Below are 57,321 nucleotides of genomic sequence, written 5' to 3'. Positions count from 1 at the left end.
GGGGAACTTGGAGTACGGTGCGTACGCGTTCCGCATGGCGTTCGCGGCCTCGGCCCGCAGGCCGTCCCAGTCGATGTTCAATGCTGTTCCCCCCGGCGATAGCGCACGCCGTCGGCCTTGGGCATCCGCAGGCGCTGCGAAGCCACCAGGAGCACGAGCAGCGTGAGCACGTGTGGCGTGATGTAGACGAATTCGTCCGGCAGCTTGTCGACGGTCAACCAGAGCCAGAACAGCACGACCATGCCCGCGGCGGCGGCGGCCATCAGGGTGTAGTCCCTGGGGCTACGCGCCGCCAGCTCAACCGGCTGGTCGGGCGACAGCATCCGGCGGGCCCTGATCACCAGGTAGGCGAGCAGCAGCACCGCGCCGAACAGGAAGACCGACGTGACCGCCTCGGAGTTGCGCAGCTGCAGGCCGTCGGCGTAGCCGAACAGCGAGGCGCCGGCCGCAAGCCCGCCGGGCCGCCAGTTGCCGAAGATCATGGCGGCAAGGCCGATGAAGCCTCGCCCTTGCGTCTGGCCCTCGACGTATTTGGTGGAGACGAAGACCAGGAACACGCCGCCGAGCCCGGCGAACGCGCCGGAGATGACGACGGCGACGTACTTGATCAGGTAGACGTTCACGCCCAGCGACTCGGCCGCCCACGGATTCTCGCCCGCCGAGCGCAGCCGCAGGCCGAAAGCCGTGCGCCAGAGCACGAAGAACGTGAGCGGCAGCAGCAGGACCGCCAGGATGACCAGGACGTTCACGTTGTGGGTGAGACCGCGCAGGATGCCCGCGACGTCGGCGATCAGGAACCAGTGAGTGCGTTCCAGCGTGCCGAGGACGTCCGGGCCGTCGGAGAGCAACGGCAGGCTGATCTCCGGCGCGGGCGAGGTGATCGCGGGTGAGGTGGTGATGCCGGCGCCGGCCGCGGCCGCGGGCGTGCCCTCCTTGAAGAGCACCTCGGACAGGAAGCGGGTGACGCCGGGGCCCAGCAGGTTGATGGCGACGCCGCTGATGATGTGGTCCACGCCGAACGTCACGGTGGCGATGGCGTGGATGAGCCCGCCGAGCGCCCCGCCGAGCAGCCCGGCGATCAGGGCGGCCACGGCGCCCCACTGGTATCCCGCCCAGCCGGCGAACCAGGTGCCGAGCACCATCATGCCTTCCAGGCCGATGTTGACCACGCCGGCCCGCTCGGCCCACAACCCGCCGAGACCGGCCAGGCCGATCGGCACCGCCAGCAGCAGGGCGGCGGCGAAGGTGCCGGAGGAGGTGATGTCGTTCTGCCCGGACACGACGCGCACCAGCGACATCAGCAGGAGCAGCGCGGCGACGCCGATCAGCACCATGTGGTATTTGGTGAACCTCGTCATGCTGCCACCTCAACCGGTTCGTTCCTGCCGAGTTGCTGGGCGGCCCGCCGTTCCTCGAGCCTGAGCGCCAGCCGGTTCGTCACCTCGTTGGCCACGACGACCAGCAGGACGATCATGCCCTGCATGATCACGATGACGGACGGCGGCACGTTCGCGATCTGCAGCGCACCCTGCGCCCGGTCGAGGAAGGCGAACAGCAGCGCGGCGATCGCGATGCCGACCGGCTTGTTCCTGCCGAGCAGCGCCACCGCGATGCCGAGGAAGCCCAGCCCGGCGGTGAAGTTGGAGTTGAAGGCACCTCTGTCGCCGAGGATCTCCGGCAGGCCGATGAGCCCGGCGATCCCGCCGGACAGCACCATCGCCGCGATGACCATCTTCTTCGGGTCGACGCCGGAGGCGAGCGCGGCCGGACCGTTGAGGCCACTGGCCTTGACGTTGAAGCCGAAGCGGGTGCGTTCGAGCACCACCCAGATCACGATACCGAGCACGATCGCCACGAGCAGGAAGCCCTGCACACCGCCGCCGCGCGTGGGCGGGAGCAGCCCGAACCAGTCGAAGAGGAAGTTGAGGTTCGGGAACATGGCCGACTCCGGGAGCTCCGGCGTCGTCGTGGTGAGCTGCCCGGCCGCGCGTTCGCCCGCGAAGGGGCCGCGGACGAGGTAAGACGTCAGGTTGAGCGCGATGTAGTTGAGCATGATCGTGGCGATGACCTCGTTCACGCCCCTGGTCACCTTCATGATCGCCGGGATCAGCGCGTAGAGCCCGCCGACGGCCGCCGCCACGATGATGATCACCGCGATCTGGATCGGCGCGGGCGCCGTGAACGTCGAGCCCACGTACGCCGCGCAGATGGCGGCGAGCCGATACTGCCCCTCGACGCCGATGTTGAAGAGGTTCATGCGGAAGCCGACGGCCACCGCCAGGCCGGCGATGAACAGCGGCACCGCCCGGTTGAGGAAGGCCGCGATCGCGTTGGCCCGCGCGCGTTCGGTGGCGCCGAAGTCGAAGAAGGCGGCGAAGGCGTCCAGCGGGCTGGCGCCCGCGACGCTGATCGCCACGCTGGAGATCGCGATGGCCAGCACGATCGCGACGACGGCGCCGGCCACGGTGAGCAGCGCCCGGTTGAGCCCCGCGGGCATCACGTCTCCTCAGTGCCGGCGATGGCGCCGGTCATGTAGCCGCCCAGCCGCTCGGGCGTGACGTCGGAAGGGTTGAGCTCGGCCACGAGACGTCCCCGGTAGATCACCTGGAGCGTGTCGGAGAGGCCGATCAGCTCGTCGAGGTCGGCGGAGATCAGCAGCACGGCGAGGCCGGCCGCCCTGGCGTTGCGCAGGTGGTCCCAGATGGCGGCCTGCGCGCCGACGTCCACGCCGCGCGTGGGGTGCGCGGCGATGAGGAACCTGGGGGCGCCGCTCATCTCGCGGCCCACGATCAGCTTCTGCTGGTTGCCGCCGGACAGGGCCAGGGCCAGGGTCTCGACGCTCGGCGTGCGGACGTCGTACTCCTTGACGATGCGCTCGGTGTCGGCCTTGGAGGCCCGCCGGTTGACCCAGATGCCGCTGCGCGCCGGTCGCCTGGTCTGGTGGCCGAGCACGCGGTTCTCCCACAGCGACGCCTCCAGGAGCAGCCCCTGGCGGTGCCGGTCCTCGGGGATGTAGCCGATGCCGGACTCGCGACGCTTGAGCGTGGACCAGCCGCTGATGTCCTGGCCGCCCAGCTCGACGACGCCGTGCGCGGGGCGGATGCCCATGATCGCTTCGATGAGCTCGGACTGGCCGTTGCCCTCGACGCCGGCGATGCCGAGGATCTCGCCCTCGTGGATCTCGAACGACACGTCGTCAAGGAGCAGCCGCTTGCCCTCGGCGCGCAGCGTGTCGACGTACGTGGCGACGGGGGTGCCCTTGGGCGCCGGGTGGAAGCCCTCGGACTCCATGGTGAGGTGTGCGACCTTGAGCGCCACGCGGTCGGTCACCGTGGACTCGCGCGTCTCCGGCGTGGGCAGCTCGCTGCCGACCATCAGCTCGGCGAGCTGGCGGGAGGTCACCTCGGCGGGGTCGACGCTGGCGACCGTGGTGCCGCGCCGGATCACGGTGATCGCGTCGGCGATGTCGAGGACCTCGTCGAGCTTGTGCGAGATGAAGATGACGGTCAGGCCCTCGGACTTGAGCTCGCGCAGGTTCTGGAAGAGCTCCTCGACCTCCTGCGGGACCAGCACGGCCGTCGGCTCGTCGAGGATGAGGATGCGGGCGCCGCGGTAGAGGACCTTGAGGATCTCCACGCGCTGGCGGTCGCCGACGCCGAGGTCTTCCACGAGTTTGTCGGGATCGACCCGCAGGCCGTGGCTGTCGGCCAGCTCCGTGATGCGCTTGCGGGCCGCGGCGGTGTCGAGTCTGCCGCCCTTCGTCGGCTCCGCGCCGAGGACGATGTTCTCCAGTACGGTGAGGTTGTCGGCCAGCATGAAGTGCTGGTGCACCATGCCGATGCCGACCGCGATGGCGTCGCTCGGCGTGCGGAAGGAGACCTCCGCGCCGTTGACCTTGATGGTGCCCTCGTCGGGCTTCTGCATGCCGTAGAGGATCTTCATCAACGTGGACTTGCCCGCGCCGTTCTCCCCCACGATGGCGTGCACCGTGCCGGGTTCGACGGTGATGCGGATGTCGTGGTTCGCGACGACGCCGGGGAAACGCTTGGTGATGCCCTCCAGCTCTACGGCGGGTTTCGCCGTGGCCAGGGTGTCAGCACTCATTTCGCCTCTCCTAAGGGGGCGGCATAGCCAGAAGGCCCGAAGTGTCGGACTCCGGGCCCTCAGTCGCTCGTCGTACCTAGGTTACGGCTTGGCCGGAACCGTGATTTTGCCGTCGACGATGTCCTTCTTGGCAGCGTCGAGCTTGTCCTTGATGTCGTCGATCTCGCCGCCCGTGGTGGCCAGGCCCACGCCGTCGACCTTGAGGTCGTAGATGACGTTGCTGCCGCCCTTGGCGCCGCCCTGGAAGGCCTTGATGAACTCGAACACGCCGACGTCGACGCGCTTGAGCATCGAGGTCATGATGACCGACTGCAGGTCGGCCTCCTTGACCGTCTGACGCTGGTCGGAGTCGACGCCGATGGCCTTCTTCTTGGCCGCCGCCGCCGCCTGGAACACGCCGAGACCGGAGTCACCGGCGGCGTGGTAGACGATGTCCGCGCCGTCCTGGTACATCTTCTCGGCCGCGACCTTGCCCTTGTCAGGGGCCTTGAAGCCGCTGAAGTCGCCGTCCGGGGTGAGGTACTTGACGTCGATCTTGGCATCCGCCTTGACCGACTTCACGCCGGCCTCGAAGCCCGCCTGGAATTTCTTGATCAGGTCGTTCTCGACGCCGCCGACGAAGCCGACGTGGCCGCTCGTCGACTTGGTCGCGGCCGCGACGCCCGCCAGGTAGGAGCCCTGCTCCTCGGCGAACAGCAGGCCGGTCACGTTCGGCGCGTTGGAGGCGGAGTCGACGACCGCGAACTGGATCTCGGGGTACTCCTCCGCCGCCTTCTTGATGTCCTCGCCGTAGGCGAAGCCCACACCGATGATCGGGTTGTAGCCCGCGTCGGCGAGCTGGCGCAGCAGGTCGCCGCGGTTGGAGCCGTCGGCGGCCGGGCTCAGCTCCTTGATCTCCGCGTTGAGCTCCGTCTTAGCCTTCTCCAGGCCGGCGTAGGCCGCGTCGTTGAAGGACTTGTCACCGCGTCCGCCGATGTCGAACGCCAGCCCGACCTTGAGCGCGCTCTTGGGCGCCTCGCTGCTCGCGCTGCCGGTCGGCGCCTCGCTGGCCGTCGTGGTGCCCCCACCACTGCCGCCACAGGCGGCCGCTGCCATGAGCATGACGCCAGCTGCCGTGCCGAACGCCATCCTGTTGAATCGCTTGCCGAGCAAGGCGACTCCCTTCCATTTCCCCGCCGCCGAACTTCATCGCAGGCGCGAAGAAACGTACGGCACCTGCACGGAAGATAGTTGCTTGACCAGGGCAGACCAAATCGGCACACAGGGTCGCAACCGCTCCGTTATCGACATCAAGCGCGTCCGTGACCTGACTCTCGTGTCGGGCACACGCCACGCCCCAGGAAAGATTTCCCAATTTTGGAGCCCGATCACCTCTTGCCCGCGAGCCGATCATGACAGACATTCCGACCGACCGCAGAAATTTCTCATCGGAGTCCCGTATGCAGCCCTGGAAGGCATTGGCCCTGCCGCTGGCCGCGTTACTCGTCGCAACCATGAACGCTCCCGCCACCGCCGACACCCCCGCCATCAAGATCGAGAACAATGCCACCCAGCCCGTCTTCTCCCGGGCGGACGCCGTCAAGCAGACGGTTTTCGTCGAGGCCGAGGGGACCGACAGCGACAACGACGGCAAGCCGGACCGGGTCGCCGTGGACATCCTGCGGCCCAAGGAGACCGACCAGGGGCTGAAGGTCCCGGTGATCATGGAGGCCAGCCCGTACTACGCCGGCGGCAACGATGTCGCCAACCACCCCGTGGACGTGGACGAGAACGGCAACCCGCTGCCCGCCATGGGCGCGATGGCGAGCAAGCTCGTCGCCGAGCCGTTCGACGGCTACTACGACAACTACTTCGTGCCCCGAGGGTACGCGATCGCGCTGGTGGAGAACCTCGGCAGCGGCCGCGCCACCGGCTGCCCGACCTCCGGCGACCGCAACGAGACGGCCGGGCCGAAGGCCGCGATCGACTGGCTGAACGGCCGCGCCAAGGGCTTCGACGCCGCCGGCAACCCGGTCGAGGCCACCTGGTCGACGGGCAAGGTCGGCATGATCGGCGTCTCGTACAACGGCACGCTGCCGAACGCCGTCGCCGCCACGGGCGTCGAGGGCCTGGAGACGATCGTGCCGATCGCGGCGATCTCCAGCTGGTACGACTACTACCGCGCCAACGGCGGCGTGCTGGCGCCCGGCGGCTTCCAGGGCGAGGACCTGGACGTGCTCGCTAAATACGTGCTGACCAGGGAGAACGGCCAGGAGGCCTGCGGCGCGCTGATCGACGAGATCACCGCCGAGCAGGACCGGATCACCGGCGACTACAGCCCGGCCTGGGACGCCCGCAACTACCTGAACGACGTCGGCAAGGTCAAGGCCAGCGTGTTCCTGGTGCACGGGCTCAACGACTGGAACGTCAAGACCAAGCAGTTCGCCCAGTGGTGGTACGCCCTCGCCAAGCGGGACGTGCCGCGCAAGATCTGGCTGCACCAGGGCACCCACATGAACCCGTTCAGCCTCCGCACGGTCGAATGGCTGCGCCAACTGCACGGCTGGTTCGACCACTGGCTGTACGGCATCGACTCGGGCATCATGCGCGAGCCGCAGGCTGACGTGGAGATCGCGGCCGGCCAGTGGGCCCAGCACCGGTCGTGGCCGCTGCCCGGCGCCGCCACCGTCCCGCTCCACCTGGGCTCCGGCCAGCGGCTGAGCCTGGCCCCCAGCCCGCTGTCGGCGAAGGAGTCGTTCACCGACCAAAAGGTCAGGACCGCCGAGCAACTGGTCGAGGCCACGGGAGCGGATCCGAACCGGCTGGCGTACCTGACCGGCGAGCTGCCCGCCGACGTGCGGATCTCCGGCACGCCGACGGTGTCGGTGCGGGCCTCGCTGAAGGACGGCGCGTCGCCGTACCTGACGGCGTTGCTGGTGGACTACGGCACGGACGTCCGCCCGAGCGGCAGCCTCGTCTCGACCGGTCAGACCTACTGCTACGGCCAGGGCGTCCCTGGCGACACGGGGTGCACGACACTCAGGACGCTGGGCACGGCCACGACCCCGTACAAGATCGTCACCAGGGGCTGGCTGGACGTCCGCAACCGGCACCGCCCGGACCGGACGGAGCCGCTGCGCCCGGGCAAGGAGTATGCCTTCACCTGGGACTTCCAGCCGACGGACTACCTGTTCAAGAAGGGCCACCGGCTGGGCCTGGTGCTCATCTCGACCGACTACGACTACACGCTGCGTTACCCGCCGGGCACGAAGATCACGGTCTCGCCGAAGCATTCGTCGCTGCGGCTGCCAGTGGTCACGCCAGCGCGGTGGTGACCGGGTCGAGCGGGCCGACCTCCCACAGGGCGGTCAGCGCGGTGGCGGCCATGACCCGCACACCCATCGAGATCGCCTTCTCGTCCACGTCGAAGGTGCCCTGGTGGATGTCGTAGGTCACGCCGTCCGGTGAGCGCGTGCCCAGCCGGGCGAACGCGCCGGGGATCGACTCGAGATACCAGGCGAAGTCCTCGCCGCCGAGCGACTGCTGCGTCGGGACCACCGCGCCCGCGCCCAGCGCGCGCTCGGCGGCCTCGGCCAGCATCTCGACGCTGACCTCGTCGTTGACCACCGGCGGCACGCCGCGCGTGTAGTCCATCGTGGCCTCGATGCCGTAGGGGGCGGCCACCGACTCCAGCAGCGACTTGATCAGGTCGGGGGCGGCGTGCCAGGCGTCCTCGTCGAGACAGCGGACCGTGCCCTCGGCGATGCCGTCGTCGGGGATCGCGTTGGCCGCCGTGCCGGCCTCGACCCGGCCCCAGACGAGGCTGAGCGAGGAGCGCGGGTCGACGCGCCGCGAGAGCGCCGCGGGCAGCTCGGTGAGAATCTTGGCCAGCGCGAACACCAGGTCGGCGGTCAGGTGCGGGCGGGCGGTGTGGCCGCCGGGCCCCGAGACGCGGATGGTCAGCTTGTCGCAGGCCGAGGTGATCGGCCCGGCCCTGAGCCCGACCTGGCCGACGTCCACGCGCGGGTCGCAGTGGAGGCCGAAGATGCGGTCGACGCCGCTGATGCCGCCGTGCGCCATGACCTCGAGCGCGCCGCCGGGCAGCTCCTCGGCAGGCTGGAAGATCAGCCGGACCCGGCCGGGCAGCAGGCCCGCCGCGGCCTGCTGGGCGAGGAAGATCGAGGTGCCGAGCAGGATCGTGGTGTGCACGTCGTGGCCGCAGGCGTGGCAGGATCCCGCCACGGTCGAGCGGTAGGACACGTCCTTCTCGTCCTGCAGGGGCAGCGCGTCGATGTCGGCGCGCAACGCGATGGTCGGGCCGTCGCCGCTGCCCACGTCGCAGATCAGCCCGGTGCCACGGGGCAGCACCGAAGGGGTCAGCCCGGCGGCGATGAGCCGCTCGGCGATCCGCTGTGTCGTGCGATATTCGGCGAAGGCCAGCTCCGGGTGCATGTGGAGGTCGCGGCGGAACGCCACGAGATCCTGCTCGGTCTCCGCCAGGAACGCGTCGAGTTCCCCCCGCAGCTCACGTCCCCGCATATGTCACCATCCCGTCCCAATGCGCGCGCCCCATATGTCTGACCACCGCGGCTCATGCGCTGTGAAAGCTCGTCCATCCGCCGTGGCCGCCCGGTCGAGCGGCCGCTCGGCGGATCAAAAACACACCCGCTGGTGTGGGGTGCGTGAGATCGTCAGCACGGGCTTGCGTTCATCGGTCGCGAGTGCCGCTGCAGCCCGGGAGCACAGCGGTTGGCCGTGAGCCCGATGGCGATGCCTTTGACTCTATCGCCCCCGTACGGCTTCACGCCGACAGATACACCAAAAGTTAGCCGACGGCATGCCCGTAACCGCAGGTGGGTCACGTTGTGTGAACGTCCACCTGATCCGGAAATAGTTACAAGGGATCATTAGATGGTGACCCGATGTCGCCACCTCCAAACGTGGTCAGCGATTCCGAATCCTGTCACCTTCTGTCATGGTCATCACACTCCGACGGTGGCTGCATTTGAGAAGAATGCGTGTTTCACTCGCTATATGATCACTAATATCCCGTTCGGGGAGAAGCATGCTGGGTTGAGCATCTTCGAGCCGAGTGAGGGGACCCTGGTGGTCGTACCCTCGCTCTCCCTTCCGCAGGAGGAGCTGCGCCGCATCACGGCAGCCAGGTCGTACGAGGAGCGCCTGCTCTTCCTCCTCCTGACCCTCCGCGAACCCGGGGTAAAGGTGGTCTACCTCTCCTCCGCGCCCATCGATCCGGACATCATCGACTACTACTTCGCGTTCCTGCCCGATCCGGATGACGCGGCCAAGCGGCTCACGCTGATCACCCTCGACGATCCCTGGTCCCAGCCGTTGACCAGGACCCTGCTCGACCGCCCCGACGTGATCGAGCAGCTGCGGGCGGCGATCGACGGCGACGCCTGGCTGGTGCCGTTCGTGCTGAGTGATCTGGAAGAGGAGCTCGCGGCGTTACTCAACGTTCCCCTCTACGGTCCGGCCACCTCGCTGTCCTATTACGGCTCCAAGAGCGGCGCCCGCGAGGTCGGTCACGAGGCGGGCGTGCCGATGGCACGGGGCTTCTGCGACGTGCGCACGGTGCTGGAGATCGAGGAGGCCATGGAGACCCTGCCGGGCGAACGGGTGATCGTCAAGCTCAACGACGGCTACTCCGGCCTCGGCAACGCCATCGTCTCCAAGTCCGACAGGTCGCTGACCAGCTTCTCGATGGCGGGCGAGACCTGGGACAACTTCACCGCGAAGATCAGGGACCGGGGGGCGGTGGTCGAGGAGTTCATCGAGCACCGCCCGCTCTACTACCCCAGCGCGCTGGCCTGCATCACTCCGGGCGGCCAGGCGCAGGTGCTGGCCACGCACGACCAGGTGCTCGGCGGCGCCAACGGCCACGTCTACCAGGGCTGCACGTTCCCCGCGGCGCCCGAATACCGCGCCGAAGTGGGCGCCTCGGCCGAGCGGATCGCGCAGGTGCTTGCCGAGCGAGGCGTGGTGGGGCTGTTCGGGATGGACTTCTTCGCGCTGAAGGCCGACGCCGGGTACGCGGCGCTGCTGTGCGAGATCAACCTGCGAATCGGCGGGACCACGCATCCCTTCGGCGCGGCGATGCTGACGACCGGGGCCACCTACGATCCCGCCACCGGCCTGCTCATGGCCGGAGACCAGGCGAAGTACTACACCGCGACCGACAACTGCGCCTCCTCCTGCCTGCGCGGGCGCACGCCCGGTGAGGTCATGCGGACAGCCGGGCGGCTCGGGATCGGGTTCGACGCCGAGCGGCGTACCGGGAACGTGTTCCACCTGCTCGGGGCCATTCCCGAGCACGGCAAGCTGGGCTTCACGTCGATAGGCGACTCACGCGAGGAGGCCGACGAACTGCACGAGCTCACCCGGCGTCTCCTTTGCGGCCCCTGACGGGGTTGGCGCGCAGGCCGCGCCAGCCGATGACGGCCAACACGACGGCGAGCACGATGTTCACCGCGATCAAGATGCCGTGCACGACATAAAAGCTGGTCGGATGCCCATCGGCCAAGTTAAACCCGAGATTCACCCATTCGAAGATCATGAACGCGCCGACGATGATGAGGAATCCGGCGATCTTTCGCGACATTGCCCGCTCTCTTGTATGAAGGTGGATCTTCGGGGGATGTGTCGCCGCATGGGCATTCACACGAAGCTACTCTGAGACCGCCATGTGGACGAAAACCGTGCCGGTGACGGCACTCATCGCCGCGATCTCGCTCACCAGCGGGACCGCCCATGCCGAGCCGCAGACTCCGGTCGGCGGCGAGGCGCTGGGCAGCCGTGGTCTGGTGTCACCCCAAGGCGTCAAGAAGCCGCCCAAGACCAAGGCTACTTCGTACGTCATCGCGGATGTGAACACCGGTCAGGTGCTGGCGGCGAAGGACGCCCACGGGCGCTACCTGCCGGCCAGCACGCTCAAGGCGCTGACCGCCCTCACGCTCATTCCCAAGCTGGACAAGAATCGCAAGATCCGGCCCAGCCACAACGCCTGCAACCAGGAGGGCACCGCGGTCGGCCTGACGCCCAAGGGGACGTACAAGGTGGACGACCTGTTCAAGGGGCTGATGATGTCGTCCGGCAACGACGCGGCCATGGCCCTGGCCGAGACCAACGGCGGCCTCGCCAAGACCATGCGCGAGATGAACGCCGAGGCCAAGCGGCTGCAGGCGAACGACACCGTGGCCAAGACGCCCAGCGGCCTGGACAAGCCGGGACAGAGCAGTTCGGCCTACGACCTGGCGCTCTTCGCCCGCGCCGGCCTGGCCAACCCTGACTTCACGCGCTACATCAGCACGAAGACGGCGAACTTCCCGGCTCCCGGGGGCCATTACCAGATCAGCAACCACAACAAGCTGCTCTGGCGCTACCCGGGCATGGTCGGCGTGAAGAACGGCTGGACGTCGAAGGCGCAGGGCAGCTTCGTCGGCGCGGCCACCCGCGGCGGTCACACGATCGTGGTGAGCATCATGCGGCACGAGGGCTACTTCTGGGAGGAGGTGGCCAAGCTGCTCGACTGGGGCTTCTCCGTCAGGGGCAAGGTCACGCCGGTCGGACAGCTCGTGGACCCGCTCCCCGCCGGGCTGCCCGCCCCGCAGCAGCAGGTGTCGGCCCCGGCCACGCGGGTGACGCCGGCCCCGCAGCCGCCGCTCCTCGACACGGCCGCGTCGAAGCAGACCGACTACACCAGGACCGTCGGGTCAGTGGTGATCGGCGGCGGGCTGCTGTTCGGGCTGATCTGGCTCGGGTACGGGATCCGCCGCAGGCGCAGGTCACGCTTCTGACGTCGACGACGGCACGGGGGACGGCGATGGCGGCGGGCACAACCCGGCCGTGGCCGTCCACGCGGCGACGTAGAGCACGAGCCGGGCCGAGAAGTTGATCCAGATCAGCAGGCCGGCGATGACCGCGAACGCGCCGTACACCGGGTTGCCGAGCGTCTGCCCCAGCAGCAGCGTCGCCACCTGCTTGAGCACCCCGAACCCGATCGCGCCGAGCAGCGCCCCCTTGGCGATCACCCGGAACGGCTGGGTCGGCCTGGCCACCCAGCCGAGCAGGATCAGGAACAGCAGCCAGTCGGCCCCGACGCTCGCCGCCACGCCGGCCAGCCGCAGCCCGACGGTGGCCAGCGGGGACTCGCTGCCGAAGACGAAGTGCATGACCTTGTCCGTGGCGGTGGTGGCGAACCCGGCGACCAGCACGGAGGAGATCATCGTCACCCCGATCAGGACGATCGAGGCCAGGTCACGGAGCTTGCCGAGGAAGAAGTTGAGAGGCGGCGCGGCGATCATGGACATCTCGCGCAGCGCCCCACGCAGCGCGTCCATCGCGCCGAGCCCGGCGTAGAGGAGGCCGAACAGGCCGATGATCCCGGCCGTCTCCTTGGCTTTGGCGATGGCGTCGAGGTTGAGCTGGGTGGCGATCCCCGGCAGCCGCTCGACGATCGCCTGCTCCAGTGCATGGCGAGTGGTCTCGCTGGCTCCGACCACGAACCCGAGCACCGCGTACGACAGCGCCACCAGCGGGAAGAACGACAGGAAGGCGAAGTACGTGACCGCGCCCGCCAGCCGGTCACCGTACTGGAGCTGATAGCGCCGCACCGTCCTGATGAGGTGGTCGAGCGACAGCCTGCGGACCCGCCAGTAGTCCACCCTGTCGCGGCCCCAGGCCCTGACCTCCTGGATCCGCTCCGCCAGCCCCGGCCTGTTCATGGCCTCACTCCGTGAGGCGGGCTCGGTCGCCCTACGCCGCCGCCTTCCCCCGCTCTGGTCGCTACGCTCCCGCCGCTCCTCCAGACGACGGCACTCCCACTGTGTTCATGGCCTCCACTCCGTGGAGGCGGGCTCGGTCGCCCTACGCCGCCGCCTTCCCCCGCTCTGGTCGCTACGCTCCCGCCGCTCCTCCAGACGACGGCACTCCCACTGTGTTCATGGCCTCCACTCCGTGGAGGCGGGCTCGGTCGCCCTACGCCGCCGCCTTCCCCCGCTCTGGTCGCTACGCTCCCGCCGCTCCTCCAGACGACGGCACTCCCTCGCCGGCTCATTGCCTCACTCCGTTCGGCGGCACTTCTTCGCGGGCATCACCTCGCAACCGTGCCGGCGGACTCCCGCAAGGATGTGAGGACCGCCGTCAGGTCGTGGTGGAGCAACTGCCCACCACGCTTGACGACACGCCCCCCGACCAGGACCGTGTCCACGGAGCCGGTGTCGGCGTTGAGCACGACGGCGCCGATCGGGTCGTGGGCGGCGGCCATGGCGAGCGTGTCCGTACGCAGCAGCACCAGGTCGGCCTGCTTGCCCGGCCGCAGCGAGCCGATGACGTCGGCCAGGCCGAGCACCTCGGCGCCCTCGATGGTGGCCATGCGCAGCGCGTCGCGGGTGGTGAAGCCGAGCCCGGCGCCGTCAGGGCGGCCACGTTCGAGCAGGTGCGTCGCCCGCATCAGGCCGAACATGTCGCCGGGCGCGCACACCACGGTGTCGGCACCGAGCCCGGCCGGCAGCCCCGCCGCCCTGGCCCGCCCGGTGGCCGGGTAGCCCAGCCCCAGGTTCATCTCGTCCACAGGGGCGAGCGAGACGCCGCCGCCGCTGCCGGCTATGCGTTTGAACTCCTCGTCGGTGTAGTGGAGCGCGTGCACGAAGGTCGTGGGGGTCTCGAGCAGGCCGTTCGACTCCAGGAACGCCAGCCCCCGCGCGGCGCTCTCCCGGCTGTGCCCGCCCAGGTGCGCGGTGACCGGCAGGTCGAGCTCTTTGGCCAGCCGCCACTCGGCCAGCGCGTGCTCCTCGCCCATGATTTCTGGTCCCCAGGCGGCGAGGGCCATGGTGACCAGGCCGGGCGTGTCGAACAGTTGCTCGCGCACCCGCCGGCTCTCGCTCGCGAATCCGTCGGGCTCGCCGCCGTGGCAGTAGCCGAACACGGCCCTGATGCCGGACTCGCGCAGCGCCTGGACGGCGGAGTCGGTGTGGGCGGGGCTGAACTGGGCGTGCGACCAGTCGAGCAGTGTGGTGACGCCGCCGTCCAGGCACTCCAGCGCCCCGGCGAGGTTGCCGATGCAGACGTCCTGCGGGCGGTAGCCGGGTGCGATCTCGCCGATGATCCGCCGCAGGTAGGAGTCGAAGGTGATGTCGGGCCCGATCGCCCTGAGGCCCGCCTGCCAGGTGTGCCGGTGGGTGTCGACGAAGCCGGGGAGCACGATCCGCTCGGTCGCGTCGATCACCTCCGCCCTCGGGGTCTCCGGTAGGTCCGGGCCCACCTCGGCGATCACGCCGCCCTCGATCCGCACGTCCATCCGGCCCAGCACGACGGGCTCCGGCTCGGTGTCGATAACGACGCCGTTCTTGATCAACATAGTGGATGTCATACCCAAAAGCTTAAGAGGAAGCTTTTTCGAAAGCAATATGGCGATGGATATCCTCTATGGTGTGAAGCCCGATGAGATCGACGCGCTGGTTCCCCGGTGGCAGAAGGCCGGCATGTCGTCGTCGCTCATCGCCACGCTCGAGCTCAGCAAGCGGACAGCCCGGCTCAACCTGCTGTTCGAGCAGGCGGTCAAGGCCGGGCTGGCGGAGCTGGGGTTGACCTACGCCGAATTCGACGTGCTGGTGGCGCTGAGCCGGGCGGAGGCGTACCGGATGAAGCCCAGCGAGCTGTCGAAGTCGCTGCTGCTCACCTCTGGGGGCACCAGCAACGTGCTGCTGCGGCTGACGGCGGCGGGATACGTGGAGCGAGCGGCCAACACCGGCGACGCGCGCAGCCGCTGGGTCCAGCTCACGGCCGAGGGGCAGCGCATGGCGGCGGCGGCGCTGGACGCCTCGGGCGAGGCGCACGAGGAGCTGACCGCCGGGATCCCCGAGGAAGCGGTGCGGCAGGCGGCGGACGCGCTCCGCGAGGTCCTGTCCCCGATCAGCCGCCGCCGCTTCCGCTAGCACAGGCCGCGCCGCTCCGCCCAGGCCGCGATCGCCGCCGCGATGTCCTCCGGCCGGTCCTCCGCCGCGTGGTGACCGGCCGCGCCGCAGTGCTCGATCTCCAGGGCGGCGACGTTCTCCGCGCACCAGGCGGCCATCTTCTCCGTGATCAGCAGCGTCGGGGACGAGTCGAACGTGAGCAAAAGCTTGGGAACGTCACCGCTGCTCGCGAGCCACTTCCCGGAGCTGTCGACACGCCCGGCCACGTCGGCGGGCTCGCCGTCGAGGGGCAACGAGCGCGCCCACTCCAGCAGCGGCCGCCGACTCTCCCGGGTCGGGTACGGCGCCAGATAGGGCTCCATCTCCGGCTCACTCAGCGCCGTCAGCACCCCTCCGGTGAACGCTGTCTTCACGAGGAAGTTCTGGTCGAGCACCAGCGACTTCCCCTCGGGGCCACGGATGGCCTCGGCGCGGGCGCGCGGCCCCTCCCCCAGTTCGTCCCAGCTCAAGGTGCGGACAATGGTCTCGAAGAAGGCCACACCGCGCACCCGCTCCGGATGACGGGCCGCCCAGTCGAAGGCGAGCGCGCCGCCCCAGTCGTGGCCGACGAGCACCACGCCGTCCAGTCCGAGCGCGTCGAACCAGGCGTCGAGGTAGCGGGCGTGGTCGGCGATCCGGTACGGCACGTCGGGCCGGCCCGAGCGGCCCATGCCGATGAGGTCGGGGGCGAGCAGGCGGCGCCCGGGACCGGCCACCCCGGGCAGGACCTTCCGCCACGTGTGGGAGGAGGCGGGATTGCCGTGCAGGAAGACGAAGGGGACGCCGGCGCCGGAGTCCTCGTAGTACATGGCCGAGTCGAGCACATCGATCATCTTGGACATGATTCCTCTTTCGTTTATGCGACTAACGTTCGTCCCACTAACGAATGTACATCGTTAGTTGGACTAACGCAACGGCGATAGGATCGCCGGCATGACGGACGCCATGGACGAGCAGGAGACCCCCGCCCGGCTCCGGGGGCTGCCCAGCCGGATGCTCTCGCTGGTGGCGATGCACGCCGACCGGCTGGTGAGCGAGGGCCTGGCCGGCGCCGACGCCCGCAAGTGGCACTACGCGGCGCTCGTGGCGCTGCGCGACTCGGGCCCCGCGAGCCAGGCGGAGCTGAGCAGGCGCACCGGCATCTACCGCAGCGACCTGGTCGCCGTCATCAACGAGCTGGCCGAGCGGGGCCTGGTCGAGCGCGCGCCCGATCCCGCCGACCGCCGCCGCAACGTCGTCACCCTGACCGAGCCCGGCCGGCGGCACCTGCGCCGCCTGGACAAGCTGATCTCCGAACTCCAGGACGACCTGCTCGCGCCGCTGGCACAACCGGAACGCGAGCAGCTGGTCGAGCTCCTGGCCCGCCTCCTGGTGCACCACTCGCGGCGTGGTAGCCCCTGAGCTGGGCGGAAACCATGACGGGACCGGTTCTGGAGCCCTAACGTGTCGGATGTTGGGACCGGAGCCAGGAGGCATCGAGCCATGACCGAAATCAGCACCGGGCAGATGATCAGACTCCAGCGCGAGCGACGCGGCATGAGCACCACCGCGCTGGCGACCCAGTCCGGATGCACCGCCCGGCACATCGAGCTGATAGAGCACGGCAAGCGAACGCCCTCGTTGCCCCTCCTGCGGGAGATCGCCAAGGTCCTGGGTGTCCGCACGGCCGTGCTTTTAGGCGAGACCCCGCGCGACTCTCATGAGCCCAGCCGGCCGCAGATCAGCGACATCGAACGCGCCCTGTTCACCTGCCGCTCCCTGGCGCCCGACATCGAGCCGCCGGACGCCGATCAGCTGTCGGAGCGCGTGGCGGCGGCGCGCAACGCCTGGTTCACCTCGGCGCGTCGCTACTCGATCCTGATGGCGGCGCTGCCCTCACTGGTGAGCGACGCGGAGAGCCTCGCACTGGAGCGGACGCCGCGGGCCTGCAGCGTCGCGACGGACGCGTACATGCTGGCCAGGGGCGTGCTCAAGCACCTGCGGCGGGTCGACCTCGCGCATCTCGCGGCGGACCGGGCCATGCGCTTCGCCGAGGAGTCGGAGGACCCGCTGATGATCGCGTGGGCGTACTGGTGCCTGGGGCAGTCGATGCTGTCGGACGACATGCACCAGATCGCGTACGACGTCGCGCGGCGCGGCATCGAGCACCTCGAACCGCACGTCGCCGACGGCGACGAGCGCCACATCAAGGCGCTCGGCGCGCTGCACCTGCTCGCCGCGATCGGCGAGGCCCGTTCAGGGGACGACGACCGGGCCAGGGAACGGGTACGCGGCCCGGCGGCGCAGCTCGCCGAGCGCGTGCAGGACGCGTCGGCCGTCTACGACCTGGCGTTCTTCGGGCCCACGAACGTCGCCATCCACATGGCCAGCATCGAGAACGACACCGGGCACCCGGAGGCGGTGCTGCACATCGCCGACGACATCGACCTCCGGCACACCCCGTCGATCGAGCGGCGCACCACCCACCTCGGCCACGTCGCCCGCGCCTGCGAGGACCTGGGCGACGACGCCGCGAGCCTGCTCCACCTGCTGAGAATCGAGCGCGAGTCTCCCGAGGAGCTGGATCACAAGCTGCTGCTGAGGGAGATGGTCCGGTCCCTGGCGCGGCGGGCGCGGCCGTCGTGGGCGCCGGAGGTCCGCTATCTCGCCGAACGCCACGGCATCCAGAGCTGAACGAACTGAGAGTTCGGGCGATGCGAACGAGGAGTTCTGTCGCCCGAGTTCGTCACGCAGCGGCGTTCCGGTGACACTCTGCGTTCATGACCACAGCGCCGACTGTCGATTTCGTCATGGAACGACTATTGCAAGAAGCCAGGCGAGAGTTCCCGGGGTGGGCGTTCGAGCGAGATCACTCCGGCTGGACGGCCAGCCACGGCGAGACCCGGGTCACCAGGCAGACCCTGGCGGCCCTGCGCGCGCTCCTGCGCGTGCACAGGGCGGCGCGGAGCGGGTGATCGGTCCCCAGAGATGCCATGCGGTGCGGTGCGGTGCGCGTCGCATGAGTGGTGCGTTGCTCGACGCAGGCCGGCTTCCGCCGAGCAACGCGCACCCGTCGTAGGACCTCAGAGCTTGGGAAGGAAGCCGACGCGGTCGCGGACCTCGGCCATGGTCTGCCGGGCCACCGCCGACGCGCGCTCCGCCCCGATGGCCAGCAGCCGGTCGAGCTCCGCCTCGTTCGACAGCAGCTTCTCCGTACGCTCCCTGATCGGCGTGAACGCCTCCACGACCGCCTCCGCCACGTCCTTCTTGAACGTGCCGTATCCCTGCCCCTCGTAGCGGGCCACCAGCTCCGGAATGGGCGTGCCGGTCAACGCGGACTGGATGCGGAGGAGGTTGGAGATGCCGGGCTTGTTGTCCTCGTCGAACAGGACCTCCGAGCCCGTGTCGGTGACCGCCCGCATGATCTTCTTTTTGAGCGGTCCGGGCTGCTCCAGGACGTCGAGGATCCCGGCCGGGCTCGACGACGACTTCGACATCTTCGCCGTCGGGTCCTGGAGGTCGGTGATCTTCTCGACCTCCTTCAGGATGTACGGCTCCGGCAGCGTGAACGTGTCACCGAAACGGTGGTTGAAGCGCTGGCCGAGGTCGCGCGTCAGCTCCAGGTGCTGCTTCTGGTCGGCTCCGACCGGGACCCGGTTGGCCTGGTAGAGCAGGATGTCGGCGGCCTGCAGGATCGGGTAGGTGAACAGGCCGACGCTGGCGGCGCTCTCCCCGAACTTGGCCGACTTGTCCTTGAACTGCGTCATCCTGCCCGCTTCGCCCATGCCGGTGAGGCAGATCAGGATCCAGGCGAGCTCGGTGTGCTCGCGTACGTGCGACTGCACGAAGACGGTGGACCGCTCCGGGTCGAGACCGGCGGCGAAGAGCTGCGCGGCGGCCACGCGGCTGCGGCGGCGCAGGGCGACGGGCTCGGTCGGCACGGTGATCGCGTGGAGATCGACCACGCAGTAGAACGCGTCGTGGGTCTCCTGCATAGTGACCCACTGGCGGACCGCACCCAGGTAATTGCCCAGGTGGAAGGAGTCCGCGGTGGGCTGGATGCCGGAGAGTACACGAGGTCTGGCCATAGCACGCAATTGTGTCAGGAATCCTGCTCCGGCGGCGACTCGACCACCGGTCGGCGCTTTACCCGCACCCTGGCGATGCGGCGGCCGTCGAGCTCGGTGACGGTCAGCTCGAATCCCGAAATCTCCACGCGTTCCCCGGCGACCGGCAGGTGGCCCAGCATGGCCATCACGAACCCGCCCAGCGTCTCGTAAGGGCCGTCGGGCAGCTTGATGCCGGTCTCGGTGGCGAAGTCGTTGAGGTTCGTCAGTCCGTCGATCTCGATCTCGCCTGCGGGCAGGATCACGACGTCCTCCTCCACGTCGTATTCATCCCTGATGTCCCCGATCAGCTCTTCGACCAAATCCTCCATGGTGACGATGCCGGCCGTGCCGCCGTATTCGTCCACCACGATCACCAGGTGCTGGCCCTCGTCGCGCATCTCGTTCAGGGTGGTGAGCAGGCGTTTGGAGGCGGGCACGAACTTGGCGGGGCGGATCGGCACGACCGCGCTGATCGGCTCGTCGTGGCCGGACAGCTCGGGGTCGAGCAGGTCGCGTACGTGAACGAAGCCGATGACCTCGTCGTACGACTCGCGGTAGACGGGGAAGCGCGAGTGCGGGAGCCGGGCGGCCAGGCGTGCGGCCTCGTTCAGAGGCGTGTCGGCCTCCATGAACTCGACCTCCGTACGCGGCAGCATCACCTCTCTGAGCTGCCGCTTCCCCGCGGCGAACACTTCGGCGATCAGCTTGCGCTCGTCGGCGTTGAGGTCGGTGTGCCCGACCACCATGTCGCGCAGTTCCTCGGTGGTGACCTCCTCCCTGTCGGCGTCCGGGTTGCCACCGAGCAGCCGGACCACACCGTCGGTGGATTTGGACAGCGTCCAGATGATCGGGCGGGAGAGGGTGGCGATCCAGTCCAGGAAGGGCGCCACGAACAGCGACAGCCCCTCGGCCCGCTGCCGCGCCAGCCGCTTGGGGGCGAGCTCGCCGAGCACGAGCGACACGTACGAGATCGCCAGTGTCACCAGCACCAGCGACAGCACGGGGGCCACGGCGCCGGGCACCCCCCAGCGTCCGAGCACGGGCTCGAATTGCGCGGCGAGCCGGTCGGCGCCGAACGCGGCCGACAGCATGGTGGCCACGGTCACGCCGATCTGCACGGCGGACAGGAACCGGTTGGGGTCGCGGGCGAGCTTGGCCACGCGCTCGCCGCGGCGGCCACGCACGGCGAGCTTGTGCACCTGGCCGTCCCTGAGGGAGACCAGCGCCATCTCGGCCGCGGCGAAGAAGCCCCCGGTCAGGATGAACAGCAGGACCAGGGCGATGTTGGCCGCGACGGTGTCGAACATGGTGGTTGGCAGCGTACTCGTGGACTTTCCCGCGTATGCTGAAGGGCAAGCCCTACAAAATCAAACATATTTGCACAGGAGTACACATGAGGTTGCTGGTCACCGGCGGCGCCGGTTACGTCGGCAGCGTCGTCGCGGCGCAGCTCATCGAGGCGGGACACGACGTGACCGTGCTCGACGACCTGTCGACCGGACACGAGGACGCAGTGCCGGACGGCGCCAGATTTGTCCGAACGGACATCGCCCATGCCGGTGACGCGCTCGACGGCGTGGACGCGGTGCTGCACTTCGCGGCCAAGTCGCTGGTGGGCGAGTCGGTGGAGAAGCCGGGGCTCTATTGGTCCAACAACCTCGGCGGCACGCTCGCCCTGCTGGAGGCCATGCGGGACAAGGGCGTGGCGAAGATCGTGTTCTCCTCGACCGCGGCCACGTACGGCGAGCCCGAGCGCTCCCCGATCCAGGAGAGCGACCCGACGCGCCCGACCAACCCCTACGGCGCGTCGAAACTGGCCGTGGACACGGCATTGAGCGCCTACGCGGGAATCCGGGGGCTGGGCGCGGTGAGCCTGCGGTACTTCAACGTGGCCGGCGCCTACGGCCGCTACCGTGAGCGGCACACCGTCGAGACGCACCTCATCCCGAACGTCCTGAAGGTCGCGACCGGCGAGCGCGCGTCGGTGAGCGTGTTCGGCACCGACTACGCGACGCCCGACGGGACCTGCGTGCGCGACTACATCCACGTGGCGGACCTGGCGCGGGCGCACCTGCTGGCGCTGGAGGCGATCACGCCGGGCGAGCACAAGATCTACAACCTGGGCAGCGGCACCGGCTTCAGCGTGCAGGAGGTGATCTCGGTGTGCCGCGAGGTCACCGGCCACGAGATCCCCGCCGTCGTCGGCGAGCGCCGTCCCGGCGACCCGGCCGTGCTGGTCGCCTCGTCCGCGAAGATCCAGCGCGAGCTGGGCTGGAAGGCCGAGCGGCCGGCGCTGCGCGACATCGTCTCCGACGCCTGGGACGCGCTTTCCCGGAAATGAGTCATGCTCACGAGCAATGTGTGATCTCATTGCCTGAATGTGAGGAGTTTTTCACCGAGGGTCACGAAACTGATCTTTGGCGTCCTCGTGCTGATGGGCAGTCTCATGGCCGCCGCAGCCGTGATCTTCGTGACCCCGCGGCCCGCTCCGGCCACCGAGCCGGCGCCCGCCCCGCGCAGTGAAGGCGCCCCCCGCACTGAGCGGGGGGCGGGCGGTCAGATGAGGCCCAGCTCCTTGACGGCGGTGCGCTCCTCCTCGAGCTCGCGGACGCTGGCGTCGATCCGCTCGCGGGAGAAGGCGTCGATCTCGAGGCCCTGGATGATCTCGAACGAGCCGTTCACCGCGCGTACGGGGAACGACGAGATGAGGCCCTCGGGCACGCCGTACGAGCCGTCGGAGACGACGGCGGCCGAGGTCCAGTCGGTGCCGTTGACCCAGTCGTAGACGTGGTCGATCGCGGCGTTGGCGGCCGAGGCGGCCGAGGAGGCGCCGCGGGCCTCGATGATGGCGGCGCCGCGCTTGGCCACCGTCGGGATGAACGTCTCCTTCAGCCACTCCTGGTCGACCTGCTCGGCCGCGATCTTGCCGCCCACCTCGGCGTGGAACAGGTCGGGGTATTGCGTGGCGGAGTGGTTGCCCCAGATCGTCATCTTCTTGATCTCGGCGACCGGGACCTGCAGCTTGGCCGCGAGCTGCGACAGCGCGCGGTTGTGGTCGAGCCTGGTCATCGCGGTGAAGCGGTCGGCGGGCACGTCGGGCGCGTGCTGCTGGGCGATGAGCGCGTTGGTGTTGGCCGGGTTGCCCACGACCAGGACCTTGATGTCGTCGGCGGCGTGGTCGTTGATCGCCTTGCCCTGGGGGCCGAAGATGCCGCCGTTGGCGCCGAGCAGGTCGCCGCGCTCCATGCCGGCCTTGCGCGGCATCGCGCCGACGAGCAGCGCGACGTTGGTCCCGGCGAAGGCGACGTTGGGGTCATCCGTGATCTCGATGCCGGACAGCAGCGGGAACGCGCAGTCGTCCAGCTCCATCGCGGTGCCCTCGGCGGACTTCAGCGCCGGCGTGATCTCCAGCAGGCTGAGCTTGACCGGCACGTCGGCGCCGAGCAGCTGCCCCGAAGCGATGCGGAACAGCAGTGCGTAGCCGATCTGGCCGGCGGCTCCGGTGACGGTCACCTTGACGGGCGCAGTGGCTGACGACGCCATGGCCTTCCCCTAACGTGCGGCAGGAATCATTGACGTTGGGGATGTTACCCGCTCGTCATCCGCAGGTTTCCATCGCGGGTTGTTTCAGCTCCCAGATGAAGTCGACCTTGCCGAAATGACTGTCCAGGAGGGACTTCATGGTGCCGTCACGGTAGAAGCCGGCGATGATGCCGTTGACCGCCTTGCAGGTCTTCGCGTCGCCGTTCCTGATGCCGACGGCGTAGCGCTCGTTGTTCAGCTTGGCCCCGATGACCTTGTAGCGCATGTTCTCCCGGTTGGCGAACCCCGCCAGGATCAGGTCCTCGCCGGGAATCGCGTCCACCTTGTCGCTCTTGAGCTTGTCCATGCAGTCGGCGAAGTTGCCGGCCGCCACGGGCTCGACCTTGACCTTGTCCTGCACGTCGCCGACGGACGGGCTGTTGAGCGAGCAGATCTGCTTGCCGTCCAGGTCGTCGAGCGAATCGATGCCGCTGCCCGCGCGTACGAGGACGTCGCGGTGCGCCACGTAGTAGGGCCCGGCGAAGGTGGTCTCGCTCTTGTCGATGGAGTAGGTGGCGATGACGAGGTCCACCCTGCCTTCGGCGAGCGCGATCGCCCGGGTGTCCCGGCCGACCCTGACGAAGGTCGTCTCTTTGGCTCCTAACCCGGCGGCGATGCGCTTGGCGATCTCGACCTCGAACCCCTGGAATCCGTCGCCGTTCTGGAGCCCCACGCCGGGCAGGTCGCCCCGCACGCCGATGACGATCTTCCCGGTCCTGGCCACCTTGTCCACCACCGAGGCGAGCGAGGGCGGGGGCTGCTTCTCGGTGGGCTGGGGCTGCTTGCCCATGAACGTCAGCCGCGGCCAGCCGTTCAGCGCTAACGCCACCACCGCGGCGGCGACCAGCACGAGCGCGGTCCCCGCCGCCACCCACAACTTCGCCCGGCCGCTCCGCCCCGGCGCCGGTGGCTCGGCCGCCTCGGGCGGCACGTCCACGCCTCCGGTCCCGCCGGGAGGTGCCACCGCACTCCCATGCCCGTCCTGAACCGCGGAGCCCTCCTGGGTCGGCGCCGCGGCACCATGCCCCCGAGTCGGCGCCACCGAAGCGTGCTCGCGCAGCACCCCCTGATCGGTGATCGAACCGGCCGACACCCTCATGAACGGCGTCGTGTCGTCGCCGGCCACCTGCACGCCCCGGGTGAGCACGGCCGTGGACGCTCCCGCCGCGGTCGACTGGCCGAGCAGCCGCAGCAGGATCTGGTCGGCGGAGGGCCGCTCGGCGGCCGACTTGGCCAGCGCCGCGCGCACCACGCCCTGCAGCGGCTCCGGCATCATGCTGACGTCGACCTCGTGGTTGAGGATCCGGTTGAGCACGGTGGCGATGGACTTGCCCTCGAAGACCGCTTTCCCGGTCGCCGCGTAGGCGATGGTCGCCCCCCAGGAGAACACGTCCGTATAGGGCCCGATGTCGTCGCCGGCGATCTGCTCCGGCGCCATGTACGCGGGCGTGCCGATGGCCCGGCTGGTGATCGTGCCCGTGGAGTCGATGATCCGCGCGATCCCGAAGTCCACCACGCGCGGCCCGTCGGCGGCGATGAGCACGTTGTCCGGCTTGAAGTCCCGGTGCACGATGTGGGCGTGGTGGATGGCGGTGAGCGCGGTGGCGGTGCCGATCGCGAGCCGGTCGAGCGCGGTGCCGGTGAGCGGCCCGTCGGTCTCGACGATGTCCCGTAGCGGCCGGCCGTCGATGTATTCGCTGGCGATGTACGGCGTGTCGCCGTCCAGGTCGGCCTCGATCACCCGGGCCGTGCAGAACGACGCCACCCGCTGCGCCGCCTTCAGCTCCCTTGCGAAGCGCGACCTGGCGATGGTGTCACCGCTGAACTTCACGTGCAGGAGCTTGATCGCGGCTTGCTCGCCCTGGTCGTTGACGCCCAGGTAGACGATGCCCTGGCCGCCCTCCCCGATCCGGCCGGACAGCCGGAATGACCCCAGCTGAGTGGGATCGCCGGCCACCAACGGCGAGATCTGCGGCATTCGTCATCCCCACGTTCACTGAACCCCAACGACGAAAACTTTACGATGCTCAGCAACTTCTCAGGGATCCGTTAATGGTTCGTGACGTCACGGTTCGTATTGACGGGCAAATCAGCGAGCGATGTTGCGCCCGCCGGCCATCGCGAGGAAGCTCAGGATCATGGACCGCGCCTACGACATCGTGCTCTTCGGCGCCAGCGGGTTCACCGGCGCGCTGACGGCCGCCTACCTCGCCGCCGCGGCGCCGCCCGGCACGCGGTGGGCGCTGGCCGGGCGCGACCGCGCCAAGCTGGAGCGACTGGGGCTCGACGTGCCGATCCTCATCGCCGACGCCGCCGACCCGGCCTCACTGGGCGAGCTCGCCCGCCAGGCGCGCGTCCTGGCCACCACGGTCGGCCCGTACGCCGTGCACGGCGAGCCGCTCGTGGCCGCGTGCGCCGAGGCCGGCACCCATTACCTGGACCTGACGGGCGAGCCCGAGTTCGTGGACCGGGTCTACATGCGCTACCACGACCGGGCGGCCAGGACCGGCGCCAAGATCGTGCACGCCTGCGGCTTCGACTCGATCCCGTACGACCTGGGCGTCCTCTACACCGTCACCCAGCTCCCCGAGGGCGTCCCGGTCAAGATCAGGAGCTTTCTGCGGGTGAGCATGCGCCCCTCGGGCGGCACGCTGGCCACCGCCATGACCATCGTCGGGCGCGCCCGCCAGATGATCGAGGCCGGTACGCAGCGCCGCTCGGCCGAGCCGCGGCCGAAGGGGCGCAAGGTGAGCTCGCTGCCGGGCGGCGTGCGGTATGTGGGCGGGTGGGCGCTGCCGATGCCCACCCTGGACCCGTACATCGTGGGCTACTCGGCCCGCCTGCTCGACCGCTACGGTCCGGACTTCACGTACCGGCAGCATTACGCCGTCAGGACCCTCCCGGCGGCGCTGGCCACGGTGGCGGGAGCGGGCGCGTTCGCGGCGCTGGCCTTGATCCCGCCGGCCCGCGACCGGCTCCAGAGCCGGATGCGGCCGGGCGAGGGCCCATCGCCCGAGCAGCGCGCGAAGAGCTGGTTCAAGATCACGTTCGTGGGCGAGGGCGGGGGCGAGCGCGTGGTCACCGAGGTCGCCGGCGGCGACCCCGGCTACGGCGAGACCGCCAAGATGCTCGGCGAGTCGGCCCTGTGCCTGGCCTTCGACCCGGTCCCGGACCGGTCGGGCCAGCTCACGACGGCATCGGCGATGGGCCGGCCGCTCATCGACCGGCTGGTGCGCGCGGGCATCACGTTCACCAGGAAGTCCTGACGCCGGCGTCATTCGCAGCCGCTCGAAAACCAGGCCATGTCGGAGTCCGCCGGCATCACCTCGGCCGTCGAGCGCCCCCACCAGCGCTCCACCTCGAGGACGACGGGGAGCGCCGCTTCCTTGACGACCTCGCAGTCCCCAGCGGACAGGATGAGCGTGATCCCCGTCGACTCGCCGGGCGGAATGGTGCGAGGGAAGCCACCGCCTGCCTCGAGCTTCGCGCTCCTGAGCGAGAAATCGCCAGCGGCCCGCATGCCGACGCCGGTGATGGTGACGGGCAGCCAACCGTCGTTGACAAGAGTCTGGCCGATAGCGACCTCGATGCCCTGCGGCCGGCCGATCTCATCCTTGAGCACAGAGATTTTCCCAGTGTCGCCTTCGGCGGACAGGCGGGGGCTGATCGCGCCGCTCAGCCAGACCACCGCGACGAGGACCGCGGCGATTCCGGCCAGGAACCAGCGCCCGTAACGGATGTCGGCCACCATTCCGGCCCCGGGATCCAGCCGCACCCAGATTTCATCCGAAATCACTCCAGCCCCTCTGTTCGGCGATTCGGATTCTGCTACTTTTCCGGACGTGGCGAAAGACGATTCCTGTTGTTAATCGGGCTGCTGGTTCTCGCGTCCGTCGCGATACCGATCGCCGGCGCCGCGGCGAACTCGCCGATGCACCGCGTGGACGTGGAGCGATTCGCCCGCCGGCAAATGGTGCACGTCACGGCGTCCAACGGTAATCGCATTCTGCGATATCTCCAGGTCACCCAGCGGTGGCGCTGGATGGGAATGGCCGCGGGACTGGCCATCATGCCGATCGCCTGGAGCTCGGGCACGTTTAGCGTCAGCCCTTACTTTCCGCTCACCGGATGGCTGCTCGGGGTCGCGGCCGGGGAAATGGCATTCCGAGGGACGGGAGACCGGAGCCTCCATCCGCTGGGTATGCGGCTGGTCCCGCTGCCGCTCACCGTCGTTTGGGCGATCTGCGCCGCCATCTCGTGCGGATTGGCCTTCGGCGTGGTGGCGCGTTCTTATTCGGGCGAGACCGGGATCGCGGAACGCCTCGGCGCCGCGGCCACCCTCGCGGCGGTGGTGACCGTACAGGCCATGGTGAGCGGGCTGCACCGGCGGGCGCTGCCCGCGGGACCGGCGGACCTGGTCGGCGCGGAGTTGGCCACGCGATCCCGGTCCGCGCGCTCCCTGACCGCCGCGGGCGCCGTCGTGGCGCTGTGGACCTCGACGACCGGCCTGCCGGAGTCGATCTCCGGCGACGTGAACGTGCCCGGCGTGCTGATCTTCTTCGGCCTGCCGATCGTGGCCTGGGTCAAGAGCGCCGACCCCTGGCAAGTGTGCACATCCAGAAAAAGGCGGATCTGGGGTCGTTCCGCTGTGGGCGTGGCGCTGTTCGGCGGGGCGCTGCAGGTGGGCATGACCGTCGAGCCGCCGCCCCGCGACCCACCTGCCATCCCGGCCGTGGTCGCCGGCTCCTCCGACCAGCCCTTCTCCTACGCGCGGGTGGACCCGAAGGCCCGCGCATGGGTGCTGATGGGCAAGGGCAGGCACATCCCGGTGGATCGGGCCGCCACGCGATTTCCCGGCGGCCATCGGCGGGCGCCCTTCGCGATCAGCGGTGACGGCCGGCGCATCGTCTATCTGGATGAGCGGACCAGCCGCCTGGTGCTGCGCGACCTGGCGGACTCCGGCGGCCCGCTCGATCTCACCGGGCCGCTGTCCGGCGCGGCGGTCCCCGAGGTGACACTGTCGCGGGACGGCCGGTACGTGAGCGTCGGCGCGGAAGTGATCGACACCGGCACCGGATCCCGCACCAGACTCCCCGGCGTCGGGCGGGTGCTCGGCCTCGGGCACGATGGCGTGGTGGCCACCACCGGCCGTCGCGCGCTGCCCGGCGCCCCCGACACCGAGTTGCTCACGCTCGACCTGCACGGCGCGGTGCGAACGCGGGTGCCGTTCGATCCCACGCTGGAGGCGCTGCCGACCCCCGACGGCCGCGGCCTGGCCGTGGTCACCGGCGACGAGGTGCTGACCATGGACCCCGGCACCGGAAGGGTACGCGGGCGGGTGAAACTCCGCCTCCCGGGACACTACGGCCGGCCCGAGGCGCTCAGCTGGGCGGAGGACGGGCGGCTCCTGGTCAGGATCGACCCGATGGACGCGGAGGAGGAGACCTGTCACCTGGTCGATCCACGAACGGGGAAGACGCGTCCCGTGGACGACATGCCGGAGGGGGTCGACGGCGCGGTGTTCGGAAGGTTCCAATGAGGCGGCTCCCATGGCGGTCCGCTCTTGCAGCGGTCGCGGCGGCGCTGGCCGCCGCATGGGTGATCGGTCCCGTCAGTCTCCCTGGCGAGCAGCCAATCCGGTTCGTCCGCCCCGAGCCCGCGACGCCGGCGGGCGCCGCGGCGGCCAAGCCTCCGAAGCTTTCCAGGTACGCCTCCCCCATCCGGTACGCGTACGTGCCCGCCTGTGAGGACGGGTCCGGCCCGTGCGCGAACTGGATCCTGGTCACCACGCGCGGCGAGCGCGGCTGGCTGCCCGGCGCCGACGCCGCGGGATCCCTCGCGCTCAGCCAGGACGGCACCCGCGCGGCCTACCTGCGCGGCGATGAAACCTACGCCGTGGCAGACCTCATGACCGGCACGCTGAAGCCGCTCCCCGTGCGGCAGAAGGGCGGCTCGGTCGGCGAGATCTTCGGGGCTCAGGCCCCGCTCTTCTCCCTGGACGGTCGCCACCTGCTCATCCAGCGCGACCACCTGGACAAGAACGACGAGATCGTGCTGGAACGCCCGGTGATCGTCGACATCGACTCCGGCACCGCCCACCGCCTTCCGGCCACCGACCGGGTGGTCGGCTGGAGCGACGCCGGCCTCCTCACGGTGACGAGCGAACGCACCGACAGCCTGCCCGGGCACATCACGTCGGCGAAGTTCACCGTGTACTCGCCCCGGGGCAAAGCGGTCAGGACGTTCACGCTGCCGGGCAATCTCACGTACGGCACCGTCCCGTCGCCTTCCGGGCGCACGCTGGCCTCGCTGGTCCGCGAGCTCACCCCGGACAGCATCGCCGACCTCGGCGTCACCCTGACCGACACGTCATCGGGAAGGCCCGTACGCACGGTCGTACCGCGCCTACCCGCAGGCTGGCGGATCGGGGAGATCCTGCGATGGGACGGCGATGACGCCCTCGTCGTCAAGAGCCGCGGCCCGCTCGACGAGACCACCTACCACGTCCTGGACCTCGCCACCGGCGGCCTGCGACGGCTCGGCATCGACATGGCCGAGGTGGCGGACCTGCCCCTGCAGCCCGCCGATCTCGGGGTGGTCGTGGCGAGCGTGCGTCAGTAGGGCAGGCTCCATGCGGCGAAGAACTTGCGCAGGTACGGCGCCTGGAACTTCGGATACGCCACCGTCCTGACGTCCCCGTCGGAGGTGTAGCGCATGTCCGGATTGCTCTTCAGCCAGTCGAGCCAGGCGTACGAGCAGAACTGGGCGCAATCGCCCTTCTTCTCCATGACCTTGATACGCGGGATCCCGGCCGGCTCGAACGTCTTGCTGAACGGCGAGGGCGCAGGCGTGTAGCCCGCCAGGAACGCGCCCTGGTGGTTGTAGTGCTTGCCGCGCAAGGCCCACACCTTCTTGCTGGGCTGGTTGCCGTACGGCAGGGCGATCGTGGTGGGCTTGATGGCGGACAAGGCGGTGATCTGCTGGGCGATCGTGCCGATCTGCTCCTCGACCTCCTTCTGCGGGCGGCCGCGCAGGTTGAGGTGGTCGCGGGTGTGGTTGCCGATCTCGAATCCGTTCTCCTTGAGCCACGTCAGCGCCTGGGCCTGCTCCTCGCGTACGGCCTTGCCGAACATGTCGCGGGTCACATAGAACGTCGCCACCGGGCGGAAGCCCGGATGCCTGGCGGCCATTTCCTTGAGGATCCCGACCGCGGTGTTCTTCTCCGGGACTCCCATCTGGTTCAGCGTGAGCTGCGAAGGTGAGGAGTCGTCGAAGGTCAGGACCACGGGGTGCTTGCCGGCCGGGATGTCGATCTTGCCGGTCACCATCTCAGCGGCGGTGATCGGCACGTAGCCATCCTTGACCAGCCGCTCCAGGTCGGCGCGGAACTGCTGAGGCGATCTGTCGTCGGTCGTGGCGGGCTTGTCGACGATCCGGTGGAACATCAGCACCGGGATCTGCCCCAGTTCGTTGGCCTTCACTTGGGCGGCCGCCTTTTCCTTGGCGGCCCTGATCGCCTTGATCTTGGCGGCGGCATCGGCCTTGGTGTCCGCCACCTTGGCGGTGTCGGGCTGCGAGTTGCACCCGGTCAGGATCGCCGTGGCGGCGACCACCCCCAGCCCACTCCAAACACGCAGTCGCATCCGAACCCCCCCGAGACGCGTACGACTGTTACGAAGTGGCTCTTACCCAGGTGATCAACTACGCCACGCCGCCGTACCGTCAAGAGATGGTCTTGTTAAATCGAAAGGGCCGGGACGCTGGGCAGCACCTTTTCCCCGAAGATCCTCAGCGCCTGCCTCAGTTGAGGCCGGCTGCCGGTCGCGGCGCGCGTCAGGGCGAGTGCGTGCTCCAATGTTCCCGCCGCGTTGCCGCGAAGTGTTTCGACCTTTCCCGTGCTGGAGGAGTCGTTGACGACTTTCACGACGTGGGCGTCGGCGAAAAGGCGCATCGACTGCGTGGTGCTGCGGCCCATGGTCGCGCCGATCGCCACGACCAGGTCAGCGCGACGCAGCACGCGTTCGGCCGCGGGATGCGCCAGGCCTCCGGCGATGCCGAGATCGAGGCGGTGCCCGTCGAACAGTCCCTTGGCGGGAAGCGTCGTCGCAAGACCGGCGCCGAAGTGATCGGCGAGCGTCCGCATCAGATTCGGTGAGACGCCGTCCATCGCACCTCGTCCCGCGATCAGCACGGGACGTGCTGAAGTGGCGAGGAGATCGCTCAGCCGTTCGGCCGCGGCGCCATCATCGCGGCCCGTGGGCATCGCGCGCGGCTGACCCGCCGGCCTTGCTGCAGTCGGCCCATCGACGGGAGAAGCCAGGAGGTCGGCGGCGACGCCGAGCACGACGGGCTTCGACTCGTCCTGCGCGAGGGTGATCGCGTCGCCGAGCACCTCGGCCGGGCTCTCGCCCGGCGTCATTCTCCGGTAGACCGCCTCGCACGAGGCGACGAAGGACGCCTGGTCGAAGGTCTGGGCTCCCTGGTAGCCGGCCGGTGTCTCGGCAGCGATGACGACGAGCGGCGACCGGTTGCGAGCGGCCACGAGCAACGAGGTCGCCACGTGGCTGAGCCCTGGGCCGTGGGTCACCGAGCAGATCCCGGTGCGTCCCGAGGACCATCCGTATCCCTCGGCCATGGCCACCGCGGCGCTTTCGTGCCGAACCTCGACCACGCGAACACCTCGGCACCGGAGCGCGATGAACAGTTGCATGTTGCCGTCGCCCATGAGGCCGAAGACATGGGTGCGGCCGGTTTCCGCGATGGCCTCAGCGAACGCCTGCGCGTGGGTGGGAACGGCCGCGGGGTCCACGCATGCACATCTGAGCGAACTGGCCCGCCGCCGACCACATTCGCCGCCGCCCCAGGGCACCGTCGGCCCAGCCACCTGGCCACGACCGTCGCCGGTTCACCGATGACAAGACGTAAACACGAGTACCTGTTCCCAAGCTGTGCTCGATCGGTGCTGGCCTCGGAACGAACCCGGGTTGAGGAACGATCAGACGATCCCCTTTGCCCGGGTCATGTCTCGCGGGCGGCGCGCCGCCCGCTGCGCCGCTTGGCAACGTACGGCAGCACGAACAAGTACAGACCGGTAAGCAGCTGAAAGGCGAGCGGGAGCAACGGCAAGTAGAACACCCAGACGGCAGGCTCCTTCTGGAGCGAGGCGACGATACTGACCAGGACGGTCACCGTAAAGGCAATGGACAGCCAGCGGTGAGTCTGCCGAACCCACTTGTTCCCATTCAATGGGACCTCCTCTGCAAGACGAGCAACCCGGCCCAGGGCGACTGCCGTGTAGGGACGTTCAGCCGCTTGTGGACGTTGGTGACGGCGATCACCGTCAACAACGCGCCCCTTTCCAGTCGAAGGACAGCGGCACCAGATACGGCGCGCCGGTCCGCCAGGCTCAGGCCACCCCGGACGTCTTCGTCGTGGGGCAAGCCGATGCTCGGTGTAGTCGCGACGGCGCTGAGCTCGACGGCAGGGCCCGGCACTCATCGGTCGTCAAGCAGTCCGAGCACATTGCCATCGGGATCACGACGGTGGCCTCCGGATGGCTGCCACCGACGTCGTGCGCTCCATTCACGCTAGGTGCGGCTCGGGGGCCGGCGCTTCTCGATTCCTGATCGGTTTGTCACCTGTTGCGGCCCGCACCACGGGCATCCCCGCGGCCCACCTCGGCGATCCCCGGCGGGGCACCGTACGCAACTGCACCCTCAAGGGCTGGATCGCCGATCCCACCCAGGGGCTGTGGCACGGCGAAGCCGTCCAGCTCGACCTGCCCGCGAGCGGCAACACCTGGGGCGGCGCCAGCGATCTGACCCCCTGCACGGACATCCCGCTGAGCGGGAACGTCTGCGACACCTCCGGCTCGCAGCCCGGCTGGGGCCAGTTCACCGGCTCGCACACTTCCGACCCGGCCCACCCGCACACTGGCGTGCGCATCCAGGGCAACACCGTGCGCAACACCCGGTGGGACGGCATAGGCACTGTGACGTTGGCCGGAGTCCGGCGCACGTCTACCGGCGCTATCTGTGCGTTGATCGAGATGCCCTGAGGTGTCGATGTGCCGGATAACGTGCGGGAGTCGCGCGACCGCCGTCGGGGTTGATCCGCAGGTCGGCGCGGCTGGACGGGGGCGATGCACGGGATAACGGCCACTTATCCCGTGCATCGCGCGGGACCTGCAGTGCGCCATTCACCGAGTACTGCGCGCCGTTTAGACTCCGCGGGTCACATCGTGGCCCAGTCCACCCTTCTGGATTCGACGTCCCCACCCCTCCGAACGTGTTCGACATCGCTTGCGCGGCTGGTGGCTCTCGCTCAGCGCCCACTACGGCGTTCGCTACCGGACGTGGACCCGCGGGCTGCCGATTCTGCGGATCGGCACAGCGTGAAAGGCTCGACGCCGGGCAGGTGGCGGGACCATTCAGCGGCGGTGAGTGCACGGCCCGCGCGTGCGCACACGGTCGCGGCCACGAGCCGCTCATCCACGTCATGCACGCGCACGGTGCCGTCGAGGGCGGCGGTGTGGAGTTTCGTGCCGTCCGCCGAGAACGCCACCCACCCGTCGCCGGCCTCATCCAGGCTCTGCTTACCGTCGAAGACGATGCCCAGCGGTTGCCGGCTCGGCACGTCCCACAGTCGCACGCGCAGGCCCTTCTCGTACGAGGCGATCGTGCGCCCGTCAGGTGACCAGGCGAGCCCGGCGGCCTCGCTGCCCGGCACCGTGGAGAACTGGGCGATCCGGGTCCTGACGTCGCCGTCCCACAAGGTGAGCCGGTCCGGGCCGGCGAAGACCACCTGACGGCCGTCCGGGCTGAAGGCGAAGGGGCCGTCGAGCTGGCCGGTCCCTGACGCGGGAGGGCGGGTGGCGCCCTTCGCGGGATCGATGAGCTGGAACGGGTTCCCGGTCACCAGCAGCCGTCCATCGGGGCGGAAGGCCACGTAGCCCGCGCCGCGCCCGGTCGTCGCCCGTACAGACCCCCTTTCGAGGTCCCACAGCTCGACGCGGCCGGGCTCTCCATCGCGTGACACGGCCAGCGTGCGGCCGTCCGGGCTGAACGCCAGGGCCTGCGCGCCCTGCCCGCCGTTACCCGTCAGCTTGAGCTTGGCCGATACCTCGCGCCTGGCCAGATCCACGATGGTGATCTTGTCGCCGCCGGCCAGGGCGAGGCGGCGGCCGTCGGCGCTGAAGGCCGTCGTGGCCCCCGTGCCCGACCAGCCGACCGGCGCGATCAGCGGCCGTCCCGTCGCTGTGTCCATGACTTCGATCCTGTCCATGTTGACCTCGGTCAGCACGCGGGCGGACGGATCCATCTCCACGCTCGTACCGTCGCCGGAGGTGATCGGCCGGTCGAACGCCATCGCGACGTCCTCGGTGTAGACGACGCCGCTGTCGTTCAGATAGCGGACGGTCCGGCCGGCGAGGTCGAAGCGGAGCTGGGCGACCAAGTCGGGCATGGCCCGCTGGTACGCCGTGGTGAATCCGGAGCGCCGCTGTAACCTCAGCACGCCCGGTCCGTCCCAGGTCGCGATGGACTCATCGCCGAAGGCGAAGGCCACATCCGTGGCATAGTCGCCCTCCTCGCCCATCACCTGCTGCCCGGACGGCAGCTCGATCACGCGCAGCCTGCTCTGCTCGGTCGAAACCAGAACCTCGACGGTCACCAGCATCCTGCCGTCGTCGCTGAAGGCGGCATCGTAGATGACGCCTCTGTCCTCCGGGCGAAGTGACGGTATGCGCGTCCTCTTGCCGCTGCGAAGGTCCCACAGCTCCTCCGTCGTGCCCTTGACCGCGTAACCGTAGCGGCCGTCCCTGCTGATCGCGTTGATCGCGGCTCCTGAAGGGGTGGTGAGCCGCTTACGCGTGGCGACGTCCCACCATTCCTGCAGGGCTATTCCGGGGAAGGCCAGGTAGTGCCCGGACTTGTCGAACTCCAGGTCGCCGCCCCACTGCTCACCGGTCCTGCCCGGGATGGGATCGCCGAGCGGCCGGCCGGTCCGCGTGTCCCACAGCCGTGCGGTCTTGCCGTCCATGAGGGCCAGGGTGTGCCCGTCGGGGGCGAGCGCGGCGTCGAGCACGCCCGTGCCCACTCCCGAGAGGGTGCCGATCCGCCGCTTGCCGGGAACGTCCCAGATCCTGGCCGTGCCGCCGCTCACCGACACGAGCGTGCGCCCGTCCTGGCCGAGCGCCTGCACCGTGTCGGCAGTGTAGTCGGGGTCTGCGAAGGCGGAGGTCGTGCTCTGGGAGAGCGAGTCGTAGAGCGCGCCTCGCGCCTCGGGCAGTCCCGGGCTCAGCCGCCAGCCGGCCACGCTCAGCAGCATCGCGGCCTGGGGGTCGCTCTGCCGCAGGTCGGCGGCGCGCAGCGCGAGCGCTTGGGCCAGCGCGTTGTCACGCTGCCTGTTCGACTCCCTGCGCAGGTATTCGGCGCTGCCCAGCCCGCCGAGTGTGGCCACGAGCAGCACGGCCAGGGCGGCCGCGACCAGGTTGCGCCGCCTGGACTGTCTGCGGGCCTGCCGGGAGGCGGCGTCGAGGTATTCGCGTTCACGCCTGGCCAGCGTGAGGTCCTTGCGCTCGGCCGCGGCCCAGTGGAGCGTCCGATCCAGGGCCGAGCCGTGCATCAGGTCGGCGGGTCTCCTGCCGTGCGACTCCCACTCGGCGGCGGCGTCGGCGAGGCGGCGGTGCACGGGCAGCCCGGCGCTGTTGCCCGCCACCCACTCGCCCAGCCGGGGCCAGGCGCGCAGCAGGCCCGGCCTGGCCAGCGCGTACGCCGTCCCGGTCCGCGTGACGATGCCCGCCGCGGCGAACACGTCGAGCAGCGCGTCGACGGCCGTAGTCTCGGGCAGCTCGTCCCGGCCGACCGGCCGGAGCGCGTCGCCGTCGATCATCCGCAGGAAAACCTCGGGGACGCTCGCCCGCTCCGTCTCGGTCAGCTCGCCGTACAGCTCCTCGGCGATCGCGCCCAGGTCCGGTTCCGCCCGGCCCTTCAGCGTGCCGGCCAGCGTGCCGCCGCGCACCAGCGGGTCCTCCTCGGCGGTGTCGGCCGCGACGGTGTCGTCGAGCAGGCGCAGCAGCACCTCCTTGGCGGTCGGCCGGTCGGCGGCGTTCCCGGAAAGGGCGGCCGCCACGAGGGAGCCGAGCGGTTCCGGCAGCCCGGCCACGTCCGGCTTGAAGCCGAGCAGCCGCCCGATGACCGCCATCGGGTCACCGTGCTCGATCGCGTCCCTCCCCCGGGCCGCGAACAGCACGACCAGGCCCCACGCCCACAGGTCGGCCGCCTCCCTGACGGCGCGCCCGTCGAACACCTCCGGCGACATGTAGTTCGGTGTGCCCATGATCGGACTGCTCGTGGTGGGCCCGACCTCTCTGGCGACGCCGAAGTCGATCACCCGGGGGCCGTCGGGGCCGAGGATGATGTTGTCCGGCTTGAGGTCGCGGTGGACGATGCCGGCCTGGTGGATGGCGGTCAGCGCGGTCACCACGCCGACGGCCAGGCGGCGCAGCCGGTCGCCCTCGTAGGGGCCCGACTCGGCCACGACCTGCCGCAGGCTGAGGCCGGGGACGTACTCGCTGACGATGTACAGCGGGGCCGCCTCGACCTGCGCCTCGATCACCTTGGCGGTGCAGAACGAGGCCACCCGCTGGGCCGCCGACGCCTCCTTGGCCAGCCTGGCCCGCGCCTCCGCGCCCTCGGACCTGGGCACCTTGATCGCGACCCGCTCGCCCGGCTCGCCGTACGCCTCGTAGACGACGCCCTGGCCGCCCACGCCGAGGCGGCCGACCAGCCAGTACCGTCCCAGGCGGTGCGGGTCGGAAGAAGTGAGAGGAACCATCAAGTCCGCCATTCTGCTCGATCGGGGTCTTCCCGGACCATAGGCGGCGGATGTTGAGGCGATGTTGAGGATCCGCCCAGTCCGCCGGCAAGCGCTCGCGTGCCGCTCAAGGACCGGGTCGCAAGCACCTTTTGCCACACGGGGAGGTCGCCGGCGAACGACCGCACGGATGCGTCGAATGACTGGTGACGTTCACCGCGGAGAGCTGCCGGGGCTGGAGAAGGCGTCGCGGACGCTGGCCCCGTGCCGCGCGGGTGCTGATCGAGCGGAATGGTCTCAAAGGACATTTCTCATAAGGCGGAGCGGTCGCGCGGACTCCGGCCGTGGTACGGAATATCACCACACGACTTTGGGTGGAGGAAGGATCTTGATGACCCCTCTGGCTCCCTCCGATCCTCACCGCCTGGGGCGTTACTGGCTGGCCGGCCGCCTGGGCCAGGGCGGTCAGGGCGTGGTCTACGAGGCGTACGGTGACGACGGCGAGCGGGTCGCGGTCAAGGTGCCCAGGTTTGACAGCGCGCAGGCGCGGGCCAGGCTGGCCAAGGAGGGCGCGGCGGCCGAGAGGGTGGCCTCGTTCTGCACCGCGCGGGTGATCGAGGCCCGGGTGGACGTGCCCGTCCCGTACATTGTCAGCGAGTTCGTGCCGGGGCCCAACCTGCGGCAGGTCGTGGACGAGTCCGGGCCGTACCGAGGGGACCGGCTGCGCCGCCTGGCCATCGGCGTGGCGACAGCGCTGACCGCCATCCATCGGGCAGGGATCGTGCACCGCGATCTCAAGCCTGACAACATCATCCTCGGCCCCGACGGCCCGCGGGTGATCGACTTCGGGGTGGCCCGGGAGGTCGGGCCGACGACGAGCGGGCCGCTCATGGGCACGCCCGCCTACATGCCGCCTGAGGTGCTCGCCGGAAGTGGCGCCACCGAGGCGGCCGACCTGTGGGCCTGGGCGATGGTGGTGCTCTTCGCGGCCCGGGGAAGCGACGCGATCGCGCCGGGCGAGCCGATGGCGGTCGTCGGCCGCGTGCTCGCCTTCGAGCCTGACACCACCGGGCTGCCCGACCCGCTCGGCCCTCTCGTGGCCGCCTCGCTCGCCGCGGACCCCGCTGCCCGGCTCGCCGCCAAGGACGTCCTGCTGCGTCTCGTCGGTGAGGACGAGAGCGAGCGCCACGACCTGCTCACTTGGGGCAGCACGCAGGCGGGAACACTGCGCGGCCCGGCCGAGCCCGACCTCGGCGCGATCGCCGAGGAGCTCTACGGCCTGCTGACCGAGGCGGAGCGCGCGAGCACGCCCGAGGTCTTCCTGCGGATGGTCGACGGCGACACGCTCAGGCCGGTCGCCAGGGACGAGTTGCCGGAGACGGAGGCCGTCGACGCGATGCTGGCCGTGTTCGCCGCCGCCGGCCTGGTCGGGAGCACCGGCACGGCCTACGAACTGGCCCGGCCCGGTCTCCTCCACGCCTGGCCGAGGCTCCGGGACTGGGTGGCGGGAAACCGCGAGGGACTGCCCGTGCACCGCCGCCTCGCCGACGCCGCCGCCGAGTGGGAGTCGCACGGCAGGAGACCCGCCGACCTGATGCACGGCTCGGCCCTGGATCGGACGCTCCACTGGGCCGCGGCCGAGCGCAAGGACCTCACGCTGGCCAGGCGTGAACGCGAATACCTCGACGCCGCCTCCCGGCAGGCCCGCAGACAGTCCAGGCGGCGCAACCTGGTCGCGGCCGCCCTGGCCGTGCTACTCATGGCCACACTCGGCGGGCTGGGCACGGCCGAATACCTGCGCAGGGAGTCCAACCGGCAGCGTGACGACCTCCGTTCCAGGGAACTGGTCCTGCGCGCGGCCGACCTGAGGGAGATCCAGCCCGAGCTGGCGCGGCTGCTCAGCGTCGCGGCCTGGCGGCTGACCCCGGAACTGCCCGAGACGCGCGGCGCGCTCTATGACTCGGTGTCGCAGTTCACGGCGCACATCTCGGGCGACGCCTCGATCACCGACGCGGAGGTGCGGTCGCTCAGCCAGGACGGCCGTACGCTCGTGGCGGTCGGGGGTGGCAAGGCCCAGATCTGGGACGTCTCCAGTTGGCGGCGCCTGCGTGAGTTATCCGGGCTCGACGAGAGCCTGTACAAGGTCGCGCTGAGCCCGGACAGCCGCGTCATGGCCGTGCAGGGCCCCAAGGGCGTGCGGCTGTGGGACGTCGGCACGGGCCGCCCGCTCGGCGGCTGGTTCGCCGCCAAGGCCGAATTCTCCGAGGTGTTCGCCAGGCTGGAGTTCGACCGGACCGGGCGCCTGCTGAGCGTCCCTGTCGGTTCGGCCGGCGAGCAGTTGTGGGACGTCGCCACCCGCCGGCGGCGCACCGCGCCGTCAGGGGCGGCGCTGACCGCAATCAGCGCGGACGGCCGCCTCGGGTTCGCGTCCACGGGGTCGGGTGAGCGGGCGGAGCTGTGGGATCTGCGCCGTGGCGTCCGCTTGCGCGCCTCCTGGCTGCCGCGCTCCGGGAGCGTCTTCGGGGCCAAGTTCAGCCAGGACGGACAGGAGCTCGCCGTGGTCGAAGAGGTGCCGGGCTCGCAGCGGCCCAGGGTGCGCGCGTTCTACCTGGACGATGGGTTCCCTTGGCTGATCGAGGACAGCGAGGAGGGGCCGGTCATCGAGGAGGGGCAGGTCATCGACTTCAGCTTCGACAACCGTTTCGTCATCACCTGGGACTCGATGGGAGAAGTGGTGGTATGGCGGCAGGCCAACGGGCAGATCGTGTTGCGACTCGAGCTGCCGGCCTTCGTCAGCGAGGTCCGCCTCGACGCCGAGCACCGGGCGTTGCGCGTCCTGACCGACAGCGGCACCGTCCACACGATCGACGTCGCCCACCTTTTCGACCGCTCACTCACCGATCACGCACAGGAAAACCTGCTTCCGGGCCCCGGAGCGCGGGTCCTGGCCGTCGAGCGGTCCGGGGTCCTGAACCTGCTGGACACGGCGTCGGGCCGGCCGCTGTTCCCGGCGATCAGGACAGACGACATCAGAGCCGTGATGGCGTTCAGCCCCGACGGCAGGCGGTTGGCCACCGCCGAAGGCACGACGGTCCTCATCGTCGACACCAGCTCGGGCAAGGTCACGGCGCGGTTCCGGCTCGCCTCCAAGGGGGCGGCGACGTCCCACCAGATGGTCTTCAGCCGGGACGGCCGGACACTGGCTGTCATTCCGTCCGGATCCGACGGCCAAATGCCGTTGGAGTTGCTGGATCTGGAGCGCGGGTCGTCCAGGGTCACCGCGATCTCGGGCCTCGGGCCGATGGAGTTCCTGCCGAACGGCGGGCTGATCATGTCGTTTCCCGAGGTCAGGATCGTCGATCCGCTGAAGGACCGGCCCGCCGCCCTGGGGGCCGCGCCCGACACGGACACCTTCGCCGTGGCCGCGGACGGCAGCAGGATCGCGGTGGTCAGTCAACCTGACGGGATCTCTCTCTGGGACGGAGAGCTTAAGACCCGGCTCGGCTCCTTCCCTTACGCCCCCGACGGCGACCCGCACATACTCGCCTGGTCGCCTGACAAGAGCATGATCGCCGGCTTCGAGGCCGGCGGGCGCATCAGGCTGTGGGACGTGGCGAGCAGGCGTCCGCTGGGCGTGGTGCTCGACGGGCTGGGCGGCAACACGAACGGGCTCTGGCTGGAGTTCTCCGCCGACGGCAGGAAACTCGTCAGCCTGACGGACGACGGGACGCTCCGCACGCACGACATCGACGAGCATCGCGTGGCGGGGACGGTGTGCGAGCGGGCCGGGCGCGGGCTCACCGCCGAGGAGTGGCGGACGTACTTGCCCGAGATCGAGCCCTTCCGCCCTTGCCCTTAGCTTGTCTTTCACGTGCGCCGCGAGCGCAGAAGGCGAGGTCGTCATGTAGATGATCTTGCTGGAAGCGGTGCAGCCGGACAACGCAGGCTCGGCGCCGCGCCGAGGGAGCTGTAGCCGGCATGGCAAGCCCCACGGGATCACATGGTCTATACGCCTGGAGGAACACCGCGAGAACGGTCGCCGGGTGGCGCTGTACGGCGTGTGCGAAGCCGCCCGAGCCGGTGCGGGTCGGCGGGGGTGAGAGGAGTCATCAGGTGTGCCATTCTGATCGACATCTCCCCCGAGAAGGAAGGTCGCATGGAATTTCGCATCATGGGGCCGCTCGAGGTGCGCGACGGCGACGGGCTGGATCGCACGCCGACCGTGCCGAAGCACCGCGACCTGCTGGCGATGTTCCTGTTGAACGCCGGTCGCCCGCTGACGGTCGAGCGGCTGCGCCGACTGCTGTGGTCGCGCGAGGGCGGCGACCGCTCCGACTCCCTGATCCGCGGCTACGTGGGCCAGTTGCGCCGGCTGATCGGCCCGGACGTGATCACGACCGTGTCCGGCTCGTACGTGCTCAACCTCGGCGACGGCCTCCTGGACGTGGACCGGTTCCGGCTGCTGGTGGACCGGGGCGCGTACGAGGACGCGCTGGCCCTGTGGCGCGGCGAGGTCCTGGAGGACGTGGACCCCGAGGGCGAGCGGTGGGTGGAGACCCCGCGGCTGCGCGAGGAGCTGGAGGAGCTGCGGCTGCTCGCTCTGGAGCGCAGGGTGCAGGCCGACCTGGACGCGGGCCGGCACCGCGAGCTGCTGGCCGAGCTGAGGCAGCTGACCAAGCAGCATCCGATGTGGCAGCGCTTCCGCGGCCAGTACATGCTGGCGCTCTACCGCAGCGGCCGCCGGGTGGACGCGCTGGCCGCGTACGCGGTGCTACGTGACCAGCTCGACGGCGGCCACGCGATCGAGCCCGACCCGGAGCTGCAGCTGCTCTACCACCGGATGCTGCACGACGACGTGTCGCTGCACGTCTCGGCCGGGCCGCCGGTGCTGCTGCCGCCCGACGTGAGGGACTTCACCGGCCGGGCGGAGCTGCTGGAGCGGGTGATCGGCGGCCTGGTCGTGGTGCACGGTCAGGCGGGGGCGGGCAAGTCGGCACTGGCCGTGCACGCGGCCTGGCGGTGGCGCGAGCGCTTCCCCGACGGCATCCTGTACGCCGACCTGCGCGAGACCACGACCCCGGCGGCGGTGCTGGAGGACTTCCTTCGCTGGCTGGGCTGCCCTGCGCAGGCGATACCGGCGTCGCCGGAGCAGCGCGAACGGCTGTTCCGCACCTACACCGCCAACCGCCGGCTGCTGGTGGTGCTGGACAACGCAGCCGGCGAGGCGCAGGTGCGGCCGCTGCTGAGCGCGTGCCCGACGGTCGTGACCAGCCGTTCCCCGCTCGGCGGGCTGACCGGCGCGCTGCGGCTGTCGGTGGGCGTGCTCGACGACGCCGAGGCGCTGGAGCTGCTGGTCAGGAGCTCGGGACGGGCCGCGGACGACGCTCTGCGCAGGCTGGCGCGCTGCTGCGGCGGCCTGCCGATCGCGTTGCGCATCGCGGGCTCCCGGCTGGCGGCCCGGCCGGAGTGGACCGTCGACTACCTGGTGGGGCTGCTGGAGGACGAGCACGGGCGGCTCGACCGGCTGCACGCGGGCGATCTGACGGTGCGCAGCGTGTTCGCGATCGGGTTCGACGGGCTGCCCGAGGCGGCCAAGCTGACGCTGCGCGGGCTCGGCGCGCTGTCCGCGCCGGACTTCGCGGACTGGGTGACCGAGCGGCTGGGCGGACAGGCCGAGGCGCTGGTGGACGCCGGCCTGCTGGAGACGCATGGGGTGGACGTGGCAGGCCAGGTGCGTTACCGGCTGCACGGCCTGACCCGGCTGTTCGCCCGCGAGCAGCCGGTGCCCGGCGTGCTGGCGCCCCTGTCGGAGGTGGTGCAGGCCAGGGTTCAGGCGTCGCGGTTCTCGCTGGTGTCCGGAGATCCGGCCACGGCCGTGGCGACCAGGGACATCAGGGAGTCCGTGGAGTGGCTGGCGGCCGAGCGGGCGTTCCTCGTGAGCCTCGTCGCCGACCTGCACGCGGCGGGGCTGGACGATGGGTGCTGGCGGCTGGCGCACCTGCTGGTGCCGTTCCTGGAGCGGCACCGGTTCCTCGACGACTGGCACGCCGTGGCGGGGCCGGCGCTGGAGTCGGCGCGCCGGGCGGGCAACGACCGGGGCGAGGCGCTCGCCCTGCTGGACCAGGGCGACCTGCACCTGGCCGAGCGGGAGTGGGACCGCGCGCACGCGAAGCTGCGGGTAGCGCTGGCCATGTTCCTGCGCCAGGCCGGGCAATCAGGCAGGAGCCGCGACGTCAACCACACCAGGCGCCGACTCGGCCGCGTGCACCTGGAGCTGGGCCGGCTGGAGGAGGCGGAGCGTGCCCTGCTCACGTGCCTGGAGGGCGCGGAGAACCAGCGCGACGCCGCCGACGCCGAGCAGGTGCTCGGCCTCGTGCTGCGCCGCGCGGGCCGGCTCGACGAGGCCGCCGCGCGGCTGCGGGCCGCCGTCGGGCACCTGGCCGAGCTGGGCGACCGGCACCGGCAGGCCGACACGCTGCTGGAGCTGTCCGCGGTGCACCTGGCGCAGGGCGCCAAGGCGGCCGCCAGGGCCGCCGCCGAGCAGGCCAGGGGCATCGCCGTGCGCCTCGGCGACCGGCTGCTCGACGCACACGCCCTGCTGGCGCTGGCCAAGGTCAACCGGGCGGAGGGCGCGGCCGAGCGCACGCGCGAGCTGGCCAGCGCGGCGCTGGCGGTCTTCGAGGAGACCGGCGACCGCCAGGGCGGCGCGAACGCCCGCGCCCTCCTGGCACTCACCTGAACCGCCGGCAGGCGGCGGGCGTCCTCGCGGTGCAGCTCATCGGCGTCGCCGGTGCGGACCACGTGCCCGGCGTCCAGGATCAGGAACCGGTCGGCCAGCCGCATCGCGATGTCGAGATACTGCTCCACTGGTAGCTAGCCGACCTTGGTGATCTGCCAAGCCTGCTCCCTCCCTCCCTTCTTGCACGGCCACTGGATGGCGGACTTGCCCTTGCGGGCTTGGCCGCCACCGATCGCGAGGCACATCTGGGTCGCGCCGTTCATGAAGTGATACGCCCGGAGCTCGTCCTCCGGGACGCCCTTGATTCGCAACAGCCGCTTGGGCTTCCAGCGCTGCGCCCACCCACCGTTGCACGGCCACTGGATGGCGGCCTTGCCCTTGCGCGCTTCGCCGCGGCCGATCGCCAGGCACATGCCGGTGGCGAGGTTCTTGAGCTCGACGACGGATCCGCTCGATCCGGTGGTCGCCTGGGCGGGAACCGCCAGCAGGCCACCGGCCAGTGTGACGCCGGCCAGAAGTGTGATCGCTGTACGCATATGTCTCGTCCTCTCTCGGGTTATTGGGCAGTCAGGTCGAACCCCGGTTCGGGAACGTACTCATAGACAGTCAGCGACTCGCCTCGTTGCGGCCAAGCGCCGAGAGGACGGTGTCGAGGCCGGCCAGGGAATGGGCGAGGCCGCCGCGGTGCCGCTCAGGGGAGGCCGCGGCCAGGCGCCGGTACACGGCTACCGCTTCCTGCTCGGCGCGCAGGGCGTCGGCCGCGCGGTCCAACTCCCCGAGATGCACCGATTCCATGAGCAACCGAGCCCGCCCGCTCCCGTCGCCCTCGTCCGGGACTTCCGCCACAGCTCATCTCTCATTCGACATCGGGCGGCAACCGCTGCGGTGCCGCCCCTTCAGGCGCGGTGGGTAGGGGCGGGATCACAAGACTGGCCGCGACCATCAGCAGTCGCTGATCCCGAGCTGCAAGCATGCCGGGACAGATCACATGTCCATGTGCCGGTTCCCGGCGGTTCTCAGCGGCAAGCGGCTGCGGCGGGCTCGCCCACCCCAGCTCACCCGGCCCGTCAGATGAAGTCGCGGTGCTCCTCGACGCCGCAGTCCTGCATCTGGGTGTTCCTGATCGTGCGCAGGTTGTCCTTGCTCATCCAGCCATGCGTCCCGGTGCCCTTGACGCGGACGTACACCCAGTGCTTGCCGTACTTGTTCCGCGTCCAGCAGTGGAAGTAGAGAACCTGGCCCGCGTGGAGCCTGGTGACGTTCCCGCACGCGGCGTACGGAGCGGTCTTGAGGTTGAACGACCCTCGCATGACGCCCCAGCCGTCGTCGACGTTGACCGGACTCGGTCCGCCGCACCCGGGCAGCGTGGCGGCCGACGCCGCGGCCGATCCGCTCAGCGAGGCCGCCCCCATTGCGCCCGCGATCACCAGCGCCCCGAATGTCTTGACCATGTACCCCATGCCGTTCCCCCTTCACCTGCACCGCTCGATGCCATGGACGATAGGAACTCATGCGTTGAGCTTGTGTTGAGGATTTGTTGAGCCCGCTAGCCCCGTTTTCCGCACGTGAGTGATCTGCAGCGGAGGTCTCGTGGGTCGATATCGAGGAGGTCCAGGAGCTGAAGTTGAAGATCGCTCGGTTGCGGGATGGTCGGGGGCGACTGGCCGGTCCTTTCGGCCGCTGCCCCCTACCGCCCGCCCTGCCGGAGCGCCTGCCGCGTGGCCGCGAGCGAGCCAAGGGTGCACGGCCCGCGGCGCCGCCCAACGTGGGAGACCTCCTGCCCCTGGGGCGGCGAGTCGCCGCCGACCTCACCGCACGAGGCGAACCCCTGACCCGTGACCGGCTCCGCGACGCCGTCCGTGAGCGAGGCCAGAGCATATCGACCGACCGCGCCGGCGCTCTCCTGGGGCAACACGAAACGGGCCGCTGGTGACCAGACGGCTGATCTTCACGCAGGAGAACGGCGATGTGGTGCGCAGGCCGCGGGCCTACACCCATCTCATGCCGAGCAGCCAGGAGCGGACGCGGAACGCCGTCGCCGCCGTATTCGCGTCCGATCCGAAACCATGCCGGCCCACAGACGGCCCGGGCATGCGAAACGGCCCCTGCCTGGCGGCGAAACCGCAGGTAGAGGCCGTATTCGACTAGGCGGACATCTTCTTCTTGAGGTTCTCGTCCAGCGCGGCCAGGAAGTCCTGGGTGGTGAGCCACTTGGCGTCGCCGCCGACCAGGAGCGCCAGGTCCTTGGTCATCTGACCGCTCTCGACGGTCTCGATGCAGACCTGCTCCAGCGTGTTGGCGAAGTCGGTCACGGCGGGGGTGTTGTCGAGCTTGCCGCGGTGGGCCAGGCCACGCGTCCAGGCGAAGATCGACGCGATCGGGTTGGTGGAGGTGGGGTTGCCCTTCTGGTGCTCGCGGTAGTGGCGAGTCACCGTGCCGTGCGCGGCCTCGGCCTCGACGGTCCTGCCGTCGGGGGTCATCAGGACCGAGGTCATCAGGCCGAGCGAGCCGAAGCCCTGCGCGACGGTGTCGGACTGCACGTCGCCGTCGTAGTTCTTGCACGCCCAGACGTAGCCGCCCTCCCACTTGAGCGCCGCGGCGACCATGTCGTCGATGAGGCGGTGCTCGTAGGTGATGCCGGCCTTCTCGAAGTCGGCCTTGAACTCGGTCTCGAAGACCTCAGCGAAGATGTCCTTGAAGCGGCCGTCGTACGCCTTGAGGATCGTGTTCTTCGTGGAGAGGTAGACCGGGTAGTTGCGGGCCAGGCCGTAGCGCATGGACGCGCGGGCGAAGTCGCGGATCGACTCGTCCAGGTTGTACATCGCCATCGCGACGCCGCTGCCGGGGAAGTCGTACACGTCCAGCTCGATCGGCTCGGAGCCGTCCTTGGGGGTGAACGTCAGGGTCAGCGTGCCCTCGCCCGGGATCTTCAGGTCGGTGGCGCGGTATTGGTCGCCGAAGGCGTGACGGCCGACGACGATCGGCTTGGTCCAGCCGGGGACGAGCCGCGGCACGTTCGACATGATGATCGGCTCGCGGAAGATGACGCCACCGAGGATGTTGCGGATGGTCCCGTTGGGGGACTTCCACATCTTCTTGAGGCCGAACTCCTCGACCCGGGCCTCGTCGGGGGTGATGGTGGCGCATTTCACACCGACGCCGTACTTCTTGATGGCGTTGGCGGCGTCGATGGTGACCTGGTCGTCCGTGGCGTCTCGGTGCTCGATGCCGAGGTCGTAATACTTCAGGTCGACGTCGAGGTAAGGAAGGATCAGCTGGTCCTTGATGAACTGCCAGATAATCCGGGTCATCTCGTCGCCGTCAAGCTCGACGACCGGCCCCTCCACCTTGATCTTGGGCATGCGAATGGTTCCCCTTCAATGGATGCTGCGTTGAGGCTATCGGACCGTCCGGTCAGCGGTCGAAAAGGGACAGGATCAGCGCCTTCAGCTCGTTGCTGCCCAGCAGGAGCGAGGTCAGGACCAGCACGAAGCCGAACAAGGCCAGCGTGGTGACGTCGGTCCGTTTGCTCCGCACGGCCAGCTGACCGCCGTACCCGGCGAAGCGCAGCGCGCCGGCGACCATGATGACGGCGCCCAAGGCGAACCCGCCCCAGCGCGGATTCGCAACGAAGATCGCGACCACGCCGAGAACCGCACCCGCCAAGATCAGCGGGTACGGTCCCCAGCTCTCGCGCCCGGCCCTATCGCTCATCGCTCGTCGATCGGCTTCCACTTCTGGTCGGTCTCACCGATGTACTCGCTGTCGGGGCGGATCAGCCGGTTGTCGGCGTGCTGCTCGATGACATGAGCCGTCCAGCCGGACATGCGGCTGATCGAGAAGACCGGGGTGAACAGGTCGGTCGGGATGCCGAGATAGTGGTAGACCGAAGCGGCGTAGAAGTCGACGTTCGGGTAGAGGCCCTTCTCCTCGAAGACGACCTCTTCCATTTCCTTGGACATCCGGTAGTACGTGTCGTCGCCGGTGGACTCGCCCAGCTCGGCGGACATCCTGCGCAGGTGCGTGGCCCGCGGGTCCTCGGTCTTGTAGACCCGGTGGCCGAACCCCATGATCTTTTCGTGGGCCGCGAGCTTGTCGCGCACCGCCTGGGCCACGCTCCCGGGAGTCAGCGACTCCAGCGTCTTCATGACCTGCTCGTTCGCCCCGCCGTGCAGGGGGCCCTTGAGGGTGCCGATGGCGGCGACGATGGCGGAGTGCATGTCCGACAGGGTCGCGGCGCAGACGCGGGCGGCGAACGTGGAGGCGTTCATGGTGTGGTCGGCGTGCAGCACCAGGCACGCGTCGAAGATCTCGACCTCGCGCGGCGCAGGGGTGCGGCCGGTGACCTGGAGCAGGAAGTTCGCGGCGATGCTCAGCGAGGGGTCGGGCTCGGGGGCGCTGCCACCGGTACGGGCGGCGTGGTAGCGGGCGACGAGCAACGGCTGCTGGGCGACCAGCCGGGCGGCCTTGCGCAGGTTGGCGTCGGGGGCGATGGAGTCCTTGTCCGGATCGTCGGCGCCCGACAGCGAGACCAGCGAGCGCAGCGCCTCCATGGGTTTCTGCTTCTCGGCGATCTCGGCGACGTTCGCGGACACGAGCGCGCCGAGCTCACGGCCCTGTGCCAGCTCAGCGGTGTAGGCGTCCAACTCGGCGCGGGTGGGCAGCTTGCCGCGTTGGAGCAGGTGCGCGGTCTCTTCGAACGTGGCGCGGCCGGCCAGATCGTGGATGTCGTATCCCCGGTAGAAGAGGCGACCGGCCTTTCCGTCAATGTCGCTCAGCGCTGTGGACGCGGCGACGACATCGGCCAGACCTTTCGTGGGCTTGTCCGCCATGAGAGCTTCCTCCGCTTATCTTCCCCAGAAGTCTACCTGTGAGCAGGCAAAACCGTCCGCAGAGGTCCAGACCAATTTCACGTCGGATTCTCCTTTCGGCAAAGGCGATTCCGCATCCCCTCGGTTGGGTAAGCCGGAGCTGTAGTAATAGTTACGGCGGGCTACCTGGGGAGGAACTGCCGTGGAGGGGCCGTTCATACGCATCGAGGACACCGGCGAGGTGGTCCCGTTGCGCCCCGAGATCACGACGGTCGGAAGAGGCCGGGGTGTAGACATCCGGCTCACCGATCCCAGCGTGTCTCGACTCCATGCCGAGTTCGTCAGACGAGGACCCTACCTGTATGTCGTCGACCTGGGACTGTCCAGGAACGGCACGCGGGTGAACGGCAGGCCGATCGCCCGGAGGGTCCTTGACGACGGCGACGTCGTTTCCTTCGGCGCGGCGCGGGGTCGCATCGGTGGAGTTCCTCGCGAGGACTTCACCCCCGAGGTCGAGCTGCGCAGAGCCGCGGCGCCCGAGCTGACCAGACGCGAGGTCGACGTGCTGACCTCGCTCTGCCGGCCGGCGCTGTCGGATGAGGCGTTCGTGGCGCCGGCGACCGCGCGGGAGATCGCCGACGACCTGGTCGTGACGGAGGCCGCGGTGAAGCAGCACCTGCTGCGGCTCTACCAGAAGTTCAGGATTCCCGAGGGCACCAACCGCCGCACGCGACTGGCCAACGAGGTCGTCGCGCTCGGTCTGGTCCGCCCGACCCCCGTGGTGCCACCACAGCGGTCATCGGGAGCAGGCGCCGAGCAGCCTTCGGCCGCTGGGCGCAGGGCTTCTTAGGGAACCGGATCGCGACCGGGGCTACGGCGAGGGGTTCCGGCAGCGTCGGAACCCCTCGGGTGCGAAGCATGCTCAGATGACGCGGAATCCGTTGCTGGGCTTGCTGGTCCTGTTGGCCCGGTCCACCGCCAGCGCGTAGTAGTGATCGCCACGCTTGCCGTCCGGGTCGGTCCAGCGCACCTGCCGGTCGCCGGGCACGATCGCGACCAGGTTGCGGGCGTCGGCGAACGCGCTGGAGGGCGCGTGCCGGTCGAAGCGGAAGATCGCGAACAGGAACGGCTCGTCCCTGCCCGTGGCGACCGCTCGCACCTCGACGCCGCCGTCGCGGCGCAGCGCGTACGCCAGCACCGGCCGCCGGGGCGGCTCCCCGTCCGCCAGTCTGGGCAGCACGGGAGCCAGCGCGGGCCGCTGGTAGTGGTCGTTGACGGCCGTCGAGACGGAGCCGATCCTGTCGACCTTGACGTCGTTGGCGTTGTACCAGATGTCGCCGCTGATCTCGGGGTGGTTCCTGTTGAGCGTCAGGTGGTTGGACAGCTCGGCGGGGTTCTTCCACTCCGGCGCGGGCTGCGCGGGGTCGCCGGCCTTGTAGGCGGGCTGGCCGATCCACAGCAGCGTGTTCGTGCCCCGGGCCACGTCGGACCACCACGGGACGAGTTTGGCGTAGTCGGCCGGCGGCTGCCCGATGTACCAGTAGAGCTGCGGCGCGATGTAGTCGAGCCAGCCCTTCTTCACCCAGCCGCGGGTGTCGGCGTGCAGGTTGTCGTAGGACTGGCCGCCGTTGGTGTCGGAGCCGAGCGGGTCACTGGCCTTGTTGCGCCAGATGCCTGAGGGGCTGATGCCCCAGGCGATGTCCGGCTTGGCCGCCAGGACACGGTGCTGCATCTCCTGGACCATCAGGTCGACGTTGTTGCGCCGCCAGGAGGCCAGGTCGGGGAAACCGGCGCCGTATTGCGCGAACGCGGCGCTGTCGTCGAAGGCCGTGGTGTTGGCCGGGTAGAAGTAGTCGTCGAAGTGCAGGCCGTCGATGTCGTAGCGGGTGATCGCGTCCATCATCGCGTCCTGGCAGAACTTGCGTACCTCCGGCATGCCCGGGTTGTAGTAGAGCTTGCCGCCGAACGGCAGGATCCAGTCGGGGTGCTTGCGCCCGGGGTGGTCGGGGTGCAGCTTGGCCGGGTCGGCCTGCATCGACACGCGGTACGGGTTGAACCAGGCGTGGAAGGCCAGACCGCGTTTGTGCGTCTCCTCGACGGCGAACCCGAGCGGGTCGTAGCCGGGGTCCTGGCCCTGGGTGCCGGTCAGGTATTGCGACCACGGCTCGTACGGCGACGGCCAGAACGCGTCCGCCGTCGGCCTGATCTGCACGAACACCGAGTTGAGTTTGCGCTGCACGGCCACGTCCAGCCAGCCGAGATATTCCGCCTTCTGCTGGTCGGCGGTTAACCCGGGCTTGGACGGCCAGTTGATGTTGACCACGGAAGCGATCCACATGCCGCGCATCTGGCGCAGTGGCGGGACATAGTTCGCTTCGGCGAAGGCGGGCAGGGGGACGGCGGAAGCGGCGGCGGCGAGGGCGAGACCCTTCAGGAGAGTCCTTCTGCTGGGCATGGGGAATGGCCTCTCGGAGCTGGGGTGTGTCTCGGAGGTGGTTGTATTGAGGGCGACGATGACAGAAAATTACCTTCAGATCAATAATGATGAAGGAAAATGCCTCGGGGGTTCCATGAGCGGTGACCTGTGCAGACTCGCGATGACGGTGCTGCATCCAGGGTTCGAGGGAACCTCCGCTCCCGACTGGCTGCGCCGCGCGCTGGGCGAGGGTCTCGGCGGGGTGGTGCTGTTCGCCCGCAACGCCATCGACGCCCAGCTCGTACGGCAGCTCCGCGCCGAGAACCCGGCCACGGTGGTCGCGATCGACGAGGAGGGCGGCGCGGTCACCCGGCTCGAGGTGGCGTCCGGCAGCGCCTTTCCCGGCAACTGGGCGCTGGGCGTGGTGGACGACGTCATTCTCACCGAGCGGGTGGGCCGCCAGATCGGCAGGATGCTCGCCGGGCTGGACATCACGCTCGACTATGCGCCCTCCGCCGACGTGAACTCCGACCCGGCCAACCCTGTGATCGGCGTCCGCTCGTTCGGTCCGGCCCCGGACCTGGTGTCCCGCCACACGGTCGCGTTCGTCAACGGGATGCAGGGGGCGGGTGTGGCCGCCTGTGCCAAGCACTTCCCCGGCCACGGCGACACCGTCACCGACTCCCACCTGGCACTGCCCACCGTGCACGTCTCCCGCGAGATCCTCTCCGAACGCGACCTGCCGCCGTTCCGCGCCGCGATCGGCGCAGGGGTGCGCTCGATCATGTGCGGCCATCTGCTCATCCCCGCTCTCGACCCGTCAGCGCCGGCGACGCTGAGCCGTACCATCCTGACCGAGCTCCTCAGGGGCGAGCTCGGTTTCGACGGGATGCTCATCACCGACGCGATCGAGATGCAGGCGGTGGCCGCCATGTACGCCCCCGGCGAGATCGCGGTGCGGGCCCTGGCCGCCGGCGCCGACGCCGTCTGCGTGGGACGGACGACCGAGGCGAGCCTGCACGAGATGCGCGACGCGATCGTGGCGGCGGTGCGCGCCGGAGTCCTGCCCGAGGAACGGCTGGCAGAGGCGGCCGCGCGGGTCCTCACACTCTCCGCGTGGTACGCCGCCCAGCAGCCGTCGCGCGAGCAGGCCCGCGTCGACGTCGACGAGGGCGTGGGCCTGGAGGCGGCCAGGGCGGCGCTGACCACGGCCGGCGCCGCCACGCTCGACCGCGCGCCGCAGGTCGTCGAGGTCAACACCCGCTTCAGCCAGGCGGTGGACCCCGCCACGCCGACCGGCATCACGGCGGCGCTCACCGCACTGCTGCCCGGCACGTCCAGAGTGCGGATGGAACCGGAAGGTGAGCTGCCGATGTTCGAGGACCGGCCGGTCGTGCTGGTGGTGCACGACGCCGCCCGGCACGCGTGGGTGCGGGACGTCGTGGCGAGGGCCGTCGCGGCGCGTCCCGACGTGATCGTGGTGGACACCGGCATCCCCGGACCGCCCGCGGGCGCCGCGCACGTCGCCACCCACGGAATCTCCCGCGTGTCCGCGCAGGCGGCGGCCGAATGGCTGGTCCAGTGATCGCGGAACAGGCCAACCCGGTCGCGAACGTACGAGCCGTGCTGCCCTCGCTCACCCCGGCGGCCCAGTCCATCGCCCGCCTCATCCTGGACGACCCCGGGCTGGTGGTGCGGAGCACGATCACCGAGTTCAGCACCGTGTCCGGGACGAGCGAGGCGACGATCGTGCGGACGGCGCGGGCGCTCGGCTTCGGCGGCTACTCGCAGATGCGCTTCGCGCTGGCGGCGGCCGTGGCCAAAGAGCCCGAGCGGCTGGTGCCCGGCGATCTCGCGCCCGACGATCCGCTGACGGATGTGATCGCCAAGGTCGCACGGGCAGAGTCGGAGGCGCTGGCGGACACGGCGGCGCAGCTCGATCCGGACCGGCTCGGCGAGGTGGTGCAGGCGATCTCGGGAGCGCGGCGGGTTGATGTGTACGGGGTGGCGGCCTCAGGGCTGGTCGCGGCGGACATGTCGCAGAAGCTGCTGCGGATCGGGCTGTCCAGTCATCCGTTCAGCGACGCGCATCTGGCTTTGACCAGTGCGGCGCTGCTGCGGAATGGCGATGTGGCGGTGGCGATCAGCTGCAGCGGGGAGACGCCGGACGTGCTGGTGCCCGCCCGGACGGCCGCCGAGGCCGGGGCGCTGGTCGTGGGAATCACCAACAATCCGCGGTCCTCCCTGGCCGGGCTGGCCGACCATACGCTGGTGTCGGCCGGGCGGGAGACGGCCTTCCGGCCGGGGGCGCTGGCCAGCCGGATCAGCCAGTTGCTGATCGTGGACTGCCTCTTCGTGGGGTTGGCGCAGCGCACGTACGACAAGGCCGACGCCGCCATCCGCGCCACCCGCGACGCCACCGACCGATACCGCAACCGGTGATCCCGGCCCCCTGACTACGATCCCGCCGACCCCGAACTGACCCCCCGTCTTTGAAGGGAGACTGAGAGGCGCCGTCCGTGGGCGAGCACCGTGTCGGGCGCCGGGCAGTCAAGCGCGAGCGACCGCCAGCGCGGCCAGGTCGGCTTCGATCTTGGCCGCTGCCGCCAGGAGCGGCGGCAGCAGGGCGCGCCTGGCCTGAGGGCAGTCGATGGCGGGGGCTCTTTGTCGTACGAGGCGAATCGCGCTATTGACGCTGATTCACCGGGCGCTCACTTGGCGTTCCGCGGCCTCCACGACGTTCGAGATCAGGAGGGCGCGCGTCATGGGACCGACTCCGCCCGGGTTGGGCGTGAGGAACCCCGCGACCTCCTCCACGTCCAGCGCCACATCACCGGCGATCTTGCCGTCCACCCGGGAGACCCCCACGTCCAGCACGGCCGCGCCGGGCTTGACCATGTCACGCTTGATGAGCTCGGGCACCCCCGCCGCCGCCACCACGATGTCGGCCCTGCGCACGTGCCCGGCCAGGTCCTGGGTGCCGGTGTGGCAGAGGGTCACGGTGGCGTTTTCGCTGCGGCGGGTCAGCAGCAGGCCCAGCGAGCGGCCCACCGTGATGCCGCGGCCCACGACGGCCACCTCGGCGCCCTTGATCGGCACGCCGTATTCCTGCAGGAGCAGCACGATGCCGTGCGGCGTGCACGGAAGCGGCGCGTCGACCATGTGGACGAGACGGCCGAGGTTGACCGGGTGGAGGCCGTCGGCGTCCTTCGCCGGATCCATGCGCTCGAGCAGGGCCATCGTGTCGAGGTGCTTGGGCAGGGGGAGCTGGACGATGTAGCCGGTGCACTCCGGGGAGGCGTTGAGCTCGTCGATGGCCGCCTCGACCTCGGCCTGCGTGGCGGTGGCCGGCAGATCGACGCGAATGGAGGCGATGCCCACCTCGGCGCAGTCGCGATGCTTGCCCGCCACGTAGATCTGGCTGCCGGGGTCGTCGCCCACGAGCACGGTGCCCAGGCCGGGCGTGACGCCGCGTTCCTTGAGCGCGGCCACTCGGGCCGCGAGTTCTGCCTTGATCTTGGCGGCGGTCGCCTTGCCGTCGAGTTTCACTGCGCTCATGCGGCAATCCTTCCACGCCTCCTCCCGCCCTTCGAACCAGGTCGGTACGCGAGGAGGGCTCATAAGTTATCCACAGATACCAGGCAGCCAGTACAGGTTATCCACAGATGACCTTTGACATCGTTGTCATTGATCTTGGAAAGGCTTAGTGTTACCGGCGCCATCAACAAGCTCACGGAGGTCCCCCCACCCATGCGAGGAGCCGCTCCACCACCAGGGCAGGAAACCGCCCTGCCGCCCGCCTCATCCCCTGGGCACGCCGCCTCCGCCCCGCTGGAGCATGGCAGGGTGCCGCTGCTGGAGGCGGGGCATTGACGACTTGCGTACTTGCCATTGACATCGGAGGAACCAAGCTCGCCGCCGCGCTGGTGGACGAGGCCGGTTCCATGTCGTGCTCCGCCACCCGGCCCACGCCGCGTACGGACGTCATGTCGGCCCTGGCGGCTCTCATCGCGGAGGTGACCGAGGGCGGCCCGCCACCCGTGGCCGCCGGGATCGGCTGTGCCGGACCGCTCGATCTCGCCACCGGGACCGTGAGCCCGGTCAACATGCCGAGCTGGCGTGGGTTCCCGTTGCGGGAGGAGGTTCACCAGCTGACGGGACTGCCCACCGTGCTCGCGGGCGACGCGCAGTGCTTCGCGCTCGGGGAACATTGGCTGGGGGCTGGACGCGGCAGCGCGACGCTGCTCGGCATCGTCGTGTCCACCGGGATCGGCGGCGGGTTGGTGCTCGACGGCGTGCCCCTGCCCGGTCCCACCGGAAACGCCGGACATGTCGGCCACATGTCCATCGACCCGTACGGCGAGCGCTGCGAGTGCGGTGGCCGTGGCTGCGTGGAGCGCTACGCGAGCGGCCCCAACCTCACCCGCTGGGCACTGGACAACGGCTGGACGCCCACACCCCACCATGCGGAGCCCGGCCCGGATGCCCCAGCAGGCCATGGCTCGGCCACGGGGAGCGCCGCACATGCACCGGCCGGAGCAGGCTCAACGGACGGGCAGCAGGTGAAAGCCGATGCGCGGGCGCTGGCCCGGGACGCGGAGGCAGGGCATCCTGTCGCGGTGGCGGCGTTCGAGCGTGGCGCGCGGGCGCTGGCCGGGATGATCGCCTCCACGGCCGCCGCGGTCGAGCTGACCACCGTGGTCGTCGGGGGCGGCGTGGCCGGTGCCGGGAGAGTGCTGTTCGATCCGCTGGAGCGGGCGCTCGACGACGTGGCCGGTCTGGCGTTCGTACGGGCCGTACACGTGAGGCCGAGCACGCTGGGGGTGCGTGCGGGCCTCGCCGGGGCCGCCAAACTCGCTTGGCAGCACGTCCCGGCCGCGCCCCGGCGATCAACAGCCGAAACCGCAACACCTGCCTGACGCGACTTCAGGTTTCACCGAACCCCTCGTGGGCTCCCTTGCCGGGCATGCATGACGGCAAGGGAGCCCGAACAACTCGCGGGGTGCGCGAGCCGCGTGGTCCACCGCACTTCTGCCGCCGGTTGAACGGTCCTGGACCATTCGCAACCGTCATACTCCGGCGAGCCTCTTGCGCGAATAGCTCCTCCTCGTTCACTTTATGCGTATCCACTGAGACGGGAGGCGGCAAGGGGGGTGCGCGACCATCGATTCGACCTGAGAGCGGTCATCAAGCGACTGGTGAGCATTTCGGGGATGCAACCCGACAATTTGCTGGCCGCGCTCAATATCGAACTGGAGTCGTCGCACATCCTTCTCCAGCACGCGCTCGATTCGACTCCCGATCTTTTCGACCTCGTCGGCACCTGTCTCAGCATCGAAGGCGGCTCCCGGGCATTTGTGAACGCCCTGAGGAGACTGCACGAGGACTCCCCCGAAGTCGACGAGATCGCGAAACTGCTGAGCCCGGCCGCGCCTTTCCTTCAGGAAGACGACGAGCGACGCATTCAGGAACTGCTCCTGCAGGTCAACGTCGACAACCTGGCCGAGCTCTATCACGTGGCCACCGAGGGGGTCGCGCGCATCTATCCGCCGGGGCTCACCAACATCTGGGAGGTCTTCTACTACCTCCTCGACTCCAACGTCAGGCCGGGCCGCCTGGCGCCGCATCTGCGCCTGGTCGCCTTGGTGGTCAGAGACCTCCTGCACGGCCACTCGCCGCCGGTCCCGGGTCTTGCGGTGGAGTTACGCCGGTGGATGTACCAGCAATGCGACGGGCTGCGTCAGAGCGGGGACAGCGACGCCGCCGCCGAACTCGACCTGCTGCTCCGCAAGCCGCCGCCGCAACAGACGAGGAACGACTTCCCCGTCACGTTGATCGTGCACATCGCCCCGCTGCCGGCTCCCAACGACGACCGCGACCTGCACAACGTCAGCTATTGGTACCAGGTCGACCACGTGCAGTGGCAACCGGAGCGAGGCGAGGACAAACACCTGCCCATGAGGGACGTTCCCCGCTACGTGCTCGATTTGGTGGAACAGGCGGAGGAGGGGTGGGGCTACGGGGTTCGCGGCCCCCTCCTGCTGGAGTTCATCCTGCCGATCGAGCTGATCAATCTGGAGGTGGACCGATGGCCTCTCGAGGAGAACCTGTCATCACCGGAGACGCTCGGCTCGGAGTACGAGGTCGTCGTTCGCGGTGATCCGGACCTGCGTCCCAGCCGCAGGGACAAGGACTGGCACACCCGGTGGGAGACCTTCCTGAAAGGCAACGGCGGCGTCCACCAGATTCCCTTGGACGAGCCCTACGACCTGACGCGGCTCCGCGACGACTTGACGGGGATCCACCTGGTCGCCTGCGTTCTTTCCACGCCGCCGGATCGCGACCCGGGCAGATCGGAAATCCGGGAAGCCATCAAAAAGGGACTTCCGATTGTTTTGTGGTGCAGAGACAGCATGAGCAATAAGGACTTTCGAACAGCAGTTGCGGACGCCATAGACCCGCCGAAACTCAAGAAACTCCCGACCGCCATCAAGGATCTCCGCAGCTCCCGGCCGAAAGCATGTGGCAACGTCGCCCTCTTTTGGGACGACCCAAACCACCCCGTCCCCGGTTTGCATCGCCTACGGACACCTTCTTCATAAGGGTTGCGTCGTTCCCCACAGAAAGAGGATGCTGCAATGAAGTACTGGCCGCCTGACGCGAACTCGCGCGCCTAGCAGAGGACGTCGACAGATGAGCGCCGAAAGGTCACGCATTGCCGGCGATACCGCCGGCATGCCCAGGGGATGGTTCATCTATCAGGGGACTGGCCGGCCGTTAACCGACATTTCACTAGGCACCGCCCTGCCTGCCC

Annotated in this window: 46 protein-coding genes (1 of these 46 cut by a window edge); 19 read left to right on the top strand and 27 right to left on the bottom strand. The window is 69.7% G+C overall.

Annotated elements, in window-relative coordinates; genetic code table 11:
* The 5 genes from ACTMTI_RS01080 to ACTMTI_RS01060 all read right to left on the bottom strand — a co-directional run.
* A protein-coding gene (locus ACTMTI_RS01080) for a cytidine deaminase (protein WP_441117580.1) crosses the window boundary here: on the bottom strand, positions 1-81 show its beginning. The gene continues 315 nt to the left of window position 1, outside the view; only the first 81 of its 396 coding nucleotides appear in the window; its start codon is at positions 79-81; its stop codon lies off the left edge, out of view.
* Positions 78-1,358 (bottom strand): ABC transporter permease, encoded by a 1,281-nt coding sequence (locus ACTMTI_RS01075; RefSeq protein ID WP_441117578.1) that lies wholly within the window; start codon positions 1,356-1,358, stop codon positions 78-80. Before ACTMTI_RS01075 ends, ACTMTI_RS01080 begins: the two co-directional genes overlap by 4 nt.
* A complete protein-coding gene (locus ACTMTI_RS01070; protein WP_441117577.1) occupies positions 1,355-2,497 on the bottom strand; it encodes an ABC transporter permease in 1,143 nt (380 codons plus the stop codon). The genes ACTMTI_RS01075 and ACTMTI_RS01070 overlap by 4 nt, the downstream gene beginning before the upstream one ends.
* Positions 2,497-4,104 carry an ABC transporter ATP-binding protein gene (locus ACTMTI_RS01065; protein ID WP_441117576.1) on the bottom strand — a complete coding sequence of 536 codons (1,608 nt, stop codon included), beginning with the start codon at positions 4,102-4,104 and terminating at the stop codon, positions 2,497-2,499. Before ACTMTI_RS01065 ends, ACTMTI_RS01070 begins: the two co-directional genes overlap by 1 nt.
* A gap of 81 nt (positions 4,105-4,185) precedes the next feature.
* Positions 4,186-5,256, bottom strand: coding sequence for a BMP family lipoprotein (locus ACTMTI_RS01060; RefSeq protein ID WP_441117575.1), 1,071 nt, complete (start codon positions 5,254-5,256; stop codon positions 4,186-4,188).
* 287 nt (positions 5,257-5,543) lie between these two features.
* Here ACTMTI_RS01060 and ACTMTI_RS01055 point away from each other — a divergent pair, with 287 nt between their 5' ends.
* Entirely contained in the window at positions 5,544-7,418 is a 1,875-nt protein-coding gene (locus ACTMTI_RS01055) for a Xaa-Pro dipeptidyl-peptidase (protein WP_441117574.1), read from the top strand.
* On the opposite strand, the gene ACTMTI_RS01050 is transcribed toward ACTMTI_RS01055, so the two are convergent.
* On the bottom strand, positions 7,399-8,622 hold the full coding sequence (locus tag ACTMTI_RS01050) for a M20 family metallopeptidase (RefSeq protein ID WP_441117573.1): 1,224 nt from the start codon (positions 8,620-8,622) through the stop codon (positions 7,399-7,401). The genes ACTMTI_RS01055 and ACTMTI_RS01050 overlap by 20 nt on opposite strands.
* 534 nt (positions 8,623-9,156) lie before the next feature.
* Between ACTMTI_RS01050 and ACTMTI_RS01045 the strand changes: the two genes are divergently transcribed.
* A complete protein-coding gene (locus ACTMTI_RS01045) occupies positions 9,157-10,509 on the top strand; it encodes a peptide ligase PGM1-related protein (RefSeq protein ID WP_441117572.1) in 1,353 nt (450 codons plus the stop codon).
* Here the strand turns inward: ACTMTI_RS01045 and ACTMTI_RS01040 are convergent.
* Positions 10,481-10,705 (bottom strand): SCO4848 family membrane protein, encoded by a 225-nt coding sequence (locus ACTMTI_RS01040; protein ID WP_441117570.1) that lies wholly within the window; start codon positions 10,703-10,705, stop codon positions 10,481-10,483. The two genes, ACTMTI_RS01045 and ACTMTI_RS01040, sit on opposite strands and share 29 nt — an antisense overlap.
* Before the next feature lie 82 nt (positions 10,706-10,787).
* Between ACTMTI_RS01040 and ACTMTI_RS01035 the strand changes: the two genes are divergently transcribed.
* On the top strand, positions 10,788-11,900 hold the full coding sequence (locus ACTMTI_RS01035) for a D-alanyl-D-alanine carboxypeptidase family protein (RefSeq protein WP_441117568.1): 1,113 nt from the start codon (positions 10,788-10,790) through the stop codon (positions 11,898-11,900).
* On the opposite strand, the gene ACTMTI_RS01030 is transcribed toward ACTMTI_RS01035, so the two are convergent.
* Both ACTMTI_RS01030 and ACTMTI_RS01025 read right to left on the bottom strand, forming a co-directional pair.
* Entirely contained in the window at positions 11,889-12,827 is a 939-nt protein-coding gene (locus tag ACTMTI_RS01030; RefSeq protein ID WP_441117567.1) for a YihY/virulence factor BrkB family protein, read from the bottom strand. The genes ACTMTI_RS01035 and ACTMTI_RS01030 overlap by 12 nt on opposite strands.
* 368 nt (positions 12,828-13,195) lie before the next feature.
* The gene (locus ACTMTI_RS01025; RefSeq protein WP_441117565.1) at positions 13,196-14,473 is read right to left on the bottom strand and encodes an amidohydrolase family protein; all 1,278 of its coding nucleotides are present in this window, start codon (positions 14,471-14,473) and stop codon (positions 13,196-13,198) included.
* Between the two features lie 61 nt (positions 14,474-14,534).
* On the opposite strand from ACTMTI_RS01025, the gene ACTMTI_RS01020 reads away from it, so the two are divergent.
* Positions 14,535-15,038, top strand: coding sequence for a MarR family winged helix-turn-helix transcriptional regulator (locus ACTMTI_RS01020; RefSeq protein ID WP_441117564.1), 504 nt, complete (start codon positions 14,535-14,537; stop codon positions 15,036-15,038).
* Here ACTMTI_RS01020 and ACTMTI_RS01015 read toward each other — a convergent pair.
* A complete protein-coding gene (locus ACTMTI_RS01015; RefSeq protein WP_441117563.1) occupies positions 15,035-15,898 on the bottom strand; it encodes a haloalkane dehalogenase in 864 nt (287 codons plus the stop codon). The two genes, ACTMTI_RS01020 and ACTMTI_RS01015, sit on opposite strands and share 4 nt — an antisense overlap.
* Positions 15,899-15,989: 91 nt before the next feature.
* On the opposite strand from ACTMTI_RS01015, the gene ACTMTI_RS01010 reads away from it, so the two are divergent.
* The 3 genes from ACTMTI_RS01010 to ACTMTI_RS01000 all read left to right on the top strand — a co-directional run bounded on the left by ACTMTI_RS01010 (position 15,990) and on the right by ACTMTI_RS01000 (position 18,010).
* Positions 15,990-16,457: a MarR family winged helix-turn-helix transcriptional regulator gene (locus tag ACTMTI_RS01010; RefSeq protein WP_441117562.1), complete on the top strand. Its 468-nt coding sequence runs from the start codon at positions 15,990-15,992 to the stop codon at positions 16,455-16,457.
* A gap of 81 nt (positions 16,458-16,538) precedes the next feature.
* A complete protein-coding gene (locus ACTMTI_RS01005; protein WP_441117560.1) occupies positions 16,539-17,729 on the top strand; it encodes a helix-turn-helix domain-containing protein in 1,191 nt (396 codons plus the stop codon).
* Positions 17,730-17,815: 86 nt separating this feature from the next.
* Positions 17,816-18,010 (top strand): hypothetical protein, encoded by a 195-nt coding sequence (locus tag ACTMTI_RS01000; RefSeq protein WP_441117559.1) that lies wholly within the window; start codon positions 17,816-17,818, stop codon positions 18,008-18,010.
* A gap of 108 nt (positions 18,011-18,118) precedes the next feature.
* Here the strand turns inward: ACTMTI_RS01000 and trpS are convergent, their stop codons facing one another.
* Positions 18,119-19,123 carry a tryptophan--tRNA ligase gene (trpS, locus tag ACTMTI_RS00995; protein WP_441117558.1) on the bottom strand — a complete coding sequence of 335 codons (1,005 nt, stop codon included), beginning with the start codon at positions 19,121-19,123 and terminating at the stop codon, positions 18,119-18,121.
* Between the two features lie 14 nt (positions 19,124-19,137).
* A complete protein-coding gene (locus ACTMTI_RS00990; RefSeq protein WP_441117557.1) occupies positions 19,138-20,451 on the bottom strand; it encodes a hemolysin family protein in 1,314 nt (437 codons plus the stop codon).
* Between the two features lie 86 nt (positions 20,452-20,537).
* Between ACTMTI_RS00990 and galE the strand changes: the two genes are divergently transcribed.
* Positions 20,538-21,485, top strand: a complete 948-nt coding sequence (galE, locus tag ACTMTI_RS00985; RefSeq protein WP_441117556.1) for a UDP-glucose 4-epimerase GalE — start codon at positions 20,538-20,540, stop codon at positions 21,483-21,485.
* Positions 21,486-21,700: 215 nt separating this feature from the next.
* Here the strand turns inward: galE and ACTMTI_RS00980 are convergent, their stop codons facing one another.
* Together ACTMTI_RS00980 and ACTMTI_RS00975 are read right to left on the bottom strand one after the other, a co-directional pair.
* Positions 21,701-22,687 carry a malate dehydrogenase gene (locus ACTMTI_RS00980; protein WP_441117554.1) on the bottom strand — a complete coding sequence of 329 codons (987 nt, stop codon included), beginning with the start codon at positions 22,685-22,687 and terminating at the stop codon, positions 21,701-21,703.
* A gap of 55 nt (positions 22,688-22,742) precedes the next feature.
* Positions 22,743-24,704 (bottom strand): serine/threonine-protein kinase, encoded by a 1,962-nt coding sequence (locus tag ACTMTI_RS00975; protein ID WP_441117552.1) that lies wholly within the window; start codon positions 24,702-24,704, stop codon positions 22,743-22,745.
* Between the two features lie 160 nt (positions 24,705-24,864).
* Between ACTMTI_RS00975 and ACTMTI_RS00970 the strand changes: the two genes are divergently transcribed.
* Positions 24,865-25,992, top strand: a complete 1,128-nt coding sequence (locus ACTMTI_RS00970; protein ID WP_441117551.1) for a saccharopine dehydrogenase family protein — start codon at positions 24,865-24,867, stop codon at positions 25,990-25,992.
* An 8-nt stretch (positions 25,993-26,000) separates the two neighbouring features.
* Here the strand turns inward: ACTMTI_RS00970 and ACTMTI_RS00965 are convergent, their stop codons facing one another.
* Positions 26,001-26,522, bottom strand: coding sequence for a hypothetical protein (locus ACTMTI_RS00965; protein WP_441117550.1), 522 nt, complete (start codon positions 26,520-26,522; stop codon positions 26,001-26,003).
* Positions 26,523-26,588: 66 nt separating this feature from the next.
* Here ACTMTI_RS00965 and ACTMTI_RS00960 point away from each other — a divergent pair, with 66 nt between their 5' ends.
* A complete protein-coding gene (locus ACTMTI_RS00960) occupies positions 26,589-28,265 on the top strand; it encodes a hypothetical protein (protein WP_441117548.1) in 1,677 nt (558 codons plus the stop codon).
* Positions 28,262-29,347 carry a hypothetical protein gene (locus ACTMTI_RS00955; RefSeq protein WP_441117547.1) on the top strand — a complete coding sequence of 362 codons (1,086 nt, stop codon included), beginning with the start codon at positions 28,262-28,264 and terminating at the stop codon, positions 29,345-29,347. Before ACTMTI_RS00960 ends, ACTMTI_RS00955 begins: the two co-directional genes overlap by 4 nt.
* Here ACTMTI_RS00955 and ACTMTI_RS00950 read toward each other — a convergent pair.
* The 3 genes from ACTMTI_RS00950 to ACTMTI_RS00940 all read right to left on the bottom strand — a co-directional run bounded on the left by ACTMTI_RS00950 (position 29,341) and on the right by ACTMTI_RS00940 (position 31,972).
* Entirely contained in the window at positions 29,341-30,369 is a 1,029-nt protein-coding gene (locus ACTMTI_RS00950) for a polysaccharide deacetylase family protein (RefSeq protein ID WP_441117545.1), read from the bottom strand. The two genes, ACTMTI_RS00955 and ACTMTI_RS00950, sit on opposite strands and share 7 nt — an antisense overlap.
* Before the next feature lie 95 nt (positions 30,370-30,464).
* Positions 30,465-31,535 carry a thiamine pyrophosphate-binding protein gene (locus ACTMTI_RS00945; protein WP_441117544.1) on the bottom strand — a complete coding sequence of 357 codons (1,071 nt, stop codon included), beginning with the start codon at positions 31,533-31,535 and terminating at the stop codon, positions 30,465-30,467.
* A 209-nt stretch (positions 31,536-31,744) separates the two neighbouring features.
* The gene (locus ACTMTI_RS00940) at positions 31,745-31,972 is read right to left on the bottom strand and encodes a hypothetical protein (protein WP_441117543.1); all 228 of its coding nucleotides are present in this window, start codon (positions 31,970-31,972) and stop codon (positions 31,745-31,747) included.
* Positions 31,973-32,357: 385 nt separating this feature from the next.
* Here ACTMTI_RS00940 and ACTMTI_RS00935 point away from each other — a divergent pair, with 385 nt between their 5' ends.
* A complete protein-coding gene (locus ACTMTI_RS00935; RefSeq protein ID WP_441117541.1) occupies positions 32,358-32,783 on the top strand; it encodes a hypothetical protein in 426 nt (141 codons plus the stop codon).
* A gap of 266 nt (positions 32,784-33,049) precedes the next feature.
* Here the strand turns inward: ACTMTI_RS00935 and ACTMTI_RS00930 are convergent, their stop codons facing one another.
* Positions 33,050-36,562: a serine/threonine-protein kinase gene (locus ACTMTI_RS00930; RefSeq protein WP_441118135.1), complete on the bottom strand. Its 3,513-nt coding sequence runs from the start codon at positions 36,560-36,562 to the stop codon at positions 33,050-33,052.
* Between the two features lie 370 nt (positions 36,563-36,932).
* Here ACTMTI_RS00930 and ACTMTI_RS00925 point away from each other — a divergent pair, with 370 nt between their 5' ends.
* Positions 36,933-40,400 (top strand): protein kinase domain-containing protein, encoded by a 3,468-nt coding sequence (locus ACTMTI_RS00925; protein WP_441117539.1) that lies wholly within the window; start codon positions 36,933-36,935, stop codon positions 40,398-40,400.
* A gap of 297 nt (positions 40,401-40,697) precedes the next feature.
* On the top strand, positions 40,698-43,280 hold the full coding sequence (locus ACTMTI_RS00920; RefSeq protein ID WP_441117538.1) for a BTAD domain-containing putative transcriptional regulator: 2,583 nt from the start codon (positions 40,698-40,700) through the stop codon (positions 43,278-43,280).
* A gap of 134 nt (positions 43,281-43,414) precedes the next feature.
* On the opposite strand, the gene ACTMTI_RS00915 is transcribed toward ACTMTI_RS00920, so the two are convergent.
* From ACTMTI_RS00915 to ACTMTI_RS00890, 6 genes are all read right to left on the bottom strand, one after another.
* On the bottom strand, positions 43,415-43,816 hold the full coding sequence (locus ACTMTI_RS00915; RefSeq protein WP_441117536.1) for an RICIN domain-containing protein: 402 nt from the start codon (positions 43,814-43,816) through the stop codon (positions 43,415-43,417).
* 70 nt (positions 43,817-43,886) lie between these two features.
* Positions 43,887-44,126, bottom strand: coding sequence for a hypothetical protein (locus ACTMTI_RS00910; protein ID WP_441117535.1), 240 nt, complete (start codon positions 44,124-44,126; stop codon positions 43,887-43,889).
* Between the two features lie 221 nt (positions 44,127-44,347).
* Positions 44,348-44,740 (bottom strand): hypothetical protein, encoded by a 393-nt coding sequence (locus ACTMTI_RS00905; protein ID WP_441117534.1) that lies wholly within the window; start codon positions 44,738-44,740, stop codon positions 44,348-44,350.
* Between the two features lie 684 nt (positions 44,741-45,424).
* Complete coding sequence (locus ACTMTI_RS00900; RefSeq protein WP_441117532.1) at positions 45,425-46,642, bottom strand: NADP-dependent isocitrate dehydrogenase; 1,218 nt, start codon at positions 46,640-46,642, stop codon at positions 45,425-45,427.
* A gap of 52 nt (positions 46,643-46,694) precedes the next feature.
* Positions 46,695-46,994, bottom strand: a complete 300-nt coding sequence (locus tag ACTMTI_RS00895) for a DUF3017 domain-containing protein (protein ID WP_441117531.1) — start codon at positions 46,992-46,994, stop codon at positions 46,695-46,697.
* Entirely contained in the window at positions 46,991-48,112 is a 1,122-nt protein-coding gene (locus ACTMTI_RS00890) for a citrate/2-methylcitrate synthase (RefSeq protein ID WP_441117530.1), read from the bottom strand. The genes ACTMTI_RS00895 and ACTMTI_RS00890 overlap by 4 nt, the downstream gene beginning before the upstream one ends.
* Positions 48,113-48,293: 181 nt before the next feature.
* Here ACTMTI_RS00890 and ACTMTI_RS00885 point away from each other — a divergent pair, with 181 nt between their 5' ends.
* A complete protein-coding gene (locus tag ACTMTI_RS00885) occupies positions 48,294-48,941 on the top strand; it encodes an FHA domain-containing protein (protein WP_043621172.1) in 648 nt (215 codons plus the stop codon).
* Between the two features lie 72 nt (positions 48,942-49,013).
* Here the strand turns inward: ACTMTI_RS00885 and ACTMTI_RS00880 are convergent, their stop codons facing one another.
* Positions 49,014-50,546: a glycoside hydrolase family 10 protein gene (locus tag ACTMTI_RS00880; RefSeq protein WP_441117529.1), complete on the bottom strand. Its 1,533-nt coding sequence runs from the start codon at positions 50,544-50,546 to the stop codon at positions 49,014-49,016.
* A gap of 115 nt (positions 50,547-50,661) precedes the next feature.
* Between ACTMTI_RS00880 and ACTMTI_RS00875 the strand changes: the two genes are divergently transcribed.
* Together ACTMTI_RS00875 and ACTMTI_RS00870 are read left to right on the top strand one after the other, a co-directional pair.
* Positions 50,662-52,092, top strand: coding sequence for a glycoside hydrolase family 3 protein (locus ACTMTI_RS00875; RefSeq protein WP_441117527.1), 1,431 nt, complete (start codon positions 50,662-50,664; stop codon positions 52,090-52,092).
* Positions 52,077-52,949, top strand: a complete 873-nt coding sequence (locus tag ACTMTI_RS00870) for a MurR/RpiR family transcriptional regulator (RefSeq protein ID WP_441117526.1) — start codon at positions 52,077-52,079, stop codon at positions 52,947-52,949. The genes ACTMTI_RS00875 and ACTMTI_RS00870 overlap by 16 nt, the downstream gene beginning before the upstream one ends.
* A gap of 258 nt (positions 52,950-53,207) precedes the next feature.
* On the opposite strand, the gene ACTMTI_RS00865 is transcribed toward ACTMTI_RS00870, so the two are convergent.
* A complete protein-coding gene (locus ACTMTI_RS00865) occupies positions 53,208-54,065 on the bottom strand; it encodes a bifunctional methylenetetrahydrofolate dehydrogenase/methenyltetrahydrofolate cyclohydrolase (protein ID WP_441117525.1) in 858 nt (285 codons plus the stop codon).
* Between the two features lie 311 nt (positions 54,066-54,376).
* Between ACTMTI_RS00865 and ACTMTI_RS00860 the strand changes: the two genes are divergently transcribed.
* Positions 54,377-55,426: an ROK family protein gene (locus tag ACTMTI_RS00860; RefSeq protein WP_441117524.1), complete on the top strand. Its 1,050-nt coding sequence runs from the start codon at positions 54,377-54,379 to the stop codon at positions 55,424-55,426.
* A gap of 234 nt (positions 55,427-55,660) precedes the next feature.
* Complete coding sequence (locus ACTMTI_RS00855) at positions 55,661-57,109, top strand: VMAP-C domain-containing protein (protein ID WP_441117523.1); 1,449 nt, start codon at positions 55,661-55,663, stop codon at positions 57,107-57,109.
* The last annotated feature ends 212 nt before the right edge of the window (positions 57,110-57,321 follow it).

This window comes from Nonomuraea sp. H19 (assembly GCF_052068215.1).
Lineage (GTDB): Bacteria > Actinomycetota > Actinomycetes > Streptosporangiales > Streptosporangiaceae > Nonomuraea.
The sequence above is the reverse complement of the archived record's forward strand: the minus strand, read 5'-3'. Positions and strand labels throughout refer to the sequence as shown.

Coding starts and splice junctions, on each gene's coding strand:
- ACTMTI_RS01065 (WP_441117576.1), bottom strand. CDS start 4,104: ATGAGTGCTGACACCCTGGCCACGGCGAAACCCGCCGTAGAGCTGGAG.
- ACTMTI_RS01075 (WP_441117578.1), bottom strand. CDS start 1,358: ATGACGAGGTTCACCAAATACCACATGGTGCTGATCGGCGTCGCCGCG.
- ACTMTI_RS00990 (WP_441117557.1), bottom strand. CDS start 20,451: ATGTTCGACACCGTCGCGGCCAACATCGCCCTGGTCCTGCTGTTCATC.
- ACTMTI_RS00920 (WP_441117538.1), top strand. CDS start 40,698: ATGGAATTTCGCATCATGGGGCCGCTCGAGGTGCGCGACGGCGACGGG.
- ACTMTI_RS00930 (WP_441118135.1), bottom strand. CDS start 36,562: ATGGTTCCTCTCACTTCTTCCGACCCGCACCGCCTGGGACGGTACTGG.
- ACTMTI_RS00900 (WP_441117532.1), bottom strand. CDS start 46,642: ATGCCCAAGATCAAGGTGGAGGGGCCGGTCGTCGAGCTTGACGGCGAC.
- ACTMTI_RS00925 (WP_441117539.1), top strand. CDS start 36,933: ATGACCCCTCTGGCTCCCTCCGATCCTCACCGCCTGGGGCGTTACTGG.
- ACTMTI_RS00905 (WP_441117534.1), bottom strand. CDS start 44,740: ATGGGGTACATGGTCAAGACATTCGGGGCGCTGGTGATCGCGGGCGCA.
- ACTMTI_RS00950 (WP_441117545.1), bottom strand. CDS start 30,369: ATGCGACTGCGTGTTTGGAGTGGGCTGGGGGTGGTCGCCGCCACGGCG.
- ACTMTI_RS01070 (WP_441117577.1), bottom strand. CDS start 2,497: ATGCCCGCGGGGCTCAACCGGGCGCTGCTCACCGTGGCCGGCGCCGTC.
- ACTMTI_RS00875 (WP_441117527.1), top strand. CDS start 50,662: ATGAGCGGTGACCTGTGCAGACTCGCGATGACGGTGCTGCATCCAGGG.
- ACTMTI_RS00890 (WP_441117530.1), bottom strand. CDS start 48,112: ATGGCGGACAAGCCCACGAAAGGTCTGGCCGATGTCGTCGCCGCGTCC.
- ACTMTI_RS01030 (WP_441117567.1), bottom strand. CDS start 12,827: ATGAACAGGCCGGGGCTGGCGGAGCGGATCCAGGAGGTCAGGGCCTGG.
- ACTMTI_RS00970 (WP_441117551.1), top strand. CDS start 24,865: ATGGACCGCGCCTACGACATCGTGCTCTTCGGCGCCAGCGGGTTCACC.
- ACTMTI_RS00915 (WP_441117536.1), bottom strand. CDS start 43,816: ATGCGTACAGCGATCACACTTCTGGCCGGCGTCACACTGGCCGGTGGC.
- galE (WP_441117556.1), top strand. CDS start 20,538: ATGAGGTTGCTGGTCACCGGCGGCGCCGGTTACGTCGGCAGCGTCGTC.
- trpS (WP_441117558.1), bottom strand. CDS start 19,123: ATGGCCAGACCTCGTGTACTCTCCGGCATCCAGCCCACCGCGGACTCC.
- ACTMTI_RS00870 (WP_441117526.1), top strand. CDS start 52,077: ATGGCTGGTCCAGTGATCGCGGAACAGGCCAACCCGGTCGCGAACGTA.
- ACTMTI_RS00980 (WP_441117554.1), bottom strand. CDS start 22,687: ATGGCGTCGTCAGCCACTGCGCCCGTCAAGGTGACCGTCACCGGAGCC.
- ACTMTI_RS00975 (WP_441117552.1), bottom strand. CDS start 24,704: ATGCCGCAGATCTCGCCGTTGGTGGCCGGCGATCCCACTCAGCTGGGG.
- ACTMTI_RS01010 (WP_441117562.1), top strand. CDS start 15,990: ATGACGGACGCCATGGACGAGCAGGAGACCCCCGCCCGGCTCCGGGGG.
- ACTMTI_RS01035 (WP_441117568.1), top strand. CDS start 10,788: ATGTGGACGAAAACCGTGCCGGTGACGGCACTCATCGCCGCGATCTCG.
- ACTMTI_RS01055 (WP_441117574.1), top strand. CDS start 5,544: ATGCAGCCCTGGAAGGCATTGGCCCTGCCGCTGGCCGCGTTACTCGTC.
- ACTMTI_RS01015 (WP_441117563.1), bottom strand. CDS start 15,898: ATGTCCAAGATGATCGATGTGCTCGACTCGGCCATGTACTACGAGGAC.
- ACTMTI_RS00955 (WP_441117547.1), top strand. CDS start 28,262: ATGAGGCGGCTCCCATGGCGGTCCGCTCTTGCAGCGGTCGCGGCGGCG.
- ACTMTI_RS00865 (WP_441117525.1), bottom strand. CDS start 54,065: ATGAGCGCAGTGAAACTCGACGGCAAGGCGACCGCCGCCAAGATCAAG.
- ACTMTI_RS01025 (WP_441117565.1), bottom strand. CDS start 14,473: ATGACATCCACTATGTTGATCAAGAACGGCGTCGTTATCGACACCGAG.
- ACTMTI_RS01005 (WP_441117560.1), top strand. CDS start 16,539: ATGACCGAAATCAGCACCGGGCAGATGATCAGACTCCAGCGCGAGCGA.
- ACTMTI_RS00895 (WP_441117531.1), bottom strand. CDS start 46,994: ATGAGCGATAGGGCCGGGCGCGAGAGCTGGGGACCGTACCCGCTGATC.
- ACTMTI_RS01000 (WP_441117559.1), top strand. CDS start 17,816: ATGACCACAGCGCCGACTGTCGATTTCGTCATGGAACGACTATTGCAA.
- ACTMTI_RS01040 (WP_441117570.1), bottom strand. CDS start 10,705: ATGTCGCGAAAGATCGCCGGATTCCTCATCATCGTCGGCGCGTTCATG.
- ACTMTI_RS00880 (WP_441117529.1), bottom strand. CDS start 50,546: ATGCCCAGCAGAAGGACTCTCCTGAAGGGTCTCGCCCTCGCCGCCGCC.
- ACTMTI_RS01050 (WP_441117573.1), bottom strand. CDS start 8,622: ATGCGGGGACGTGAGCTGCGGGGGGAACTCGACGCGTTCCTGGCGGAG.